Source organism: Fulvivirga sp. AWR4_260, assembly GCF_056158185.1.
In genome coordinates this window covers 10,001-67,671 of sequence record NZ_JBSWSU010000001.1, presented here as the reverse complement: position 1 = coordinate 67,671, position 57,671 = coordinate 10,001, and the positions used below count along the sequence as shown (strand labels likewise).

55 protein-coding genes and 1 tRNA gene (1 of these 56 cut by a window edge) are annotated in these 57,671 nt (G+C 36.7%); 32 read left to right on the top strand and 24 right to left on the bottom strand.

Annotation, left to right across the window (positions count from 1 at the left end):
- From ACXACQ_RS00325 to ACXACQ_RS00290, 8 genes are all read left to right on the top strand, one after another.
- Positions 1 to 495, top strand: partial view of a DUF4861 domain-containing protein gene (locus ACXACQ_RS00325; protein ID WP_474973921.1) — the end only. Its footprint begins 759 nt before the window's first position; 495 of the gene's 1,254 nt are visible here — the last part of the coding sequence; the start codon falls outside the window, past its left edge; the stop codon is at positions 493 to 495.
- A gap of 91 nt (positions 496 to 586) precedes the next feature.
- On the top strand, positions 587 to 2,254 hold the full coding sequence (locus ACXACQ_RS00320) for a glycoside hydrolase family 28 protein (protein WP_474973920.1): 1,668 nt from the start codon (positions 587 to 589) through the stop codon (positions 2,252 to 2,254).
- A gap of 16 nt (positions 2,255 to 2,270) precedes the next feature.
- The gene (locus ACXACQ_RS00315) at positions 2,271 to 3,011 is read left to right on the top strand and encodes a rhamnogalacturonan acetylesterase (protein ID WP_474973919.1); all 741 of its coding nucleotides are present in this window, start codon (positions 2,271 to 2,273) and stop codon (positions 3,009 to 3,011) included.
- A 3-nt stretch (positions 3,012 to 3,014) separates the two neighbouring features.
- Positions 3,015 to 3,818, top strand: coding sequence for a rhamnogalacturonan acetylesterase (locus tag ACXACQ_RS00310; RefSeq protein WP_474973918.1), 804 nt, complete (start codon positions 3,015 to 3,017; stop codon positions 3,816 to 3,818).
- Positions 3,811 to 4,812 carry a pectinesterase family protein gene (locus tag ACXACQ_RS00305; protein ID WP_474973917.1) on the top strand — a complete coding sequence of 334 codons (1,002 nt, stop codon included), beginning with the start codon at positions 3,811 to 3,813 and terminating at the stop codon, positions 4,810 to 4,812. The genes ACXACQ_RS00310 and ACXACQ_RS00305 overlap by 8 nt, the downstream gene beginning before the upstream one ends.
- A gap of 20 nt (positions 4,813 to 4,832) precedes the next feature.
- Positions 4,833 to 5,891 carry an oxidoreductase gene (locus ACXACQ_RS00300; protein WP_474973916.1) on the top strand — a complete coding sequence of 353 codons (1,059 nt, stop codon included), beginning with the start codon at positions 4,833 to 4,835 and terminating at the stop codon, positions 5,889 to 5,891.
- A complete protein-coding gene (locus ACXACQ_RS00295) occupies positions 5,860 to 6,822 on the top strand; it encodes an alpha/beta hydrolase fold domain-containing protein (RefSeq protein WP_474973915.1) in 963 nt (320 codons plus the stop codon). Before ACXACQ_RS00300 ends, ACXACQ_RS00295 begins: the two co-directional genes overlap by 32 nt.
- A 106-nt stretch (positions 6,823 to 6,928) precedes the next feature.
- A complete protein-coding gene (locus ACXACQ_RS00290; RefSeq protein WP_474973914.1) occupies positions 6,929 to 7,315 on the top strand; it encodes a VOC family protein in 387 nt (128 codons plus the stop codon).
- A gap of 50 nt (positions 7,316 to 7,365) precedes the next feature.
- On the opposite strand, the gene ACXACQ_RS00285 is transcribed toward ACXACQ_RS00290, so the two are convergent.
- Complete coding sequence (locus ACXACQ_RS00285; RefSeq protein ID WP_474973913.1) at positions 7,366 to 7,803, bottom strand: acyl-CoA thioesterase; 438 nt, start codon at positions 7,801 to 7,803, stop codon at positions 7,366 to 7,368.
- A 76-nt stretch (positions 7,804 to 7,879) separates the two neighbouring features.
- On the bottom strand, positions 7,880 to 8,905 hold the full coding sequence (locus ACXACQ_RS00280; RefSeq protein ID WP_474973912.1) for a sodium:calcium antiporter: 1,026 nt from the start codon (positions 8,903 to 8,905) through the stop codon (positions 7,880 to 7,882).
- A 97-nt stretch (positions 8,906 to 9,002) separates the two neighbouring features.
- On the opposite strand from ACXACQ_RS00280, the gene ACXACQ_RS00275 reads away from it, so the two are divergent.
- Positions 9,003 to 9,431, top strand: a complete 429-nt coding sequence (locus ACXACQ_RS00275) for a nucleoside deaminase (protein ID WP_474973911.1) — start codon at positions 9,003 to 9,005, stop codon at positions 9,429 to 9,431.
- A 47-nt stretch (positions 9,432 to 9,478) separates the two neighbouring features.
- Here ACXACQ_RS00275 and ACXACQ_RS00270 read toward each other — a convergent pair whose 3' ends face one another.
- Positions 9,479 to 11,125 carry a UxaA family hydrolase gene (locus tag ACXACQ_RS00270; protein WP_474973910.1) on the bottom strand — a complete coding sequence of 549 codons (1,647 nt, stop codon included), beginning with the start codon at positions 11,123 to 11,125 and terminating at the stop codon, positions 9,479 to 9,481.
- Positions 11,126 to 11,222: 97 nt separating this feature from the next.
- Positions 11,223 to 11,912, bottom strand: a complete 690-nt coding sequence (locus ACXACQ_RS00265) for an NUDIX hydrolase (RefSeq protein ID WP_474973909.1) — start codon at positions 11,910 to 11,912, stop codon at positions 11,223 to 11,225.
- 222 nt (positions 11,913 to 12,134) lie between these two features.
- On the opposite strand from ACXACQ_RS00265, the gene ACXACQ_RS00260 reads away from it, so the two are divergent.
- Positions 12,135 to 13,223: an aldose epimerase family protein gene (locus ACXACQ_RS00260; RefSeq protein WP_474973908.1), complete on the top strand. Its 1,089-nt coding sequence runs from the start codon at positions 12,135 to 12,137 to the stop codon at positions 13,221 to 13,223.
- A gap of 41 nt (positions 13,224 to 13,264) precedes the next feature.
- Here the strand turns inward: ACXACQ_RS00260 and ACXACQ_RS00255 are convergent, their stop codons facing one another.
- The 8 genes from ACXACQ_RS00255 to rpsT all read right to left on the bottom strand — a co-directional run bounded on the left by ACXACQ_RS00255 (position 13,265) and on the right by rpsT (position 20,694).
- Positions 13,265 to 13,924, bottom strand: a complete 660-nt coding sequence (locus ACXACQ_RS00255; RefSeq protein WP_474973907.1) for an HAD family hydrolase — start codon at positions 13,922 to 13,924, stop codon at positions 13,265 to 13,267.
- A gap of 108 nt (positions 13,925 to 14,032) precedes the next feature.
- Entirely contained in the window at positions 14,033 to 15,598 is a 1,566-nt protein-coding gene (rny, locus tag ACXACQ_RS00250; protein WP_474973906.1) for a ribonuclease Y, read from the bottom strand.
- Between the two features lie 213 nt (positions 15,599 to 15,811).
- On the bottom strand, positions 15,812 to 16,096 hold the full coding sequence (locus tag ACXACQ_RS00245; RefSeq protein WP_474973905.1) for a cell division protein ZapA: 285 nt from the start codon (positions 16,094 to 16,096) through the stop codon (positions 15,812 to 15,814).
- 11 nt (positions 16,097 to 16,107) lie between these two features.
- Positions 16,108 to 16,404 carry a hypothetical protein gene (locus ACXACQ_RS00240; protein ID WP_474973904.1) on the bottom strand — a complete coding sequence of 99 codons (297 nt, stop codon included), beginning with the start codon at positions 16,402 to 16,404 and terminating at the stop codon, positions 16,108 to 16,110.
- Between the two features lie 93 nt (positions 16,405 to 16,497).
- Positions 16,498 to 18,915 carry a phenylalanine--tRNA ligase subunit beta gene (gene pheT, locus ACXACQ_RS00235; RefSeq protein ID WP_474973903.1) on the bottom strand — a complete coding sequence of 806 codons (2,418 nt, stop codon included), beginning with the start codon at positions 18,913 to 18,915 and terminating at the stop codon, positions 16,498 to 16,500.
- Positions 18,916 to 19,001: 86 nt separating this feature from the next.
- Complete coding sequence (locus ACXACQ_RS00230) at positions 19,002 to 19,637, bottom strand: DUF1684 domain-containing protein (RefSeq protein ID WP_474973902.1); 636 nt, start codon at positions 19,635 to 19,637, stop codon at positions 19,002 to 19,004.
- 3 nt (positions 19,638 to 19,640) lie between these two features.
- Positions 19,641 to 20,336, bottom strand: a complete 696-nt coding sequence (gene radC / locus ACXACQ_RS00225) for a RadC family protein (protein ID WP_474973901.1) — start codon at positions 20,334 to 20,336, stop codon at positions 19,641 to 19,643.
- Between the two features lie 106 nt (positions 20,337 to 20,442).
- Positions 20,443 to 20,694 (bottom strand): 30S ribosomal protein S20, encoded by a 252-nt coding sequence (gene rpsT / locus ACXACQ_RS00220; protein ID WP_474973900.1) that lies wholly within the window; start codon positions 20,692 to 20,694, stop codon positions 20,443 to 20,445.
- Between the two features lie 238 nt (positions 20,695 to 20,932).
- On the opposite strand from rpsT, the gene ACXACQ_RS00215 reads away from it, so the two are divergent.
- Positions 20,933 to 21,808 carry a zinc dependent phospholipase C family protein gene (locus tag ACXACQ_RS00215; RefSeq protein WP_474973899.1) on the top strand — a complete coding sequence of 292 codons (876 nt, stop codon included), beginning with the start codon at positions 20,933 to 20,935 and terminating at the stop codon, positions 21,806 to 21,808.
- Between the two features lie 49 nt (positions 21,809 to 21,857).
- Positions 21,858 to 23,732: an ABC-F family ATP-binding cassette domain-containing protein gene (locus ACXACQ_RS00210; RefSeq protein ID WP_474973898.1), complete on the top strand. Its 1,875-nt coding sequence runs from the start codon at positions 21,858 to 21,860 to the stop codon at positions 23,730 to 23,732.
- 36 nt (positions 23,733 to 23,768) lie between these two features.
- On the opposite strand, the gene ACXACQ_RS00205 is transcribed toward ACXACQ_RS00210, so the two are convergent.
- Positions 23,769 to 25,232: a S8 family serine peptidase gene (locus ACXACQ_RS00205; RefSeq protein WP_474973897.1), complete on the bottom strand. Its 1,464-nt coding sequence runs from the start codon at positions 25,230 to 25,232 to the stop codon at positions 23,769 to 23,771.
- Between the two features lie 41 nt (positions 25,233 to 25,273).
- Here ACXACQ_RS00205 and ACXACQ_RS00200 point away from each other — a divergent pair, with 41 nt between their 5' ends.
- Positions 25,274 to 26,563 (top strand): aminopeptidase P N-terminal domain-containing protein, encoded by a 1,290-nt coding sequence (locus tag ACXACQ_RS00200; protein ID WP_474973896.1) that lies wholly within the window; start codon positions 25,274 to 25,276, stop codon positions 26,561 to 26,563.
- A 100-nt stretch (positions 26,564 to 26,663) separates the two neighbouring features.
- Here the strand turns inward: ACXACQ_RS00200 and ACXACQ_RS00195 are convergent, their stop codons facing one another.
- The gene (locus tag ACXACQ_RS00195) at positions 26,664 to 26,861 is read right to left on the bottom strand and encodes a hypothetical protein (protein WP_474973895.1); all 198 of its coding nucleotides are present in this window, start codon (positions 26,859 to 26,861) and stop codon (positions 26,664 to 26,666) included.
- Positions 26,862 to 26,913: 52 nt separating this feature from the next.
- On the opposite strand from ACXACQ_RS00195, the gene ACXACQ_RS00190 reads away from it, so the two are divergent.
- Positions 26,914 to 27,327, top strand: a complete 414-nt coding sequence (locus tag ACXACQ_RS00190) for a RidA family protein (protein ID WP_474973894.1) — start codon at positions 26,914 to 26,916, stop codon at positions 27,325 to 27,327.
- A 54-nt stretch (positions 27,328 to 27,381) separates the two neighbouring features.
- On the opposite strand, the gene ACXACQ_RS00185 is transcribed toward ACXACQ_RS00190, so the two are convergent.
- Together ACXACQ_RS00185 and ACXACQ_RS00180 are read right to left on the bottom strand one after the other, a co-directional pair.
- Positions 27,382 to 27,708, bottom strand: a complete 327-nt coding sequence (locus ACXACQ_RS00185) for a HesB/IscA family protein (RefSeq protein WP_474973893.1) — start codon at positions 27,706 to 27,708, stop codon at positions 27,382 to 27,384.
- Between the two features lie 10 nt (positions 27,709 to 27,718).
- A complete protein-coding gene (locus ACXACQ_RS00180) occupies positions 27,719 to 28,126 on the bottom strand; it encodes a hypothetical protein (protein WP_474973892.1) in 408 nt (135 codons plus the stop codon).
- A gap of 121 nt (positions 28,127 to 28,247) precedes the next feature.
- Between ACXACQ_RS00180 and mce the strand changes: the two genes are divergently transcribed.
- Both mce and thiL read left to right on the top strand, forming a co-directional pair.
- Positions 28,248 to 28,655: a methylmalonyl-CoA epimerase gene (mce, locus tag ACXACQ_RS00175; protein ID WP_474973891.1), complete on the top strand. Its 408-nt coding sequence runs from the start codon at positions 28,248 to 28,250 to the stop codon at positions 28,653 to 28,655.
- Between the two features lie 395 nt (positions 28,656 to 29,050).
- Positions 29,051 to 30,094 (top strand): thiamine-phosphate kinase, encoded by a 1,044-nt coding sequence (gene thiL / locus ACXACQ_RS00170; protein ID WP_474973890.1) that lies wholly within the window; start codon positions 29,051 to 29,053, stop codon positions 30,092 to 30,094.
- A gap of 41 nt (positions 30,095 to 30,135) precedes the next feature.
- On the opposite strand, the gene ACXACQ_RS00165 is transcribed toward thiL, so the two are convergent.
- The gene (locus ACXACQ_RS00165; protein WP_474973889.1) at positions 30,136 to 30,504 is read right to left on the bottom strand and encodes a hypothetical protein; all 369 of its coding nucleotides are present in this window, start codon (positions 30,502 to 30,504) and stop codon (positions 30,136 to 30,138) included.
- 75 nt (positions 30,505 to 30,579) lie between these two features.
- The gene (locus ACXACQ_RS00160; RefSeq protein ID WP_474973888.1) at positions 30,580 to 31,164 is read right to left on the bottom strand and encodes an acyl carrier protein phosphodiesterase; all 585 of its coding nucleotides are present in this window, start codon (positions 31,162 to 31,164) and stop codon (positions 30,580 to 30,582) included.
- Positions 31,165 to 31,322: 158 nt separating this feature from the next.
- On the opposite strand from ACXACQ_RS00160, the gene ACXACQ_RS00155 reads away from it, so the two are divergent.
- Positions 31,323 to 32,030 (top strand): class I SAM-dependent methyltransferase, encoded by a 708-nt coding sequence (locus ACXACQ_RS00155; RefSeq protein ID WP_474973887.1) that lies wholly within the window; start codon positions 31,323 to 31,325, stop codon positions 32,028 to 32,030.
- A 20-nt stretch (positions 32,031 to 32,050) separates the two neighbouring features.
- Here the strand turns inward: ACXACQ_RS00155 and ACXACQ_RS00150 are convergent, their stop codons facing one another.
- Positions 32,051 to 32,584, bottom strand: coding sequence for a DUF4924 family protein (locus ACXACQ_RS00150; RefSeq protein WP_474973886.1), 534 nt, complete (start codon positions 32,582 to 32,584; stop codon positions 32,051 to 32,053).
- Positions 32,585 to 32,936: 352 nt separating this feature from the next.
- Between ACXACQ_RS00150 and ACXACQ_RS00145 the strand changes: the two genes are divergently transcribed.
- The 9 genes from ACXACQ_RS00145 (at position 32,937) to ACXACQ_RS00105 (ending at position 46,640) form a co-directional block, all read left to right on the top strand.
- The gene (locus tag ACXACQ_RS00145) at positions 32,937 to 33,854 is read left to right on the top strand and encodes a helix-turn-helix domain-containing protein (RefSeq protein WP_474973885.1); all 918 of its coding nucleotides are present in this window, start codon (positions 32,937 to 32,939) and stop codon (positions 33,852 to 33,854) included.
- A gap of 93 nt (positions 33,855 to 33,947) precedes the next feature.
- Positions 33,948 to 34,712: an SDR family oxidoreductase gene (locus tag ACXACQ_RS00140; protein ID WP_474973884.1), complete on the top strand. Its 765-nt coding sequence runs from the start codon at positions 33,948 to 33,950 to the stop codon at positions 34,710 to 34,712.
- 136 nt (positions 34,713 to 34,848) lie between these two features.
- Positions 34,849 to 35,961 carry an aminotransferase class I/II-fold pyridoxal phosphate-dependent enzyme gene (locus ACXACQ_RS00135; protein ID WP_474973883.1) on the top strand — a complete coding sequence of 371 codons (1,113 nt, stop codon included), beginning with the start codon at positions 34,849 to 34,851 and terminating at the stop codon, positions 35,959 to 35,961.
- A gap of 205 nt (positions 35,962 to 36,166) precedes the next feature.
- A complete protein-coding gene (gene lepA, locus ACXACQ_RS00130; RefSeq protein WP_474973882.1) occupies positions 36,167 to 37,951 on the top strand; it encodes a translation elongation factor 4 in 1,785 nt (594 codons plus the stop codon).
- Positions 37,952 to 37,970: 19 nt separating this feature from the next.
- A complete protein-coding gene (locus ACXACQ_RS00125; RefSeq protein ID WP_474973881.1) occupies positions 37,971 to 38,852 on the top strand; it encodes a bifunctional 5,10-methylenetetrahydrofolate dehydrogenase/5,10-methenyltetrahydrofolate cyclohydrolase in 882 nt (293 codons plus the stop codon).
- 85 nt (positions 38,853 to 38,937) lie between these two features.
- Positions 38,938 to 40,854, top strand: a complete 1,917-nt coding sequence (locus ACXACQ_RS00120; protein WP_474973880.1) for an OmpA family protein — start codon at positions 38,938 to 38,940, stop codon at positions 40,852 to 40,854.
- Between the two features lie 99 nt (positions 40,855 to 40,953).
- Positions 40,954 to 43,977, top strand: a complete 3,024-nt coding sequence (locus tag ACXACQ_RS00115) for a SusC/RagA family TonB-linked outer membrane protein (RefSeq protein WP_474973879.1) — start codon at positions 40,954 to 40,956, stop codon at positions 43,975 to 43,977.
- A gap of 12 nt (positions 43,978 to 43,989) precedes the next feature.
- Positions 43,990 to 45,420 carry a RagB/SusD family nutrient uptake outer membrane protein gene (locus tag ACXACQ_RS00110; protein WP_474973878.1) on the top strand — a complete coding sequence of 477 codons (1,431 nt, stop codon included), beginning with the start codon at positions 43,990 to 43,992 and terminating at the stop codon, positions 45,418 to 45,420.
- Positions 45,420 to 46,640, top strand: a complete 1,221-nt coding sequence (locus ACXACQ_RS00105) for a hypothetical protein (protein ID WP_474973877.1) — start codon at positions 45,420 to 45,422, stop codon at positions 46,638 to 46,640. Before ACXACQ_RS00110 ends, ACXACQ_RS00105 begins: the two co-directional genes overlap by 1 nt.
- Positions 46,641 to 46,734: 94 nt before the next feature.
- Here the strand turns inward: ACXACQ_RS00105 and rfaD are convergent, their stop codons facing one another.
- Positions 46,735 to 47,691, bottom strand: coding sequence for an ADP-glyceromanno-heptose 6-epimerase (gene rfaD, locus ACXACQ_RS00100; protein WP_474973876.1), 957 nt, complete (start codon positions 47,689 to 47,691; stop codon positions 46,735 to 46,737).
- A 108-nt stretch (positions 47,692 to 47,799) separates the two neighbouring features.
- Between rfaD and ACXACQ_RS00095 the strand changes: the two genes are divergently transcribed.
- Positions 47,800 to 48,216, top strand: coding sequence for a 6-pyruvoyl trahydropterin synthase family protein (locus tag ACXACQ_RS00095; protein ID WP_474973875.1), 417 nt, complete (start codon positions 47,800 to 47,802; stop codon positions 48,214 to 48,216).
- Positions 48,216 to 49,325: a lipid-A-disaccharide synthase gene (gene lpxB, locus ACXACQ_RS00090; protein ID WP_474973874.1), complete on the top strand. Its 1,110-nt coding sequence runs from the start codon at positions 48,216 to 48,218 to the stop codon at positions 49,323 to 49,325. The genes ACXACQ_RS00095 and lpxB overlap by 1 nt, the downstream gene beginning before the upstream one ends.
- A 17-nt stretch (positions 49,326 to 49,342) precedes the next feature.
- On the opposite strand, the gene clpX is transcribed toward lpxB, so the two are convergent.
- The 4 genes from clpX to ACXACQ_RS00070 form a co-directional block, all read right to left on the bottom strand.
- Positions 49,343 to 50,578 (bottom strand): ATP-dependent Clp protease ATP-binding subunit ClpX, encoded by a 1,236-nt coding sequence (gene clpX / locus ACXACQ_RS00085; protein ID WP_474973873.1) that lies wholly within the window; start codon positions 50,576 to 50,578, stop codon positions 49,343 to 49,345.
- A 4-nt stretch (positions 50,579 to 50,582) separates the two neighbouring features.
- Positions 50,583 to 51,254 carry a ClpP family protease gene (locus ACXACQ_RS00080; protein WP_474975025.1) on the bottom strand — a complete coding sequence of 224 codons (672 nt, stop codon included), beginning with the start codon at positions 51,252 to 51,254 and terminating at the stop codon, positions 50,583 to 50,585.
- 136 nt (positions 51,255 to 51,390) lie between these two features.
- Positions 51,391 to 52,725: a trigger factor gene (tig, locus tag ACXACQ_RS00075; protein WP_474973872.1), complete on the bottom strand. Its 1,335-nt coding sequence runs from the start codon at positions 52,723 to 52,725 to the stop codon at positions 51,391 to 51,393.
- Between the two features lie 95 nt (positions 52,726 to 52,820).
- Positions 52,821 to 52,905 (bottom strand) — tRNA-Leu (locus tag ACXACQ_RS00070).
- 85 nt (positions 52,906 to 52,990) lie between these two features.
- Here ACXACQ_RS00070 and ACXACQ_RS00065 point away from each other — a divergent pair.
- The 4 genes from ACXACQ_RS00065 to ACXACQ_RS00050 all read left to right on the top strand — a co-directional run bounded on the left by ACXACQ_RS00065 (position 52,991) and on the right by ACXACQ_RS00050 (position 57,392).
- Positions 52,991 to 55,204, top strand: coding sequence for a RelA/SpoT family protein (locus ACXACQ_RS00065; protein ID WP_474973871.1), 2,214 nt, complete (start codon positions 52,991 to 52,993; stop codon positions 55,202 to 55,204).
- A 67-nt stretch (positions 55,205 to 55,271) separates the two neighbouring features.
- Positions 55,272 to 55,751, top strand: coding sequence for a Fur family transcriptional regulator (locus ACXACQ_RS00060; protein WP_474973870.1), 480 nt, complete (start codon positions 55,272 to 55,274; stop codon positions 55,749 to 55,751).
- Between the two features lie 3 nt (positions 55,752 to 55,754).
- A complete protein-coding gene (locus tag ACXACQ_RS00055) occupies positions 55,755 to 56,099 on the top strand; it encodes an STAS domain-containing protein (RefSeq protein WP_474973869.1) in 345 nt (114 codons plus the stop codon).
- A gap of 9 nt (positions 56,100 to 56,108) precedes the next feature.
- Entirely contained in the window at positions 56,109 to 57,392 is a 1,284-nt protein-coding gene (locus tag ACXACQ_RS00050; RefSeq protein WP_474973868.1) for an adenylosuccinate synthase, read from the top strand.
- Positions 57,393 to 57,671: the final 279 nt, after the last annotated feature.

Below are 57,671 nucleotides of genomic sequence, written 5' to 3'. Positions count from 1 at the left end.
GCAGAAAATGGGCCTGTTTATTCTTCAGTACAAACAGATTATTATGGGTGGAAAGTGGCAGGAAAAGAGCTTGATCTTAAGTCCGTGATTAGCATACATGCGGGCACTAGGCTATCAAAAGAAGCTTTGACCTTAGAAAATGACCTTGATAATATAGCAACAGGTTTACATAAAGATGAAGGGACTGAATTGTTTACGTCAGAAGGAGACGCTGATGGGTGGGGGTATATAGCTACTTACGGAGCTCAAAGCCTTAATAATGATAAGCTGGGACTGGCAGTGATGTTTGCCCCTGATAATTTCATGAGTTTTACCGAAGATGAGCATAGCCATGTAGTAACCTTAAAGCCAGCAGGTAAAAAGCTTACTTATTATTTTCTTGCAGCATGGGAGAAAGAAGCTGAGGGTATAACCACGCAAGACCAATTTGTTGAGTACCTAAAAGAAACGGCTAAGGAATTAGCACATCCTGTAGAGGTATCTATCAATAAATAAATTTTTACCTATGGAATGGTCGCTGTGGTTTCATTGATAGTGAGGCAATTTAGGTCATTCCAGTAGGTGTTCGAATAATTAAATGATTCACATGAAGCTACTACAAAGATTATTGCCAATAGTACTGTTTTTATCTTTTTTTCAAGGAAAAACCCAGACTATTGAAGACATATACGCAGGGGTGGAATTTGATATGCCTCGTGTAAAGGAACCAAGTTTTCCTGATCATACCGCAAGCATCACTGACTATGGTGCCGTGGGAGATGGTTTGTATGATAATACAGCCGCTTTTGCAAAAACCATAGATGCCATATCTCAAAAAGGTGGAGGTAAGGTAGTGGTGCCACGCGGTATATGGTTAACAGGTCCCATTGTTTTTAAAAACAACATCAATCTCTATACAGAACAAGGGGCATTAATAATTTTTAGCGATGATAAAAGCAAATATCCTCTTATAGAGACGAGCTTCGAAGGTCTTGAGACTTATAGGTGTCAGTCGCCAATATCAGGTGAAGGGCTAGAAAATATTGCTATTACTGGAAAGGGCGTGATCGATGGCTCAGGAAGCTCATGGCGACCGGTCAAAGAAAGTAAAATGGCTCCCTCTCAGTGGAAAGCATTAGTGAAATCTGGAGGAGTACTCAGTGCAGATAAAAAAACATGGTACCCATCCAAAGCCTATGAGGAAGCCAATAAATTAACTCAAAATTTCAATGTGCCTCCATTTAAAACTAAGGCAGAATTTGAAAAAGTAAAAGATTTTTTAAGACCTGTAATGGTAAGCTTTGTTCAGTGTAAAAAGGTGCTGTTAGATGGTCCTACTTTTCAAAATTCCCCAGCTTGGAATCTGCACCCATTGATGTGTGAAGATGTAATTATACGAAACCTTACGGTGAGAAATCCATGGTATTCTCAAAATGGAGATGGGCTGGATTTAGAATCGTGCAAAAACACTTTGGTATATAATAATTCCTTTGATGTAGGTGATGATGCTATCTGTTTTAAATCGGGGAAGGATGCCGATGGGCGTAAAAGAGGTATGCCTACTGAAAATGCTATTGTGAAATATAATACCGTTTATCATGGGCATGGTGGTTTTGTAGTAGGAAGCGAGATGTCAGGAGGGGTGAAAAATGTGTTGGTCGCTAACTGTACTTTCATAGGTACTGATGTAGGACTGCGGTTTAAAAGCACCCGTGGAAGAGGAGGAGTAGTGGAAAACATCTACATTAATGATATCGACATGATAGACATACCTACTGAGGCCATTCGTTTTAATATGTTTTATGGAGGAGCATCTCCCATTCCTGAAGAAGGCCAAGAAGCCATGGAAGTAGGAGAAACGGAGCTAGTGCCTGTAAGTGAAGAAACACCTGCTTTTAAAAATATTTACATGAAAAATATTACCGCTACAGGGTCTGGTACTGCGGGGCTATTTCAAGGCTTGCCAGAAATGAAACTGAGCAATGTTACCCTAGAGAATGTATTGCTAGAAGCAAAAAATGGTATTACCATGATAGATACTGATCAGCTTCTCATGAAGAATGTGAAAGTAATGACTGAAAAAGGTAAAACAATTACGATCTATAATAGCTCCAATATAAGTATTGATGGATTAAGCTATGAAAATACAGAAGCCAAGGCCATTAGGGTGATTGGATCTGGTTCAGATAAAATCACTTTTACCAATAGCACATTAAAAGAAGATGCTATTGTAACTGGTAAAGAAGTAAAGAAAAAGGCTGTAAAGCTCAAGTAAAAGCGCAGATTAAAACATGAAGACCCTCTTACTATTACTATTTTTGGTTCCTTTTAATGTCTTTGTGCAAAAGGATAACATTACCATTTTTTTGGTGGCAGACTCCACTGTGGCTGATAAGCCATTTATAGATGGCAACCCCGAGAAGGGATGGGGGCAGGTATTTCCACTTTATTTTAAACAAGGCATCACGGTAGACAACCATGCGGTAAATGGGAGAAGTACCAAGAGCTTTATGGATGAAGGCCGCTGGGATAAAGTACTTTCATTAATTCAACCTGGCGATTATGTTATTATTGAGTTTGGGCATAATGATGAAAAAAAGAAGGATCCGAAGCGATATACAGACCCTGATAAAGCCTACAGAGCTAACCTAAAAAAGTACATAGCTGATACACGAGCCAAAGGAGGGAAGCCTATTTTAGCTACTCCTATTGTTCGTAGAAGGTTTGATAAAGAGGGTAAGTTTTATGAAACCCATGGCAAGTATCCCGAAGTGGTAAGAGAAGTAGCCAAAGAAGAAAAAGTGCCGTTGCTAGATATGCAAAAGGAAACTGAAAAGCTGCTCATAGCCTATGGTCAAGAGGAGTCTAAAAAGCTCTTTTTACACATTAATCCGGGAGAATATCCATCTCTGCCTGAGGGGCGAGAAGATGACACTCACCTTTCTCCTTATGGCGCGTTTAGGGTGGCAGATTTAGTGGTGGCCGAGCTCAAAAGTAATGTGCCCGAATTAAGAAAATACTTAAAAGATTAAATTTTGAAATACTTAGCTGTTTTATTATTCGTGTTTACACCCCATTTTAAGTCTATTCTAAATGATGAAGTGGTGCATATTTATTTAATAGGAGACTCTACCGTGGCAGATTATGCCAATAACTATGAGCCGGGTAAAGATTATATGAAAACCCGATATCCGGTTACAGGCTGGGGGCAGGTTTTTCAGCAGTTTTTCTCTTCCGATAATCTTACTGATATCACATTACTCAGCGAGGCTGACAGTGTGGTGGTTGATGATCGTGCCAGAGGAGGGAGAAGTACCCGAACATTTTTTCAGGAAGGAAGGTGGAGGAGTGTGTATAAAAGCCTGAATAAGAATGATATAGTAATTATGCAATTTGGGCATAATGATGCGGCAGAGAATAAAACAGAAAGGTATGTAGATATTGAAGGTTATAAAGAGTTTCTGAGGCTCTTTGTTGAACAATCGTTGCAAAAAGAAGCCATTCCAATAGTGCTTACGCCAGTTTGTAGAAACTACCCTTGGAAAGAAGGCCACTTGGAAAATGTTCATGGTGAATATCCGCAAGCAGCTATTGATGTGGCTAATGAATACAAAGTGCCATTGATTGACCTCAACGAACTATCAATGAACGCATTTAGTGAAAAGGGACAAACTTATGTTACAGATCATTACTTTATGAATTTACCTGCAGGTAAATACCAAGCTTACCCTGAAGGGCAGAGTGATAACACGCATTTTCAGCCGGAAGGAGCTAAAGCCGTTGCTCAATTAGTGTATGAAGCAATGAAAAATATAGAATATCCTAAAGGTCATGAATAGGCACTTTCTTTGGCTTATTTTAATAATTACTACAGGCGTACAGTCGGTATTGTTATCTACCTGCTACGCTACACTTCAAGTAGATTACTACATGGTGGTGGCACAAGATGGCTCAGGAGATTATACCACCATCCAAGATGCCATTGATAATACCAAAGCCTTTCCTGATAAGCGAATTACCATCTTTATTAAAAATGGCTTTTACCATGAAAAGGTAAAGGTATATGCATGGAATAATATGCTCACTTTGTCAGGAGAAAGTAGAGAAAAAACTATCATTAGCTATGATGATTACTTTTCGAAAATAGATAAAGGACGCAACAGTACCTTTATGACACCCACGCTTTTGGTGGAAGGAAATGATTTCATAGCCGAAAACTTGACTATAGAGAATACTGCCGGTCCAGTAGGGCAAGCCGTGGCTTTGGCGCTAACCGCAGATAGGTGTGTTGTGCGTAATTGTTCTATTAAAGGTAATCAGGATACGTTATATACTGCAGGAGAAAGGCATAGGCAGTATATAACGAACTGCTATATAGAAGGAACTACTGATTTTATTTTTGGGGCAGCAACAGTAGTTTTTGATCAATGCGAGATACATGCAAAGGCTGAGTCTTATATAACTGCTGCATCTACTCCAGAGGGGGTGGATTTTGGCTATGTATTTATGCACTGTAAGGTTACAGGAGCACAAGATGTGACTCATGCTTATTTAGGCAGGCCTTGGAGACCTTATGCCAAAACTGTTTTTATACATTGTAACTTAGGCCGTTTTATCACTCCAGAAGGTTGGCATAATTGGTCTAAGCCAGAGGCTGAAGAAAATACATTTTATGCCGAATATGAGAATAATGGAGAAGGTTACCTCCCAGAGTCAAGAGTTAAATGGGCCCACATTCTCACTAAAAAGCAAGCTAAAAAGTACATTCTATCGAATATCTTCCATAAATATGAAACCAATAAGTATGATAGAGGTTGGTATATTCATAGGTAAATAAAAAGAAGAATAATCGAATGGCAAATATTAAAGTAGGTCTTATTGGTTTTGGTTTAGGAGGAAGAGTCTTTCATGCACCTTTAATCAATTATACAGAAGGCCTTGAACTAGTAAAAATAAGGGAAACTAAGCAGGATAAAATCGAGCTGATTAATAGGCAATATCCTCATGTAGAGGTGGTGTCTGATAGTGATGATATTATTAATGATCCTGAAATTGATTTAGTGGCAGTGGTAATCCCCAACAGTGCGCATTATGAAGTAGGTAAAGCTGTACTGCAAGCGGGCAAACATTTGGTAGTAGATAAACCATTTACTGTTACTGCAGCTCAGGCTGATGAGCTGATAGCCATAAGCAAAGAAAAAGGTAAATTGATTTCAGTTTATCAAAATAGAAGATGGGATAGTGACTTTTTAACTTTAAAAAGAGTAATAGCAGAAGGTAAACTAGGGCGTTTGGTTGAATTTGAGTCTCATTTTGATCGTTTTAGAAACTTTGTTAAAGAAAACACTTGGAAAGAAGATGGATCTTTAGGTACAGGCTTGCTCTATGACTTGGGGTCTCATATGATAGATCAGGCGCAGGTCTTGTTTGGTGTACCACAGGAAATTACGGCTTTCATGTCAAAGCAGCGTAGTGGAGGCGAAATAGTAGATAATTTTGAATTGCTCTTACATTACGATAAGTTAAAAGTGACAATAAAATCGGGCATGCTGGTAAAGGAAAGGTTGCCAAAATATATTTTGTTAGGAGAGCAAGGAAGTTTTGTTAAGTACGGATTAGATGTGCAAGAAGCTACCTTAGACAAAGGTGAAAAGTCCTTGTCTGATAGTGATTGGGGGACTGAGCCAGAGAACATTTGGGGTGTAATTAATTATGTAGAGGATGGTGAAGATTACAGAAAACCTGTAAAAAGTGCACAAGGCAATTACCCTGAATTTTATGCCAATGTATACAGAGCCATTGCTTATAATGAAGAGTTGGCCGTAAAACCAGAAGAGGCTAGAAATACTATTAGAATTATAGAACTGGCTATGAAAAGTTATGAAGAAAAAAGAACTGTACCGTTTTCGTAAAGTTAGCTTTATTATATTATTGTTGAGCTTTTCGGTTGCAAAGGCTCAACAATACCCTAGAGATACATCTTATTCCATTCAAAGTGCCTACCTAAAAATAAAGAAGCACTACCCCGAAGTATCTCCAATAACTCCATTTTCATTTAAGTCTGTTACTGAAAAATATGATGTGCCATATGTAAATGTAGGAAGAGCGCTAACCTTAGATATATTCTACCCTAGTAGTAATGCTAAAAAGGAATACCCAGCTATTTTACTCATATTCGGAGGGGGGTGGAGTTCAGGCGAGAAGGCGAATCAAGTTCCTATGGCTCAAAAACTAGCAAATGCGGGTTATGTGGCAGTGGTGCCTGAGTACAGATTAAGTCCAGAAGTACCATATCCGGCTGCCGTACACGATCTGAAAGCAGCTATCCGCTGGATGCGTGCCAATGCTAGAGTTTACCACATTAATCCAGATAAAATAGCAGTATTGGGGTGTTCTGCAGGGGCTCAACTGGCCACTCTTTTAGGAGTGACAGGAGATTGGGCTCAATTAGAAGGTAAAGAGGGAGAATTAAATTACTCTAGTGCAGTGCAAGCCATTATAAACATTGATGGTATAGTATCATTTATTCACCCTGAGGCAGAAGAGGGAAGGTATGCCGCCAAGTGGTTGGGCGGAGGAAAGAGCGAGTTGCCTGAAATATGGAGAGAAGCGTCTCCATTAGGATATGTTAATCAAAATACTCCGCCAACGTTATTTATCAATAGTGCGCAGCCTAGGTTTCATGCTGGTAGGGATGACATGTTGGAGATTCTTGATGAACACGGTATATATCATGAGCAGCATACATTGAGTCAATCGCCACATTCATTTTGGTTAGTTAACCCGTGGTTTGAACCAACCTTCGCTCACACACAAGATTTTTTGAAAAAGGTATTCAAATAAGTCTACTTATTTCATAATTAATACAGAGATATATGGCTGGTATTTTGCGCTGAGCGTAGATTATCAATAAATTTATATTACATAACTCATAAGTAGATTAAGCGTCATGAAATTAGAACATTTTGCACTTAACGTTAAGGAACCACTAGCCATGGCCGATTGGTACGTAGAGCACTTAGGTATGACCGTGGTAAAGCAGCTGAAAGAGCCTCCTTATATGACTTTTATCGCTGATGATAGTGGTAAAATGATGATAGAAATTTATAATAATAACGAGGCAGAAATCCCTGATTATGCCAGTATGAACCCGTTAATTGTTCATTTAGCTTTTGTTTCTGATGATCCAGATGCGGACAGCAAAAGACTGCAAGAGGCCGGTGCGGTAGAGTTATCTAATCAAACTTTGGTAGATGGTTCACACTTGGTAATGATGAGAGATCCATGGGGGTTATCAGTACAGCTATGCAAAAGGGCCATTCCTATGCTGAAATGAAAGACTAAAGGCCAGCTCACAGAACCATGTCTGCGAGTAGGCTTGTAGCTTTATTCTGACCACTCAAAGCCCTCGGCTTTGGGTATACTTAGGAAATTTTCCACCAAATCGTCCGGTAGTTTAGCTAATTTTCTTTTTTCTAAGTCTAGCCAAGCTCCATCTACATTAATTTGTGCCGCTTTTATGCCATCGCTTCTAAATACATCATGGCGGATAGACCACCTCGATCCGTCTTTTCGGCATTTAATTAAGTCAGCCGTGAGTGTTATGGTATCATTAGGAGATACTTCGCGTAAGTATATAATTTCTTCTCTGAAAAGAATTGGCCCTATGCCTAGTGTCTTAAACACTTTCATATCAAACCCTATATTTTTTAGGGCCTCTAAACGCGCCTGAGCCGCAAAATCAGCATAGGCAGAATGGCGCAAGTGTTGGTTGGCATCAATTTGAGACCATAATATATTAAAAGAATATTGATTATTATCCATGTTAAAATTTGTTATGCATGACGAGTATAAAGATACGTTTCTATTTGTTGTATGACAAAATTGGCGCACTATAAATCTATTGGGTATTTAATAAGGAGAAGCCTGTAAATGTTTCAAGAATCATCCATAATAAGAAAAGCAGATAGCTAAATAGCAGAATGTAGCATTCTAACCGTGACAGCATTAGCCTGGTTCTGAGCATTGCAAATAATAATATAGTGGCAAAAGTAAGGAATAACATAAGTGGTATAGCCAAAGCAAAGTCTACTTCCGAGGCACCTGCTATAACCACGCCTAAAGGCAAAGCCACTAACAAGTCAAAAATATTACTACCTATGGTGTTTGCTAAGCTAGATAACGCATTGCCTTTTCTTGCCATTTTAATACTTACAAAGGCATCGGGTATGCTGGTGGCGGCTGCTATTACAGTTATTCCCCAAAAGAAGCTGGGTGTGCTGAGGTATTCTCCTAAAAACAGTGCACCTCTTACTAGTCCCTCTACTCCCACTACTATTACGGCCAAACTAGCCACTAATTTGAGCCATTCTTTGCTTGGCTTTATGTTTTTAGGTTTTTCTTTATTGGCAAATTCTTTTTGGTATTCTGATGTTTCTTGCTGTTGTAAAAAGATATATAATACGTAGAGGAGGAGAGGAATTAAGGCTATGGTTCTGGTCATTTCTCCTACTAAATGTTTTCCTTCTACCGGGTTGTAAATTACGGCAAGAGAAAATGTAAGCAATAATACGGCTACTGAGGTGATATAAAACTGTGCATCTTTATAAATCAGTATTCTGTCGGCTTCTAGTTTTTTACTAAATAAACCCGAAAGTGCAGGTATCATCAATATGTTAAAAATAGCAGAGCCTACTATTGCTCCTACACCTAGTTCAAATTCTCCATGTAGCAGTGTGGAAAGTACGGTGGTAGAAAGTTCTGGGAAACTAGAGCCTATAGCGGCAATAATTGCTCCTTGAACTACGGCAGGCAAGTTATAGTAAGTGGATAATCTTTGGGAGCTTACCTCTAGCCAGTCGCTGCTTTTCCAAACCGCTATGGTAGATATGATAATGATGCCGATGTAGAGGATTAGTAAGGACACAGGGGTATTATTTAGTTTTGTTTACTGTAATGATTAACTTCAAATGTTATAAAGGGTTTAATGTGTAACCCAATTTAAAAAATATATCAATTCTAGTATGCAATATTATCAGGAAGCATTAAATCAGGCGAAAAAAGGGTTAGCAGAAGGTGGCATACCTATAGGGGCAGTATTAGTTAAGGATGGGGAGATTATTGGCAAAGGCCATAACCAACGTGTGCAGCGCGATAACCCAATTTTACACGGAGAAATGGATTGTATGCAAAATGCAGGAAGGCAATCGAGCTACGAAGGGGCTACTATGTATACTACCTTAAGTCCTTGTATGATGTGTACAGGCACTATTTTACAATTTAAAATAAAAAGAGTGGTAATAGGTGAAAATGTCAATTTTGAAGGTAATATTCCTTTTTTGCAGCAAAATGGAGTGGAAGTGGAGTTGTTGAACGATAAGGAGACTATTACTATGATGGAAACCTTTATCAAAGAGAATCCTACACTTTGGAATGAAGATATAGCAGAATAAAAAAAAGCGGTTGTAATACTTACAACCGCTAATGGAAATGTGTGTAATTAAAGTGAAACTCCTCGTTTCCAGGGAATGAAGTCCGCTTGATTTAATTGCATAGCCTTGGTAGCGATGTTACCACTGGCTACATCAATTATAAAATCCAGCATTTCTGTTCCCATTTCTTCTATGCTTTTGGTACCCTCAATAACAGGCCCCGTATTTACATCTATAATATCGGGCATGCGCTCCGCAAGTTTTGTGTTCGATGACACTTTTATAACCGGAGTAATGGGATTGCCTGTAGGTGTGCCTAACCCTGTAGTGAATAATATAATATTTGCTCCTGAACCGGCCATAGCCGTAGTGCTTTCTACATCATTTCCAGGAGTGCATAATAAATTCAGTCCCGATTTTGTAGCGTATTCAGTATAATCCAGTACATCGGTAACAGGTGAAGTGCCTCCTTTTTTGGCTGCTCCGGCAGATTTAATGGCATCCGTAATAAGGCCATCTTTTATATTTCCCGGGCTAGGGTTCATATCAAACCCTGAACCTACTGCTTCCGCGGCATTAGAATATGCCTTCATTAAGTCACTGAACTTCTCAGCTATACCATCATTAGTACAGCGATTTATTAACTCTTGTTCTACCCCACAAAGTTCAGGGAACTCCGATAGTATCGATTTTCCTCCAAGCGCTACTATAAAGTCAGAAACTTGCCCTACCGTTGGGTTGGCTGATATTCCTGAAAAGCCATCCGATCCGCCACATTCAAGGCCTATCACCAACTTGCTTAGTGGTGCAGGTTTCCTCTCTTGCTGGTTGGCTTCCATCATGCCTATAAAAGTTTCTTTTATAGCCTTGGTCAGCATTTCTTTTTCAGTACCTTCTTTCTGTTGCTCCAGTATAATCAAAGGTTTTTTAATGTCAGCATTTACTTTGTTGAGCTTATCTTGCAAGATAGATATTTGTGCATTTTGGCAACCTAAACTTAATACTGTGGCGCCCGCTACGTTGGGGTTGTTAATATACCCGGCTAATAATCCGCACAACATCTCTGAGTCTTGCCTGATGCCACCGCATCCACCTTCGTGGGTTAAAAAACGGATGCCATCTATATTTTTAAAAAGTTTTTCAGGAGTCTGATCAGCTACTTGTTGTAATTGTAGTTCTTTGATTTTATCTGTTTCTCCTTTTTGATACAATTCTACCATTTCATGCACATAGGATTGATAAACATCGGTTTTAGCAAAACCTAGTTCGTGCATAAAGGCTTGTTGTATAGTGTTTACATTTCTGTTTTCACAAAATACCAGAGGTATCACAAGCCAATAGTTGGCCGTACCTACTTGGCCGTCTTCACGGTGGAATCCCATAAAAGAAGCATTGTCCCATTTGCTTACGTCAGGGGCAGACCAGTTGGTGGTAGTAGTTTTTTTTGTGAATGAAGAGGCTTGGTGTTTTACATTTGTGATGGTAAGTACTTCTCCTGCTTGTATAGGATCTACAGCTTTACCCACCAAAATACCATACATAATTATTTTATCTTCCTTCACTAAATCAAACTCTGCAAACTTATGTTTGGCTGGTACATCGTGAGTTATATGGATTTGTTTGCCGTTAAAATGGATCGTTTCGCCAGCAGTTAAATTATCCAATGCTACTATCACATTATCGTCAGGGTGAATTTTAAGTACTCGTTGTGGCATATTTCAATTGTTTATGTGCAATCGATTGCACAGCACAATTGTACGAAATAAAATCACAAATGCCAATATTTTTTAAGGGCATCTGAGGTTGAGATGCTTAAACTTTAAAGGAAAAGCCCTTAGCTATTTTATGATTATACTTTTCTTGGTCAAATTGAAACAGATAAGAACCTTTTTTGCTGGAGGTCATATCTTTTTCATCTAATTTTTTTAGAATATTGAGCGCATTGATCTTTTTAGTAAAATTGCCTTTATCTAAACCTTGGCCATAAATCTGCTCGTAAAGTAATTGTAGCTGGCGCATGGTAAACTTTTTAGGTAGCAACTCAAAGGTTACCGGTTCGGTGGCGCTTCTGTACTTTAACCTTTCAATAGCTTTATGTACCATCTCTTCATGGTCAAAGATGAGTTGAGGTAGTTCGTCTATATCAAACCATTTTGCGCTATATTCTGAAGAGAGTTGTTGTTGCATTTCTGCCATATTTAATAAAGCATAGTAGGCAACAGAAATAGTTCTTTCTTCGGGGTCACGATTTACCTCGCTGAAAGTAAAAAGTTGTTCTAGGTATAGGTTTGATAATGCTGTTAGGTCATATAAAACTCTTTGTGCTGCAGTATCTAAAGTATCGTCTTCTTTTAAAAAGCCTCCCATCAAAGACCATTTTCCTTTTTCAGGTTCAAAACCCCGTTTGATGAGTAAAACTTTTAATCGGTTTTCGTCAAAACCAAAAATAATACAATCTACAGCAAGAAGAACTTTATATTCCTTATGATATGTGCTGATCATTTTCAAAATGAATTTAAAATTCTGTTAAATATTCAAAGTTAATACTAAAAGCATTTAGCTAATAGTGATAGGTTTTATATTTAAACGCCTGTTTTTCATATTATGTACATTATCGTTTTGTTTTTATAACTTTAACCTTCTTTACTGCATTTGTACATAATGAAGAATTATTTTGTGTGTACACATGGTAAAATCTATTAACATTGGTTAACATTCTTAATTATGCAAAGTCTATCTACAAAAGAATTATCTGTTAAAATTGAAGATTTCGGCAAGACAGCAGGAGGCAACTCGGTGAAATCATATACATTAAGTAACCAAAATGGTATTGAGGTTACAGTGTTAGATTTTGGTGGAGTGATTACTTCAATTAAAACCCCAGATAAGGAGGGTAACTTGGGTGACATTGTTTTGGGTTTTAATAACATAGAAACTTATGAAGGAGATAGCCCCTATATGGGTGCGTTAGTGGGAAGGTATGCCAATAGAATAGCCAATGGTAAATTCAGTATTGATGGCAAGGAGTATACCTTGGCTCAAAATAATGGTGCCAACTGTTTACATGGAGGCGTGGTAGGTTTTGATAAGAAAATATGGGCAGTTGAAATTTTGCAAGGAGATAACGATGTGGCCTTATCAATGACTTATGAGAGTGAGCATATGGAGGAAGGTTTTCCTGGTAACTTGTCTGTGAAAGTGATTTACAGGTTAACTAATGAGGATAATTTAGAGATAGAATATTTCGCTACCACTGATCAGAAAACAGTAATCAACCTCACGCAACATACATATTTTAACCTTTCGGCTGATCCTTCAACTTCTGTTTTGGATCATGAGTTAACGGTATGGGCTAATAAATTTTTGCCAATTAATAAAGACTTAATTCCAACAGGTGAAAGACGTGGAGTGGACGGTACTCCGTTTGATTTTACCAGTGGCAAGAAAATAGGAAAAGACATCAGCGCGGCCTATGAGCAATTGGAGCTGGCTAAAGGTTATGATCATAGCTGGATTTTTGAAAATAATGACAAAGAGTTAGTGAAAGCTGCTTTTTTAAAGCACATGCCTTCTGGCAGAATATTAGAGGTATTTACTACTGAGCCAGCCATGCAGGTATATACTAGTAATTTTTTAGATGCATCTCTAACAGGCAAAGAAGGTGTTAGCTATGACGAAAGAAGTGCGGTATGTTTAGAAACGCAGCATTACCCTGATAGTCCTAATCAAAGCGATTTTCCTACTACATTGCTCAACCCTGGAGAGAAATTCCATTCAAAAACCATATTTGGTTTTAAAACGGAACAAGCATAATATTTACGAACTAAGGAGCAGCATTTTAAATGCTGCTTTTTTTATTCAAATAAGCTTTCTAATATAGAGATACTCACCACCTTAAAGTCTTTGATAATCATATCACAATGAGCCAATTCGGCTTCGCTGTGGGTGGTGGTTATTCCTATTACCTTGCACCCCGCAGCCTGCGCGGCAGCAATTCCTGAAAGAGAGTCTTCAAATACTATACACCGATCAGGACTATAGTTGAGGGCCTGAGCTGCCTTTTGATAAATTTGAGGATGAGGTTTGCCTTGGCTAACATGAGCCGAATGTAATATGGCGTGAAACAATGGTTCAATATTTAAGCCTTGTAATATAAAGTCAGCATTTTCCTTTGGTGCAGACGTAGCTACTGCCATTTTAATTTCTGCATTATTTAAGTTATTTAAGAATTGGGGAAGCCCTTGAATTGCTTCCAGTTCGCTATGGTAAATATCTCTGAATAACTCTTCTTTTTCATCAGCATAGTTTTTTAGCTCAGGATATTCCATTTTCCCAAATAGCTCAGGTATCCATGTTTCGTTTCTTCTTCCGTATACTTTTTCTTTTAGAAATTCGTCACTTACCTCTTTGTTGTATTTCTTGCAAAACTCCTTGATGGATTTTTCGTGGTGCGGATTGGTGTCAGCAATTACACCATCCATGTCAAAAATTACTGCAAAGTCTTTAGTAGCCATAGTATAAAAAGATTAAGATTGAGAAATAAAAAAAAGCTGCTCGACTATTATAGCTTGTATAATAATCAAACAGCTTCTTTGAAACTATGTTTAGGAGAAACTCGCTAATTACTTAGCATAAGATACTGATCTCATTTCTCTAATTACCGTAATTTTAATCTGGCCAGGGTATTGCATGTCTTTTTCTATTTTTTGAGAAATATCGTAAGACAGTTGTCCTGCTCTATCATCAGTAACATTATCAGCATCTACCATAACTCTAAGCTCTCTACCGGCCTGTATCGCATAACACTTATGCACACCGTCAAAGCTTAATGCCAGTTGTTCTAATTCTTTAAGACGCTTAATGTAGCTTTCCATTACTTCACGTCTAGCACCTGGTCTAGCACCTGATATAGCATCACATGCCTGAATTATTGGTGATATCATGGAAGTCATTTCAATCTCATCGTGGTGAGCTCCTATGGCATTACACACTATAGGGTGCTCTTTATATTTTTGAGCAAGCTCCATACCTATGATAGCGTGAGGCTTTTCTGGCTCTTCTGGCCATACTTTACCGATATCATGTAAAAGACCAGCCCTCTTAGCATGTTTAGGGTTTAAGCCTAGTTCAGAGGCCATGGTAGCACATAAGTTGGCTACTTCTCTTGAGTGTTGTAGTAAGTTTTGACCATAAGATGATCTGAAGCGCATTCTACCCACCATTTTGATTAGCTCTGGGTGAAGACCGTGAATACCAAGGTCAATTACCGTACGCTCACCAATCTCAATGATCTCTTCTTCAATATTCTTTTTGGTCTTAGCTACTATTTCTTCAATACGTGCAGGGTGAATTCTTCCGTCTACCACAAGTCTATGTAGTGATAGTCTCGCAATTTCTCTTCTTACAGGGTCAAATCCCGAAATGATGATAGCTTCAGGAGTATCATCTACAATAATTTCGACTCCTGTAGCAGCTTCGAGGGCTCTAATATTACGACCTTCTCTACCAATGATTTTACCTTTGATATCATCACTTTCTATATTGAAAACAGATACACAGTTTTCAATGGCATGCTCAGTGGCAGTACGTTGTATCGTTTCTAATACTATTTTTCGTGCTTGCTTAGTAGCAGAGAGTTTGGCTTCCTCTAAAATATCTTTAATAAAAGATGAGGCCTTTGTTTGAGCTTCGTCTTTTAAAGATTCCATCAATTGCTCCTTAGCTTCATCAGCGGTAAGGTTAGAGATCTTTTCTAAGATAGCTACTTTTTGCTCGTTAAATTTATCAAGCTCAGCCTGCTTGTTGTTCACTACATCAATTTGCTTAGTGAGTTTGTCTTTTAGGCTGCTAATGTCTGATTCTTTACGTTTTACCTGCTCAAATTCTTTGGCTAAATGCTGTTCTCTTTGCTTAAGCTTGTTTTCATTGGTGATGATAATGTTCTTTTTCTTAGAAACCTCCTCTTCAAATTCGGATTTCATTTTTAAGAACTTCTCTTTGGCCTCAAGGATTTTGTTCTTTTTGATGTTTTCCGCTGAAATTTCAGCTTCTTTCATCATTCCTTTTGCTTTTTCTTCAAGCTCGCGTTCTTTTTCTTCATTCACTTTGCGGATCAGAGATCTGCCTATCATAATACCAATACCTAAGCCAATAAGACTTCCCAGTATTATATAAATTGCTTCTGCCATTACTATATGTTTATGTTAGGTTGCTTTGAGTGCTTTACCTGGAGGGAATAAATAGTTATAGTATGGGCATAAGTTTACCTTTCATCTATATATAGCCGTGATTAATCGTTGCAATCATGGCAGAAATTCCTTTGGCTCCTGAGTATACACTCAACTTTATACAAGATGCAGCTAAAGGTAAACCTGATTTTAGAGGGATGTATCTATCTTATGTTAGAGAGATTGGTTAATAAGATGATTAAGCTGATTTACTTTATCCAGAATGCTATCGTCTATATCACTCGGGTTGTCTTCAGACTCCATTTTATCTACAAGGCAGTCAAATGCCACCATGGCTAATAGGTCTTGCTTATCATCTATACCAAATTGTTCTCTATAAGCTTTTATTCTTTCATTAATTTGTTTGCCAGCGCGCCTTACCCGCTCCTCGTCCTCCGCTTTTACCTTCATCGGGTATTCGCGATCAGCAATTTTTATTTTTATTGAAAGTTCGTCCATATGGAGCGTTATTATTTACTTAAGTGTACAATACACTTATCAATCTCCTTTATATAATCGTCAATCTTCCTCTTTAAGTCAGAAGTGTTACCTTCTTCTGTATCTATATTATTTACAATCTTACTAATTTTAATCTTATTTTGAAAGCTATTAATCTGATCATCCTTTGATTTAACCTGCTGGCGCAACTGCTTGTTTTCATCCTCTAACTGCTTCACTTTTTGCTTAATAGATTTATAATCACCAAGTAATAAGCTGATTTTTCTTTCTAATGATAAGAGGTTGGCTTTAAGCTGGTCGTTATTCATTTTTTGTATTCTACTTAAGTATGCTCAGTATAGCTTTCAATTATTAATACAATAAAGAATTAAAATGTAAATTAATTGTTATTCTTTATTTTTCTATTTACGAATTATTGCATTAAGCTGATGTTCGAAGGCCTGAATAAGTTTATTCATGGTCTTATCTATTACTTTATCAGTTAAGGTCTGTTTCTTGTCTTCTAAAGTAAAGCTGATGGCATATGCTTTTTTCTCTTCGCCTATGCTTTCTCCTTCGTAAACATCAAATACATTAATGGCTGTTACAAACTTATTGTTTTTTGCCAGAGCAAGTTTCTTAATATCTTCGAAGCTCACTTTTTTGTCGATTACTAACGATAAGTCTCGCTTCACTTGTGGAAACTTAGAAACCTCTTCGTAAACTATACTATTATTTGCTTTTTTCAAAAGTAAATCCCAATCAAGATCAGCAAAAAATACTTCTTGTTTTACACCTGCAAGCTTAGTGGTAGATGGCTTCACTTTTCCGATGGTCGCTAATACTTTTTCGCCTAGTAGTAAGTTAATTCCATACTGATATGGCTCTTCATGAATAACGCTAGTTGTAATGTTGTTACCCAGTAATCTTGATACTAACAATTGTACTGTTGCGTATAAATCGTGAAAAGTCACATTTCTACTTTTGTTTAGCCAGTTTTCGGCTTCTATATCACCTGTTAAATATATAGCAAGCCTGTTCTTTTCTACGTAAGCACCATCTTTATGGAAATAGCTTTTGCCAAACTCAAATAGTCTAAGGTTATCTTGCCTTCTGTTAATATTATATGCTGCTACCTCTAGGCCATTAAATAATAAACTTTGACGCATTACTCCTAGATCTTCACTTAGCTTGTTCAGTATTACTACACTTTCTTTTTCTTCTAAGTGCTTAGCTTTTTCAGCATATTCTGGTTTAGTAAGCGAGTTGGTGAGTATTTCAAAATAACCGTTGCTTACTAAAAGTTCTGTAACTGTCTTTTTGGTTTTATCTCTGTCCTTAGCAGGAAAATTTGCTAAGAAATCGCTGCTTACATGGTCAGGAAGCTCTACATTATTAAAACCATAAACTCTTAAAACTTCTTCTACAATATCAGCTTCTCTTTGTACATCTACTCTAAATGGAGGAACAATGGCTGTAAATGTTTCTTCAGTTCGGTCAGCTACTTGTATGTCTAATAAGTTAAGAATTTCAACAATTCTGTCGTGATCGATATTTTTACCGATCAATCGATGAATGTTTTTGAACTTAACATCTATTTTAAAATCCTCAATAGGCGTGGGGTAAAGGTCAATTATATCTGAACTGATTTCACCGCCTGCTATTTCTTTTATGAGTAAAGCAGCTCTTTTTAATGCATAAAGCGTGATGTTAGGGTCTGTACCTCTTTCAAACCTGAAAGATGCATCAGTTTTTAACTGATGATGCTGAGCTGTTTTTCTGATGTAATCAGGAGAGAAGTAAGCGCTTTCTAAGAATACATTAGTAGTTTCTTCTGTTACTCCAGAGTGTAATCCTCCAAACACACCAGCAATGCACATGCCTTCACTTTCTCCATTACAAATCATCAAATCATTGCTACGAAGTTTTCTTTCTTTTTCATCTAGCGTAGTGAAAGTGGTGCCTTCAGCTAATGTTTTAACAATTACTTTATTGCCTTTGATTTTGTCCGCATCAAAAGCATGGAGCGGCTGTCCTACTTCATGCAGCACATAGTTGGTAATGTCTACTATATTGTTAATGCTATCTAAGCCAATAGAGGCAAGTCTAAGCTTTAGCCATTCTGGTGATTCACCTACTTTTACATTAGTGATGCTTACAGCGGTATATCTAGGGCAAGCTTCAGTATTTTCTACAATTACTTCAATAGGTAATGTGTGATTTTCAACGTTGAACGCATCAACATCAGGCCACTTTATTTCTGACTTGAATGCAGCTTTTAAGTCTCTGGCTACACCAATATGTGATGCTGCATCTGCTCTGTTTGGTGTTAAACCAATTTCAAAGATTTGGTCATCAGCAAGGTTGAAATATTCAGCCGCAGGAGTTCCGTTGGGTAGAGTAGTGTCTAGCACCATAATGCCGTCATGTCCTTTACCTAGACCTATTTCGTCTTCAGCACAGATCATACCTTCAGACGCTTCTCCTCTGATTTTTGCCTTCTTTATTTGAAAAGGATCGTGCCCTTCGGGGTATAAAGTAGCGCCAACAGTGGCTACTATTACTTTTTGACCTTTAGCCACGTTAGGAGCACCACAAACTATGTTGCTTGGAGTATCGCCCCCAATATCTACAGTAGTGATATTAAGCTTATCAGCATTAGGGTGGCGTTCACAAGTAAGAACTTCTCCTATAACCATGCCTTTAAGGCCTCCTTTTACTTGCTCAAAAGCTTCAACAGTTTCTATTTCTAATCCCGTATCGGTAAGTGAAGTGCTTATTTTTTCAGTTGACTGATCTAAATCTATATAATCTTTAAGCCAGTTTAAAGATATTTTCATGCTTCAAATTGCAGTTTAAGTGCTAAAATTTTAAGTCGGCAAAATTACACATTTATAGTGTTTCCGTATTGAATAAACGTGCTAATTTAATTTTTCTCCTCTTTAGAGTCTTCTTTTTTATCACTGTGATAGTTTTTTTCTCCAGCTTTAATGGCTATGGTAAGTAAATTTTCGGCCGGAGGTAAAGGGCAGCTATAACCATCAGTGTAGGCACAATAAGGATTGTAGGCCAAGTTGAAGTCTAAAAGTATAGTATTGCCACTGTTATGTTTTACTTCTAGGTATCGGCCAGCACCATAGGTTTCATTAGCGCTAGTTTCGTCACCAAAGGCTAGAAATAGTATTTCATCTTTGGTGTTTTCGAGTATTAATAATTTCTGATCCTTTTTGTCTATAGTAAAGGTGGCATAGCCATATTCAAGATAATCTTCTGTATACCCATCACTAGTGCTTAAACTTCTAACTTCAGGAAATTCAATAGGCTCTAATCTAGCATTGATTTTATACTTTTTATCAGGAGGGAAGAAGTTGAGGCTATCGAATGGTAGTTGGTGTTCTACAAACGGTGATTCTTCTGAGTTTCTCATGAAGCTCTCCTGTTCTTCGCGTTTTTTTAATATTCTTTCTTTGTAAGCCTCGGGAGACTCGCCTTCTAATGCATATGCAACTATGGCGATTAAAATGATGATTACTCCGGCTATGATTATCTTGTTTCTGTTCATTTGTTAAAGCATATTTTCATCTGCGAAGCTAAAATAGCCATTGTCAGTGAAAATGATATGATCCAGTACGGGGATTTCCAACAATCGGCCTGCTTCTTTTAGTTTTTTTGTTAATTGTATGTCTGGCTGACTTGGACTAAGGTTGCCAGACGGGTGGTTGTGGATGAGTATTATACCACTGGCCAATTCGATGAGTGCAGCCTTGAAAATAATTTTAGGGTCTGCAATAGTACCAGAAACACCTCCACTGCTTATCTGCTGTTTTTTGATGATAACGTTACTTCGGTTGAGTAGTAAACACCAAAATTCTTCATGTCTATTGTCTAGTAAATGAGGAGATATAGCCTCGTAGGCATCTTCTGAGCAAGTGATTCTTCGTTTTGTAGGAGATTCAAAGTCTTTTCGTCTCCTTCCGAGCTCCAAGGCACTTACTATGGTAATGGCTTTGGCTTCACCTATACCTTTAAATTTGGTGAGATCTTTTACGCTGAGGCGAGCTAAATGATTAAGATTATTTTCGGAATGGTGTAGAATGTGTTTGGCCAGATCAACGGCAGACATTGATTTAGTGCCTGACCCTATGAGTATGCCTATAAGCTCCGCTTCAGAAAGAGAGGCTTTGCCTTTGAGTAGTAGCTTTTCTCTCGGCCGATCTTCTTCAGCCCAGCTTTTGATGTTTAAGTGTTCTGATGGGTCCATTCATTACCTTATTGTGTGATAATGAATATAATAAAAATTCTATTGAATACTAGAAATAAAAAAAGCCTTACTGTGAGGTAAGGCTTCAAATTCAGCTTAAAATATTTTATAGGCCATTCACCAATCTAGTTAATTTAGATTTTTGGTTAGACGCTTTATTTTTATGTATAATATTTTTCTTAGCAAGTTTGTCGATCATTGAAATTACTTTTTTCAATAAATCCTGCGCCTCTGACTTATCACTAGTACCTTTCAACCTTTTAACGAATGTTCTGGTTGTTTTGTGCTGATACTTATTTCTTAATTTTTTAGCATTGTTAGATCTAATTCTTTTTAATGCTGACTTATGATTTGCCATATCTGATATTTATTCGACTTCGCTGTTAATTTTGAGTGTGCAAAGGTAATGCTAATTCTTTTATTTACAAAAAGTATCTAAGGAATAATTTTTACTTAAATATGCTTAACTTATGCTAAGTATGATTCAATGCACGCGCAAATATAGTATTTTGTTCTTACTACTCATAATTCTTTTGAGCAGTTTTGTTATTCCTGTCTGGGGATTTTTTGCGCATCAAAGAATAAACCGACTAGCTGTGTTTACTCTTCCTATAGAAATGATAGGCTTTTATAAACACAATATTCAATATATAACCGAAAACGCGGTAAACCCGGATAGGCGTAGGTACGCAGTTAAAGAAGAGGCGCCTAGACATTATATAGATGTGGATGTGTATGGAGATAGTGCAGTTTATACTTTGCCTAGATATTGGAAGCAGGCGGTGGAAAAATATTCTGAAGATACGTTGCAGGCATATGGTATAGTGCCTTGGCATGTAATGAAAATGAAATATCGGCTCACTAAAGCCATGCAAGTGAAAGATGCAGATGCTATATTAAGGCTATCTGCAGATTTGGGACACTATATCGCAGATGCCAATGTGCCTTTACATACTACTGAAAATTATAATGGTCAGCTCACAGGGCAAAGAGGCATACATGGGTTGTGGGAGTCGAGATTGCCCGAGTTATTTATTTCGGACTATAACTTTTTTGTAGGGAAGGCCTCTTATCTCGAAAATCCTCAATTGGAGATTTGGAGAGGTGTAATATATGCACATGAAGCATTGGATTCTGTTTTTCAATATGAAATTGATGTTTCTGAAGAGCTGGGGTCAGATAAGAAATATGCTTATGAAAACAGAGGGAGTGTGTTGATTAAAACCTATTCAAAGGAATTTTCTGAGAAGTTTCATGTTGCGCTAGATCATATGGTTGAGCGCCAAATGCTAAGGGCTGTGAAGATGGTGGGAGACTTTTGGTATACATGCTGGGTAGACGCGGGGCAGCCTAATTTAGATGAATTAATCGATTTTAAATATAGTGAAGAGGAAATAGCTGAACATGAACTTCAGTTGCAGCAATGGAGAAGTGGACAATATAATAGCAGGGAAGATGAAGGAATAAAGTAAAGTTAGTGCTATGTAGAATATGCATGTCAAATTGATGTAGTTTTGCTTTATGAATTATTTATCGGTAGACAAAATATCTAAATCATTTGGTGCTCGGGTATTATTTAATAATATCTCATTTGGAATAGAGCAAGGTCAAAAGGTAGCATTGGTAGGAGTTAACGGAAGCGGAAAATCTACCTTATTAAAGATATTAGCAGGAATAGATGCGCCTGATGAAGGTGAGGTAGTGGTGGCTAATGATGTGAAGGTTACCTTTCTGGATCAGCAGCCTGATTTCGATCCTGACCTGTCAGTGATAGATGCTGTTTTACAAAGCGATGATCAGCTGCCTAAGCTGGTGAAAGAATATGAGTATTGGTTGGCAAAAAGTGCTACAGACATTAGTGCTACAGATAAATTGACGTCTATTATCACAAGAATGGATGAGCTTGATGGCTGGAATTATGAAAATCAGGTAAAAGAAATTCTTGGTAAGTTGGGGATGAAAGATCAGCAACTTAAGGTAGGTCAGTTGTCTGGAGGACAGAAAAAACGTGTGGGTTTAGCTAAAACGTTATTAGAAAAGCCTGACTTAGTGATTTTAGATGAGCCTACCAACCACTTGGATTTAGAGGCGATAGAATGGCTTGAAGAATACCTTTCTCAGAGCCAAATGGCCATCATCATGGTTACGCACGATAGGTACTTCTTAGAAAGTGTTACCAATGAAATTATTGAATTAGATCAGAATCAGATTTATAAATACTCTGGTAACTACTCTTATTTTCTAGAGAAAAAGGCAGAGCGTGAGCAAAACCAGCTTTCAGAAAAAGAAAAGGCAAAAAACCTATATGGTAAGGAGTTGGAGTGGATGCGCAGACAGCCAAAAGCCAGAGGTACTAAGGCTAAATATAGAATTGATGCATTTGAAGATATAAAGAAAAAGGCACATCAAAATTTAGAAAAGCAGAAGCTAGAATTAGATGTGAAGGGAAGAAGGCAAGGAGGAAAGATTATAGAGATTGAAGGCATTGAAAAGTCTTTTGGACCCAAAAAACTGTTTGAAGATTTTAGCTACATTTTCAAGAAGGGAGAGAGAGCAGGTATTGTAGGTAAAAATGGTACGGGTAAATCTACGTTTTTAAATGTGCTTACGGGGGCCTTACAGCCAGATGCTGGTGAAGTGGTGAAGGGAGCTACTACAGCTATAGGATATTATAAGCAAAAGGAACCAGATTTTAGACCTGGCATGAAGGTGATTGATGTGGTGCAGGAAATAGCAGAAGTGATAACACTTTCTGATGGTAGCACGGTGACTGCATCGAGATTTTTAACTCAATTTAATTTTAGTCCGGCAGCACAATACGACTATGTAGATAAACTTAGTGGTGGTGAAAAACGAAGGTTGCAGTTGTTGTGTGTATTGGTTGAGAATCCTAATTTCTTAATTCTTGATGAGCCTACCAATGATTTGGACTTAATCACATTGAGGACCTTGGAGGATTTCCTATCGTCTTTTGCGGGGAGTTTGATAATAGTTTCTCACGACAGGTATTTCATGGATAGGTTGGTAGACCATTTATTTATTTTTGATCAAACCACTGAAATACAAGATTTTCCTGGCAACTATACAGTTTATAGAGAATATGCTAAAGCTAAGGAGGCTCAAAAAGAAGAGGTAAAGGAGGATGAAAAGCCAAAGGCAGAAAAGCAAAAGACTGAGCAAGCTCGTAAAATGTCTTACAAAGAAAAGCGCGAGTTCGAATCTTTGGAGCAAGAGTTGGAGAGTCTCAACAAGAAGAAGCAAGAACTTCAGAATATGTTGAACTCAGGTGAGCAGGACCATATGAAATTGACGGAGTGGGGGGCTGACTTGGAAAAGATTAATGATCAGATTGATGAAAAGGAAATGAGATGGCTTGAGCTATCAGAGTTGTCCTAATGATATCAAGAGCCTTACCCATGTTGGTAAGGCTTTTTATTTCCATACTACTTCTATTAATTCATTGGGTGTAGCTATTGTAGTATAGTTGATCCCTTTTGCTCTTTTAATGCTAACATTATTGTTTTTGACAGGAGGTGTTTTTTCATATACTACATGACTTTTGGTGTCTTTATAGTATATAACCACATTTTTGCTTTCGCTTATTGTTACTTCTATTTTGTCTTCTTTTGATTTAATAATTTGTTGTTTTTGAGAAGGCGGTGTTTTGTTCTCTAATATTTGTATAGTTTTTCGTACATCAGGTACACCATAACCCAAAAAGGTGTTTTTGTATTGGTATAAATGACACGACTTATATAGGGCTTCAATGATTTTTTTATTCTCCATTTTAGGGTATCCACTTTTAATGGCCGCTAACACGCCTGTAATTACTGGAGCGGAAAATGACGTGCCTGTAGCAGAATAGCAAGCGATGTCCGGTTTGATGTATGGTAGCGTTGATGTTCCCACAGAACTGTAATATTGCCTCCTCCATTTGTTATAACCAGTAGCTCCAACGGTAATGGCGCCTTCAGCATCTCCTGGTAGTGATACTACGCCAAATTGATTATTGCCATCATTGCCAGCAGCAATTACTATAATCATTCCCTTTTCTTTAGTGGCGATAGTTGCAGCAGTGCTAATAGCACTTTTCCCTGTAACGTCATCAGGGGTATAGTTATCTTCCTTTTTGTCAAAGCCAATGGAGTAGCCTAAAGATGAGTTAACGATCTGTACGCCATTTGTGTACATCCATTCTAATGCTTCAATCCAGTAATCTTCTTCGCCATGGTATTCTTTGTCGCCTTGGTCAGTACGGGCCAAATAGAAAGAAGCATCTACAGCAGCTCCATAGTATATGTTTTTGTCTATATTCTGGCCTGCTATTTTCTTCCATACTTTAGTGCCATGATCATCGTTAAACCTAGCATTGCCTATAAAAGGATTATCTACATCAGGGTTAATGTAGTTTTTATAGGCTACCCAACTACTGTCATTAATGATTTTTTGAAGCGAATTTTCATGATCTGCCCCAAGAAAACCGCCATCTATAATGCCTACTTTTATTCCTTTGCCTGTTAGTGAAAGTTGTTTTAGTGTGTCTGCATGAATCTGATTCAGCGCCAAAAGGGTGTCGTCAAAGCCTGAACTAGTTGAAAGTGTTTTAATAGAAGTGTTAACTTTTGATATGCTTGCCACACAAGTAAAAGTACGTAGTGAATTGATTTGATGCTCGGTTAATAGGCAACTCACAGCATTTAACCAATTAGACGTGCAAATAGGGGTAATGTTGAGCTGAGATAGAAGTTCAATGTTTTCCTTTTTAATAGGTTTGTCATAACAACTTTCAGTTGTTTTTGTACCCGTTTTGTCTTCGAAGTATATCCAGTATTTTTGTTGAGCTACCGAAATGGTAGTGATGAAACTTAGAATTATGATTAGAGAGATTCTGGTCATATTAATTTTAAGAGCAGCTACACTTATTTAAATTGTTAGTCATGAGATACCAACCCATACATAAATCATTTTATCAGCAAAACAGAGCCAAACTAGCCGCTCAGATGAAACCTAATTCAATGGTGATTTTCAATGCCAATGATATTATGCCTACTAATGCTGATGGGACTATGCCTTTTCGGCAAAATAACGATTTGTTTTATTTATCAGGAGTCGATCAGGAAGAAACTATATTGCTGATGTATCCTGATAGTAAAGATGAGCAGTTTAAAGAGGTGTTGTTTGTGAAGGAAACCAGCGAAAGTATTGCCATCTGGGAAGGTAATAAGCTGACTAAAGAGGAAGCTAGAAATTTGTCAGGTATAGATACCGTGTATTGGCTTTCTGAATTTGAATCTACTCTCAACAGAATAATGCCGAAAATTGATGTGGTGCACCTGAATTCTAATGAGCATGGAGGTGCTAACCTGGAAATAGAGACTAGGGATAAGCGGTTTGCTAATTGGTGTATGAGTAAGTACCCATTGCATATATATGAAAGAATAGCACCTTTAATGCATCGGCTAAGGGTGGTGAAATCAAAAGAAGAAATTGATGCCATGCAGCACGCCTGCGACATAACGGAGCGTGGGTTTAGGAGGGTTTTGAAATATGTTAAGCCAGGGGTGAAAGAGTATGAAATAGAGGCTGAGTTTATTCATGAATTTATAAAAAGTGGATCGAGAGGGTTTGGTTATTCTCCTATTGTGGCTTCTGGGGCTAACTCTTGCGTATTGCATTATGTAGAGAATGATCAGGTATGTAATGCGGGAGATATTCTTTTGATGGATATTGGTGCTGAATATGGAAATTATAATGCAGATATGTCTCGCACTATTCCGGTGTCAGGGAAATTTACACCAAGGCAAAAGGCGGTTTATAATGCAGTACTGAAGGTGAAAAAAGAGGCTATTAAAATGCTTACTCCCGGTACATTAATGAGAGATTATCATAGTGAGGTGGGGAAAATTATGGAGAGTGAATTAATAGGCTTGGGCTTATTAGATAAAACAGGTGTTAAAAATGCTCCAAAGCACCAGCCTGCGTATAGAAAATATTTCATGCATGGAACCTCTCATCATTTGGGCTTAGATGTGCATGATGTTGGAAATACTAATGAACCTTTTGAAGTAGGAATGGTGCTAACCGTAGAGCCAGGCATTTATATCAGGGAGGAGAGTATTGGCGTGCGGCTAGAGAATAATATCGTTATTACTGAAAACGGCACATTTGATCTAATGAGGAATATTCCCATAGAAGCGGAAGAGATAGAGGATTTAATGAATGCATAAAATTAAATTCCTGACAACTTTATGTAATAGGTAGAGCTGTCAGGAATGTGTGTTGTGGTGCTGTTTCCTCATTTTTGCTGATTTACTTGCTACATTTATTTTATGCTGCTAACTCAGTAGAGCTTTGGCTTTTATCGCTATCAGCCGCCCACATTTTTTCTTTTTCCATGGTGGCTCTATAGTTTTTTGCAGCCACATTTCTCGATTCCTTAATTTTTAAGGCCTTTTTCTTAATATATCTGAATAAGATAAAAAAGGCTATGGTACTGTAGATTACTGTGAGTATACTTACGAACATATTTTTTTGCTTTATAGATTTACTATAGCAAATTCAATTTAAATGCCATACAATGAGTGAAATGCTAAATTCTGATCAAGCACCTGAGCCAGTAGGGTTATATCCGCATGCAAGAAAAGTAGGTGATTTACTTTTTCTTTCTGGTGTGGGGCCTAGAAAACGAGGCCAAAAAGAAATACCTGGGGTAGAAGTAGATGAGGCAGGTGAAATTATTAGCTATAATATTGAAGAGCAGTGCAGGTCTGTATTTGAAAATGTACGCCTAATATTAGAGGCTTCCGGATCTGATTGGAGTAAGTTGGTAGATGTTACGGTATTCTTAACTAATATGAAGGATGATTTTAAGGCCTATAATAAAATGTATGCAGAATATTTTAAAGATAATCAGCCTTGTAGAACTACAGTAGAAGTAAATGCATTGCCTACGCCAATAGCCATAGAATTAAAGTGTATAGCTACACTTTAAATGAAAAAAGCTGCTCTTAAGAAGCAGCTTTATATATTTTGTTGTAATATTTCGTTATACAGCGAAGCTCTCACCACAACCGCAAGTGCGGGTAGCATTCGGGTTGATGAATTGGAAGCCCTTGCCGTTAAGGCCATCAGAGAAATCTAATGTAGTGCCCAATAAATAAAGTAAACTCTTTTTGTCTACTAATATTTTAATGCCTTTATCTTCAAAAATTTCGTCAGATGATTGTACATCTGAGTCAAATTTTAAATCATACATAAGCCCAGAACATCCGCCTCCTTGCACTAAAACACGGATATTGTGATTGTCCGTTTTGCCTTCTTCTGTTCTAAGCGATATAATTTTATCTTTTGCTTTATCCGTTACGTTAATCATAATTGCAAATTTAAGCTACAGGATTTAAAACCACACTAAAAACCGTTATAGTATTAGAATCTCTTCCGTAGTAAAGTTTATCTAGTGCATCATAGATGCCACTAGCTCTAAAATAAGAAGTATTTAGCTCTTTTTCGCCATTGGCGATCCATTGAATGGTGTACGAGCTTTCCTTTTCTTTGTAATGCTGAACATATTCAAGCATTTTGTTAAGACTATCTACCTTGTCAAACCCCTTTACGGTATGAAATAAAAATGATTGATGGTGCCTTGGGTTAATAGTAATAAGGTCAAGTTTAACTTTGCCTTCTATGGTACTGTATTCAAACATCAATGCATTGCTGCGAAGTCCTAAGTGACTTTTTATTTCTTTCTGTATACGAGCTACCTCTACATGTACATCACTGGAAGTTTCCATCATCATGGTAGTATTTCTGACTCTTTTAAGTAAATTTAAAATAAAACTTTACCAAAATTCAAAAAGTTTCCATCTATTCGTAAACTTCGGTAATAGTTCATCATTTTCTAAACGATAATTTATGATTAAAGTTGAGCATATCGGTATTGCAGTGAAAGATATTGAAAAGTCTAATGAGCTTTTTACTAAGTTGTTTAACAAGCCAGCATATAAGCTTGAGAGTGTGGCTAGTGAACATGTTAATACTTCATTTTTTCAGGTAGGTGAAACTAAGATAGAATTATTGGAAGCTACGGATGAAAATAGCGCTATAGCAAAGTTTATAGCAAAAAAAGGGGAAGGCATACACCATATTGCCTACGAGGTCTCTGATATTTACTCAGAAATGAAGCGTTTGGCTGATGAAGGATTTATTTTGCTCAATGAAGAGCCAAAAAAAGGTGCAGATAATAAACTTGTATGTTTTCTGCACCCTAAAAGTTCTAATGGTGTGTTGGTAGAGTTATGTCAAGAGATAATACCTGAGTAGTTATCTATTGGCCAAACTGTATGGCATTGTAATGCTTTAATTTCTTTTTTCCCTTTGAGGTTTTATATTGAGGTTTGGGGCCACAAGCGCTCACCAATATCATTAAGGCGGCCAGTAATAAGTAAAATTTGTTTAACGATTTCATTTTAATGGTGTTTTTGTTCCCTTTCATCCAGCAACTCATAATGTCGGTTAATAGTTATTGCTAAATACACCTCCTAATCATATTTGTAACCTAGAATATTCGCTATTTAAGATATAGACGTACCTTTGTAAGATTAATGGCGAAATATTACGTTGAGTTACTGCTGTATGTCAGGGATTTCGGTTGAATATGCCGCAAAAATAGTAACTAATTGTATGTCAGGTCAAATTTAAAAATATAATATTTAGAAATGAGCGAAGAAAGAACGCCTATCGGTAACCTGGGCGAGTTTGGGTTAATAGATCATATTAAAGAGCAATTTACAATTCAGAATAAAGAAACTCATCTGGGTATTGGGGATGATGCCGCCCTTATAGATAGTGGCGAATTCTATAGTGTTGTGTCTACAGATATGCTCAATGAGGGAATTCATTTTGATCTATCTTATATGCCTTTGATGCATTTGGGGTATAAAGCAGTGGCTGTTAATGTTTCAGATATTGCGGCAATGAATGCTGTGCCCAAGCAAATAACCGTGAGCTTAGGGTTAAGTAATAGGTTTTCTGTGGAAGCTGTGGACGAACTTTATAGAGGGATAAAAGCAGCTTGTGACAGCTTTAAGGTTGATTTGATAGGAGGAGATACTACTTCATCTGCTAGTGGGTTGGTCATTTCTATAACTGCTATTGGTACTGTGGCTAAAGATAAGGTGGTAAAGCGAAGTGGTGCAAAGGCAGGAGATGTAATTTGTGCTACAGGTGATTTAGGGGGAGCTTATATGGGGCTGCAGGTTTTAGAAAGAGAAAAGCAAGTGTTTTTGGCTGATCCTAATATGCAACCTAAGCTTGATAAATATGAATACATAGTGCAGAGGCAATTGAAGCCAGAAGCCAGAATGGATGTAGTGCATGAGCTGGCTGACCTTGGAGTGGTGCCTTCATCAATGATTGATGTGTCAGATGGGCTAGCTTCTGAACTTTTTCATATCAGCAAGCAGTCAAATGTGGGGATGAAGGTGTATGAAGACAAGCTTCCTATCTTTAAAGAGACTCTTGATACTGGCTATGAATTAAGTATTGATGCCACTACGGCCGTTTTAAATGGAGGTGAAGATTATGAGTTACTCTTTACGGTAAGTCAAGAGGATATGGAGAAATTAAGAAAGCATGCTGACATTCATTTTATAGGCTACGTACAAGAATTTGAGAAAGGTAATTTATTAGTGACCAAAGGAGGTCGTGAGGTGCCTCTTCAGGCTCAGGGCTGGAATCATTTCAATAAAGAAGAATCTTAAATAAAAAAAGCCGGTAGTATAAAGTACCGGCTTTCTAGTTATTAATCTATTGGGTAGGGTATAAAGACGAAATTTGTAAATTCATCGTCCACCACAAATAAACAGCAAAACTCGTCTGGGTCTTTGTAGTTTTCTTTGAATTGATCTTTGCTGTCTTCGGCTACTATTTCTCTTTGGATAAACTCATCCAAAAAGGAAGCATTGTAGTTCCAGTTAACAGCTAATTCTGTTTTCCCTATTAAAAGTTGTCCTATTGGTAATTCTACCTTTGAAATGGGGAAAATAGGATATTCAGAAAAACCTCTTTTTCTGATTTGGTATGAAGCTTCCTTCAACGTGTCGGCTACAACCACAAAGTCTTCAGATATTTGGCCGAGATATTTACCGTTTAGTTCAGGATCATTTACCATTTATAAATCTATGTTTATGATTTAGGGCAAAGCTACAAACTTTTTTTTCTCTGGCCTTTTATAGTCTAATTAGTTTTAATCCTCTTTTATTTTATTTTGTATAAACTCTTCAATGTCAGGGAAAAATGTTTTGAACTCATGTTCGAATTCACTGTAATGGAGTTTTAAGTCTTTGGTGGCTTGTTCCATTTTTGAGTTAAACTTGGCTCTTTTTGATAGGCCGGTTAGGGACATGCCTATTCCTTCAATGTTTTCATAGCGCTTAAGCCAATTTTCTTTTTGCATATGGGGTAATACATACTGAGCTCCGTGAGGTAAAACTTCAAAGTGTTGCTTTAAAACGTTGTATACCCACTCTGTATAATCTATCAAGGGTTGATGATGATATAGGCTCCATTGGTTGGCCAGAAAGTGATCATAGTATAAATCTATTATTACTCCCGAGTAATGCCTGTAATTGTCCCAGAGTCTCTTTTTGCTTTGTAGCACTATTGGGTGCTTGTCGGTAAATTCATCTATTTGCCGGTGCAGCAGTATTCCTTGTTTTATTTCTTCTTCAAAAGACTCGTACTGACGTCCTTTTACAAAGTCTCCAATGAAATTTCCGATAAGGATTTTTTCATTATTGCCTGATAGATATGCATGTGCTAAAAAATTCATATGAAGGGGTTAGGCTATTAAAGTAACATCATTAATTAATGAATGTAAAGTGAGTTTGGCTTTAATTTTTAATCAGTAATAGCTTAGAGAAAAAAAGCTGTAATACATTATTCTAAATAATTGAGGTCTGAAGAAGTATAAATAGATAAATTTGCATAATGTCTATAAATGATAATACATCTGATGTTTACGGCCATGCTTTGGTCGATTATTATAACGATGAATTCGAGGGAGAATTGCTAGTTCATAATAGCTATGGTGATGCGGAAAATATGCCTATCGAGGTTTTTTTTAGAGAGGAGGAGGATCTTTCAGAGCTAGAATTGTATGCATTACAGTTATGCAATGGTAAAGTGCTTGATGTAGGTGCAGGTGCAGGTGTGCATACTTTGATTTTGCAAGAGAGAGGTATGGACATTACTGCATTGGATAACTCTCATTGGGCGTGTGAAGTAATGAAGGGGAGAGGAGTTAAAAACGTGATAAATGAAGATATCAACGAACTGCCTCCAGCCAAAACTTATAATACTTTACTTATGCTAATGAATGGTACAGGAGTGTTAGGAAGTTTAGAAGGGTTTAAGCAGTTTTTAAAATATGCTAAAAATCTCATTGCCGATACTGGCAAAATAGTGGTAGACAGTAGCGATATATCTTACTTATACACTGGAGGCAAACCAGAAGATAGGTATTTTGGAGAAATAGATTATCAATATGAATATAAAGATGAGAAAGGTGAAAAATTCTCATGGCTTTATATTGATCCTCATACATTGACGATGGTAGCCAAAGAAATGGGTTGGAATACTCAAGTGGTGTTTGAGGGTGAACAAGATGATTTTTTAGCCGTCTTGACTAAAAAATAGGCGCTCACCCTTTATTAGTCTTAATTGTCCGATAGGTAATTGAGTTGCTTGTATTTATAGCTAAGGTATGATAATACATCTCCATATGCATTGAGCCCTGCCATCAGTTCATTTGGGACCTCTTTTCCATTCATACGAGCAAGCAATAGGCCGTATATGCCGTTTAGGCAAATTTGAACTTCGCTAGTAATGGTTCTTTCTGATAGTTCTATTGCTTCTTCAATATGGGGTTTGGCATTTTCAAGCAGCTTTGCAAATTCATTGTCAGTGGCTAGTAAGTCGGTTTTTAGCTCTTCTAGCTGGTTTACATAAGTCTGAATCTCAGGTAAATGACCTTTTTCTTCTAAGCCTTCTTCTTGCATCTTTTTTAAGATGCTTTCATACCATTCAGTTAATTCTCGTTTTGATAATTCTGGTAGGGGAATGTGTTTTATTACATATTCTTTTATCATAGACATGTCAAACTCATAGACTCTTATCAGGTCTTCAGTCTGATACATGTGAATAATGTATTCAGATATGTTGTTGCTTTTTTTGCTTTCTGCAATGGTCATAGTTAACTATTCTTATTGGAATGCAAAGTTAAGAATATGAGGTATAATTAGTAGTCTGGTTGCAAATAGAAGCAAAGTAAATCATGTGAGTTGGCACTGATGAGGTGCCAATCACATGATTAATTCTGTAAACATGAGAAGAAAATTTACTTCTATTAATATACGTAAAAATGATTAAGAAGTAAGGGTATTCTTTGTTTAATTTAATAGTGTATTTTATAAATATTTGATTTTCAGTGTATTTTATTGCTTCAATTTGAAGCGAGAGTAGTTAGTGTATGATGAGGTGAAAATTTACTTTTACGTGTGTGTATAGTATTGTGTATATTTGATTTTTGCAAAAGGTGGAGTTATGGAGTTAAAGTCGATAGAAGATTTTTATAAGGATTTGGCTAATGACCTAAAAGTGGAATTGGATTTACTAATTCCAGATGGGATCAGTAAAGAAATAGGTCATTTCAATGTTTTTAAACTTGATAAAGCAGCAAAGCAAGCGCAAATGCCATATGATAGAAGGCTTTATTATAAAATTAGCTTAATAAGAGGTCAGAATAGAGCTGAGTATGCTGATAGGATCATAGAAATTAAGAAAAATGGATTGCTTTTTGCCTCGCCCAAGGTGCCTTATTATTGGAGGCCAATTGGTACTGAGCAGTCTTATAATTTTTGTGTTTTTACACATGATTTCTTTACTAAGAAGAATGGTGCGTTGCCCATTGACGAACTGCCAATCTTTAAGGCAGGCGGATATCCAATTTTTGAAATCAGTGACGAAGAGGCGGATGAAATAGAGGGAGTTTTTAAAAAAATGCATAGAGATATTAATACTGATTATGCTTTTAAATATGATCTGTTGAGAAATTATGCTATGGAGCTGGTTCACTTTGGTCAGAAGTTGCAACCGGCATCAGAGCTAAGGGCCTCACAAAATGCATCAAGCAGAATATCCGCTTTGTTTGTAGAGTTGCTGGAAAGACAGTTTCCGATAGAAACGGTTAATCAAAGGCTAGCACTGCGTACGCCCAATGAGTACGCAGAAAGACTTTCAGTGCATGTTAATCACCTTAATAAGGTGCTGAAGCAGAATATGGGGAATACAACTTCAACACTTATCAATGCTAGAATTATAAGGGAGGCAAAGATTTTGTTGAAGCAAACAGATTGGAGCGTGAGTGAAATTGCTTTTGCTCTAGGCTTTGACGAAGTGGCGCATTTTAGTAATTTCTTTAAGAAACGAGTAAATGCAGCACCACTGGCTTTTCGTGAATGATTGATTTTTGTAAATAAGTGATTGAAGCTTGCAAACGAAAGGGCTACTTATCTGTTGATCTTTGTAATCGTAAACAAATAAACAATTTTAAGAATGGGAACAGACAGTAAAATAGCTTTAGTGACAGGCGGAAGTCGTGGATTAGGAAGAGATATGGCTCTTAATATTGCGAAGAGAGGAATCAATGTAATAATCACATATAACAGTAACTCTGAAAAAGCAGAGGAAGTAGTAAAAGAGTTAGAAGGTTTAGGAGTGAAAGCTGCAGCATTACAGTTAAATATGGAAAAGGTAGATGAGCTATCTCATTTCTATGAATCTTTCCTTAAAACCTTAAAGGATAAGTTTGATGCAGATAAGTTTGATGTTATAGTGAACAATGCGGGTATCGGTATAAATGCTAAAATTACTGATGTGACTGAGTCCCAGTTCGATTCACTTCTTAATATCCATTTGAAAGGAGTTTACTTCTTAACACAAAAGGCCATTGGTAACCTTAAAGATGGCGGACGCATCATTAACATTTCATCAGGGTTGGCGCGTTTTAGTGGTCCCGGTTACTCTGCGTATGCTATAATGAAAGGAGGTATTGAGGTGTTTACTCGTTACTTGGCCAAAGAACTTGGTGAAAGAGGAATTACTGCTAATACGGTTGCGCCAGGAGCCATAGAAACTGACTTCGGAGGAGGTGCTGTGAGAGACATTAAGCAGTACAACGATTATGTGAAGGGAGTAACGGCTTTAGGTAGAGCTGGGCTTCCTGAAGATATTGGTGGCGTAGTGGCATTTCTATGTACTGAAGATGCACGTTGGATTAACGCTCAGAGGATCGAGGTTTCCGGTGGAATGAATCTTTAAAATTGATCTACATATAAATTGCGAAATTTAGTAAAGCAAGGCCAAGGCCTTGCTTTTTTGCTTTGTGTAAAGAGTTTTCGTTGCTGAGGTGTATAATTGCTAAATTAATCAAGTGTAATATTAAGCCTGACCCAATATGAGAATCAATGATTTTAAATTAGAGCGCTATTTTGCTAAGCATGAATTTACGGCTAAGTATCTTTTGTCTAGCTCTGATTGTGATGGTTATCCTATGTCATATGTGCTGGAAAATGCCAAAGAAGAAGACGTGAAGTTATGGAATGACTTAAAGCTGGGGTATACTGAAAGTGAAGGCAATCCATTGTTGAGGGAGGCTATAATAAAGCATTATAAAACGGCAGATATAAATAATGTGGTGGTGGCATCGCCAGGTGAGCTCAATTATATTACCATGAATGCCTTGCTAGAGGAGGGAGATCATGTGGTAACTGTGGCTCCGGCTTATCAATCTTTATATGAAATATTAAATTCACTAAAGTGTAAAGTCTCTTATTGGGAGCCCGATAAAACTACGTGGGAGTTTGATGTTAGCCAGCTCAATGAGTTGGTAACTGAAAAGACAAAGCTCATAATTATTAATTTTCCTCATAACCCTACAGGTAGTTATGTCACTCGTCAGCAGTTAGATGAGATAGTGAGAATTGCCGAGAAAAATAATGCATACTTGTTTTCTGATGAAATGTATCATAAGCTTTGTGTTAGTGATATGCCAGAATTGCCGCCCGTGGCCAACCTTTATAATAAGGGCATAAGTTTATGGGGAACATCAAAAACATTTGGTTTGGCAGGGCTGAGGACGGGATGGCTTGTTTCAGAAGACAAAGAACTATTGCATAATATTGTTGCTTTTAAAGATTATCTCAGTATTTGCAATAGTGCTCCAAGTGAAATACTTTCATTAATGGCATTAAATACAATGGATAAGTATTTACTGCCGAATATTAATAAAATAAAGCACAACATATCTTTATTTAAAGACTATGTGCAAACAAGTAATTTGTTTTCAGGCTTTGTAGCACCCAAAGCAGGTTCCACTTCATTTGTTCAGTTAAATATACCTAACACCTCGCTTCAGTTTAGTGACCAATTGGTAGAGAATACGGGTATTATGACCGTTCCTGCCGAAATGTTTGAGTATGAAGGTAAATACATAAGAGTAGGTTTTGGTAGAGAAAACTTTGCTCAGGTATTAAGTGTATTGCATGAAGTAGAAAAGAATATAAAATAAACAGCGAGTGGTTTGTAACACTCTGTTAAATTATGTTTTGCTACACAGGAGTTATTTTATATATTTCGTGGTTTAATAAAATAGGGGAGAAGGTTTATTTGCAAGATTTATAGTGAATTACTGATTACTATTAGTTAAGTATCTATAATTATCTAATTTTGCACTTTTAAATTCTACCAGATAGAATAATAGGAGAAAGATATTAATGAAGCACATAAGGAATTTTTGTATCATAGCCCACATTGACCATGGTAAAAGTACCTTGGCCGACAGGCTTTTACAGTCTACAGGAACGGTGAGTGATAGAGATATGCAAGCTCAACTGTTGGATGATATGGATCTTGAGAGAGAGAGAGGTATCACTATTAAGAGTCATGCTATTCAAATGGATTACTTTTATAACGATGAAAAGTATACCCTGAATCTTATTGATACTCCTGGACACGTTGACTTTTCTTATGAAGTTTCGAGGTCTATTGCAGCATGTGAGGGAGCATTGTTAATTGTAGATGCAGCTCAAGGTATTGAAGCACAAACTATCTCTAACCTGTATTTAGCGTTAGAGCATGACTTGGAAATTATACCGGTGCTTAATAAAATAGATTTACCTAGCGCAATGCCCGAAGAAGTAACTGATGAAATAGTTAATTTAATTGGGTGCGATCCTGCTGACGTAATTCACGCAAGTGCTAAAGAAGGTATTGGTGTTGCTGACATTTTAGAAGCGATAGTAAATAGAATACCAGCTCCAAAAGGAGAAGTAGATAAGCCTTTAAAGGCTATGATCTTTGACTCTGTATTTAACCCATTCCGAGGCATTGAGGTGTATTTTAGGGTTTTTGATGGAGAAATTAAAAAAGGAGATAAAGTAAAGTTTGTTAACACAGGCAAAACTTACGAAGCAGATGAAATAGGTGTATTAAAGCTGAAGCAAGAACCTAAAAATGCTATTAGTTCAGGGAATGTAGGCTATCTTATTTCAGGTATAAAGGTGGCAAAAGAGGTTAAAGTGGGAGACACCATTACTCATGTAGATAAGCCTTGTGAAGCTGTAAAAGGTTTTGAAAATGTGAAGCCGATGGTTTTTGCAGGTATTTATCCTGTAGAAACCAGTGAGTTTGAAGAGTTAAGGGCTTCTATGGAGAAGCTACAGTTAAATGATGCTTCATTAGTGTGGGAGCCAGAGACATCTGCCGCACTTGGTTTCGGCTTTCGATGTGGGTTCTTGGGAATGCTCCATATGGAGATTGTACAAGAGAGACTAGAGCGTGAATTTGATATGACAGTAATTACTACTGTACCTTCAGTTCAGTTTCATGCTATAAGAACCGATGGCTCCATTATGAAAATAAATGCACCATCAGAAATGCCTGAACCTAATACTATATCGCATATTGAAGAACCATTCATAAGAGCACAAATCATTAGCAAGGCCGAGTTTGTGGGTAGTATCATAGGTTTGTGTATGGATAAGCGGGGTATTATTAAAAATCAGGTTTATCTTACTGCTGATAGGGTGGAGCTTTCTTTTGAATTACCACTTTCTGAAATTGTATTTGACTTTTTTGATAAGCTAAAGACATTGTCTAGAGGTTATGCCTCATTGGACTACGAGTTAATTGGCTTTAGGCAATCGCACATGATTAAGCTTGATATTATGCTTAATGGAGATAAAGTTGATGCTTTAAGTGCCATTGTACATAGAGACAAGGCCTATGAGTGGGGCAAGAGACTTTGCGAAAAACTGAAAGAGTTAATACCTCGTCAAATGTTTGAGATAGCAGTGCAAGCATCGATAGGAACTAAAATTATTGCTAGAGAGACAGTGAAAGCAATGAGGAAAAACGTACTTGCCAAATGTTATGGAGGAGATATTAGTCGTAAGCGTAAACTCTTAGAAAAGCAGAAGAAAGGTAAGAAGAGAATGAGACAGGTCGGTAATGTTGAAATTCCGCAAGAGGCATTTATGGCTGTACTTAAATTAGATTAATAACCATTTAACATAAAAAATGACTAATAATTCCATCATTCTTGACGGTAAGAAAATCGCAGATGAGATTAAAGATGAAATAGAAGTAAAAGTGAAATCATTAGTAAGTGAGGGGAAAAAGCGCCCACACTTAGCCGCTATTTTGGTGGGTGATGATGGAGCGAGTCATACTTATGTGAATAATAAGATTAAAGCCTGCAAAAGGGTGGGCTTTGAATATACGTTGCTTAATTTCCCTGATACTATTACTGAAAGTAAACTGATGTCAGAAATAGAACGTATCAACGCAGATGAAGATATAGATGGTTTAATAGTTCAATTACCTTTACCCGACCATATTTCCTCGGCTAAGGTGACTGAGCGCATAGTACCTGAAAAAGATGTGGATGGTTTTACTAACCTAAATTATGGTAGAATTACGTCACATAACCCTGGTTTAATGCCAGCTACGCCTTATGGTATAGTTGAACTATTAAAGCGTTACGATATTGATATAAAAGGTAAGCACTGTGTAATGGTTGGTAACAGCCGTACAGTAGGGGCTCCTATGAGTATCATTATGTCTTATCATGAATATGCTACAGTTACAGTATGTCATATTCACACCAAAGATTTAACAGCTATTACTAAACAGGCCGATATTTTAATAGTAGCTACTGGTAAGCCTGGTTTAATAAAAGGTGATATGGTGAAAGAAGGAGTAATAGTAGTAGACGTAGGTATCACAAGAGTATCTACTGATGAAAATGAGCGTGGTTACGTGTTGAAGGGAGATGTGGAATTTGATGAAGTAGCACCCAAATCAAGCTATATTACTCCCGTTCCGGGTGGTGTAGGGCCAATGACAATAGCATCATTATTATTAAATACTTTAAAAGCCACAACTAATAGAAATACCTGAGTAGTCGGCTAATTAAAGATTCTTTTTAGTATTTCTCATTGTAGATTCATAGCTTTATTTTATAGCTAATTATTTGTAATCTATAATGAGAAATTTTTTTTTATACCTAATCATTTTTTTTATTCCTTTTCTGGCAGATGCTCAGTCTCGATTAAGCACAAAATCGAAAAAAGCAGAGGAGTATTATTTTCAAGCAGATAACTATCGCGTAAGAGGGCAGTATGCTCAAGCAATGGATTTACTTGACAAAGCACTCAAGAAGGACGATGAATTTGCAGAGGCATACTTTCTGAAGGGGCTAATATATAAGACAGAAGGTATGACGGATAACGCCAAAGATGCTTTTCAAAAGTCATATCAAATTAATAATTCCAATTTAGGAGTCCTGTTTGAACTGGGAGGTATATACTTATCAACAGGAGATTATGCAAAGGCTAAGCAGTATAGTGAAGAATATCTTTCTCATGGACCAAAAAATCAGCGTTATATTAATGTTGTGAAAAAGCGTCTTCATGATGCAGATTTTGCTGTATCACATATGAATGATGTTGATAATTTTTCACCTCATCCAATTAGTAACCACGTCAACGCTTTTCCTATGCAGTATTTTCCTGTGCTTTCAGTGGATCAGAAATCAATTATTTATACCCGAAGGTTAGGTATATCTATGGAGTACGATGAAGACTTGGTTATCTCATCCAAAGCGGCTAATGGAGAGTGGGGCTTACCTCAATCATTATCTAAAAATATAAATTCAGAGTATAATGAGGGGACCTGTACCTTAAGTGCTGATGGTAGAACCTTAATATTTACTTCTTGTTATGGGCGAAAGGGATATGGTAGTTGTGATTTGTACATCACTCACAAGGTAGGCGATAATTGGTCTGAACCCAAAAATTTGGGAAGTAAGATTAATACTAGGGCTTGGGAATCACAACCCTCTTTAAGTGCTGATGGTAGAACCCTGTACTTTGTTTCTAACAGGCATACGGGAGATATGGGCAATAGAGATATCTGGGTTAGCTATCTTGATGATAATGAACAGTGGACTACCCCTGAAAATGTTGGAGACAAAATCAATACAATGGGCGATGAAGTTTCTCCATTTATTCATCCCAATGGTATCACACTTTATTTTGCTTCTGATGGCCATACTGGTTTTGGAGGGTTTGATATCTACAGTGTGGAGAAAGATGTAAGTACAGATGAGTGGAAACAGGTGGAGAATATTGGCTACCCCATCAATAATAGTGAGGATCAAGTGAGCTTATTTATTACAGCAGATGGAGAAAAGGGCTATTATTCACATGAATTGAATAACACGGTAAATCAGAGAAGTGTAATCTATGAATTTGACGTGCCTGAGGAATTAAGAATTGAAGCTGTTACAAGTTATGTCAAGGGTAAGGTTTATGATGCAAATACACAGGATCCAATTAAAGCAAATATTCAATTGTTTGATTTGTCAAATGATAGAAGTGTGGCTAAGGTAACGTCAGATTCTATTAGTGGAGCATATCTTATGGTATTGCCCAAAGGATCTGATTATGCACTATACACTAATAAAAGAGGATATCTATTTGAGAGTATGTCATTCAATTATAAAAATGAAGCAAAAGACCCCGTTGAAATTGATATTTACCTGAAACCTATTGAAAAAGGAAGTAGAGTGGTGCTAAATAATATCTTTTTTGCACTAGATAGCTATTCATTAGAAAGTAAATCTAAAACAGAATTAGATAGATTAATTTCCTTCTTAAAAGAAAATCCAAAATCAAGTATAGAAATAGGAGGACATACTGATAATCAAGGCAGTGCACAATATAATTTGAGCCTATCTAATAAAAGAGCCAAAGAGGTTTATGAATATTTAATTAATAATTCTATCAGTCCTAAACAATTATCTTACAAGGGGTACGGACAAGATGCTCCTGCATATCCAAATGATACAGAGGAACATAGAGAGAAGAACAGAAGAATTGAGTTTAAAATAGTTGAATGATGTAATATTTTGCCGAAAAAAAAACGTTTGTGTTTTCCTAAACGAATTTTTATATTATGTTTGAGATTCGGTCAATATATTTTAATTAAATAAAATCATATGAAGAAACGATTACATATTGTTAATCTGATCATGATGTTTTTCTTTGTCTCGGTTGGTTTAAGAGCACAAGGACAGACGATCACTGGTACTGTAACATCTATTGAAGATGGGTCCGCCCTGCCAGGAGTTAACGTGGTATTAAAAGGAACCACCAGAGGTACAGTAACTGATTTAAATGGAGATTACTCGCTTACACTTTCGGGTGAAGGAAGTGAAGTTTTAGTTTTTTCTTTTATAGGTCTGACATCAGAAGAAGTTACTGTTGGTGCTCAATCAGTAATTAATGTACAAATGAGTCAGGATATCACTCAGTTAGGTGAAGTGGTAATTCAGGCTTATGGTGAGAGCTCTGAAAAATTAAATATACAGCAAGTTGAGACTGTAGGTGCTCAAGCAATTGAAAATACGCCAATTTTAAGCCCACAAGAAGGTTTGCAGGGGCAAGCAGGTGGTGTTCAAGTTATGGGATCATCTGGTACTTTAGGTACTGCTCAAAATGTGAGGATTCGAGGTGTAACGTCTATTACTTCAGGAACGCAACCACTATATGTAATTGATGGAGTTCCTCTTAATGATAACTCGGCAGGAGGAGCAGGTTACTCAGGTACAGCAGGAGGTAGTTCTGCTCTTAACCCTATATTCGATCTTAACCCTAATGACATAGAGTCAATGACGGTTTTGAAAGATGCATCAGCTACTGCTCTTTATGGATCAAGAGGAGCTAATGGTGTAATCATGATTACAACTAAAAAAGGAGCCCAAGGAGAAAAAACTAAGTTCTCAGCTAATTATTTTACAGGATGGTCAGAGGCGACAGTCTTCAAAGATGTACTTAGTGCAGATCAATACAGACAGTTCAGAGCTGATTACATTACAGCAAATGGCACACCTAGAACTCCAGAAGATTTTAATCAGGGCGGGTATGACTGGTTAGATGGCGTAACTAAAACAGGTAGAACTAACTCTTATAGTTTATCTGCACGAGGAGGTACAGAAAAGACAGCTTTTTATGTAGGAGGTACATATATGAATGCTAACTCATACCAAATTGGTAATGAAGTTGAAAAATTGAATGGCCGTTTTAATTTATCACATCAGGCAAGTGATGCGGTAAGTTTAGGGTTTAATTTAGGGCTTTCAAGGTTAGATAATGATCGATTTTTTCAAGAAAACTCTACAGGGTCTCCTCTAACAGTTGCTTATTTACAATTACCATACGTTGAACCTGTAGATGAGGATGGAAATCCAACTAATGCCGGTTATGGAAACCCTATTTATGAGCAACAGATGAATAAGTTCCAGTTTGTATCTAGAAGAACTACTGGAAATGTGTATTTACAAGTGGAGCCAATTCAAAACTTGACGTTAAAGACTGACTGGGGTATTGATATGATACAGACTGAAACAACCTCACGAGATGTAGATTTTTTTAGTCCAGGAGGTTATGCCTATAAAGGAATTGTTCAAGATAACAAATGGTTAAATACCAATACAGCTAATTATAAGTTTGGTTTTGGTGAAAATAATTTCTCTGTATTAGCAGGTTTTAGTTTTGAAACATCTAAAAGGAGTGATATAGATGTAGAAGGAACCGGCTTCGTATCAGATGAGTTGCCAAACGTTGGTTCTGCAGGAACCCCAACTACAACTTCTGCTACAGGAGCTGAGTGGGCATTGTTTTCAACTTTTGGACGAGTTAATTATGATTTAAAGAATAAATACCTTTTTGAAGCAAGTATTAGAAGAGACGGTTCTTCAAGATTTGGAAGTGGAAATCGCTACGGAGTTTTCTGGGCAGTTTCTGGTGGATGGTTAATTAGTGATGAAGATTTCTTCCCTAAGTCTGGCCCTGTTAGTTTCTTGAAATTAACAAGTAGCTATGGTACAAGTGGTAATGATAGAATAGGAAATTATGCGTCTTTAGGCCTTTACACAGGTGGTAGTGATTATAATGGTAACCCTGGTATAGAGGCTTCACAAGCTGCAAACAATGATTTGACTTGGGAGCAGACAGCGCAATTAGATATAAGCTTAGATGCAAGATTTCTTAAAGATAGGTTGAGAGTTAATGCTAGTTGGTATCAAAAGAATACTACAGACTTATTGTTATCAGTGCCTGTGCCTAGAACTACTGGCTTTACATCAAGGATACAGAATATAGGAGAGGTTGTAAATAGAGGTATTGATCTTACTATTGCAGGAGACGTTATTGATAATAATGGATTAAAATGGACTGTTACAGGTAACTTAGGTTATTTGCATAATGAAGTATTATCTCTTCCTGAAGGAAGTAGTGTAGACCTTGATGATAATAAGTTTGTAACGCAATCATCATTTAGTTCACAAAGAGCGGTAGTAGGTAAATCCATTAATGAATGGTTTTTAGTTAGATATAAAGGTGTTAATCCTGAAACAGGGGACCCAGAATGGCTTGACCGAAATGGGGAGGTAACGAATTCGCCAAATAATCCGGATGATCGTGTATTTGCTGGCTCTGCTTTACCTAAACTTACTGGAGGATTAACTAATCAGCTTTATTATAAAGGCTTTGATCTGAGGATTTTCGTGAATTTCGTTTCTGGTGGTAAAACTTATTTGGCAGATAATGAATTTTCTAACAATATCGCCAGTGGAGGATTTAATCACACGAGAGATGTACTTAATTACTGGACTAAACCTGGAGACCAGACTTTCGCTCCGAATCTTGGTAGTCAATACATAGCTAACTTCGATAATGAATCAACATTACATTTATTTGATGCTAGTTATATAAGAGTGAAAAATATTACTTTGGGATATAAACTACCTCAAAATGTGCTTCAAAAAAGTGGATTCTTGTCTAGTGCTAGAGTATACGCAATGGTGCAGAATGCATTTACATTTGCAAGTGATTTAATGGATGAAGGGACTGATCCCGAAGTTAGTAATGGAGGAACTTCAAATAATTCGGCTCAAGCAGAATCTTTTTATACTTCTCCACAATCTAGGACCTTTACTGTAGGTGTTTCACTAGGATTTTAATTGATGAATATTATGAGATATAAATTTATATATATAATAATAGCACTATTGGCAATTCAGGCTTGTAGTGAAAAAGATTTAGAATTGTTTCCTGAACAATCTCTATCAGATCAATCTGCATTTTCGGATGCCAATGCAGCAGAAGGTGTTTTATTCGGAACTTATAATTTGTTACAAGATTTGCATGTCTTTGGTTCTCAGCCACAAATTGTATCTGATTATTGTACCGATAACGTAAACTTTGTTGGTTCCTTTCCTTCACTTCAAGAGTTTAATTTATATACTGTAGCGGCAAGTAATTCTACTGTAGCAGAAGTGTGGCAAGATACTTATGAGGCTATTTTGTCTGCAAATGCAATAATCGCTAATGTTCCTAATATTGAAGATCCTACTTTGACAGAAGAAAAGGCAAATTCTTTGATTGGAGAGGCACACTTTATTAGGGCTATTTGTTATTTCTTATTAGCAGATCTTTATGCTCAACCATATCAAGTTGAATCGGGAGCTAATAAGGCAGTTCCATTAGTGACAGAGCCATTCACAGGAGAAATTATTCTATATGAGAGAGCTACATTAAATCAAATTCACCAATTAATAGAAGATGATTTATTAGAGGCCCAGAATTTGCTACCGGAAGTGATAGAGCAAGGTCGAGCTTCAAGTGTTGCAGCAGTGGCTTTGTTGAGTCGGTTGAAGCTATATAGAAATGAGTATAGTAAAGCTATCGAATATGCTAATATTGTTATGGCATCTGGTAGCTATAGCATGGCTCCTGATTTTTCTTTCTATAATAGTTTGAGTCCTGAAATTATTTTCTCAATAGAAAATATAGCCATTGATTTTGAAAATCAAGGAGATGAAGAAGTAGGTTCCGGTGCATGGGATGAATACTATGTTGGAAGTACAGAAGGAGGGCGAGGAGATTGTCCATTTTCAGAAAACTTAATGGATGCTTTTGAAGCAGAGGCTGGAGATAAGAGATACGAATTAAAAGCGCCAGGTAAAACATTCAGTGGTGAAGATGCCATTTTCACTACCAAATATAATGATGGAAGTAATAACACTAGTGATCCAGCCTTGATCCGTTATACTGAAATTATTCTTAATAAAGCAGAAGCTTTGGCTGAGCTAAATGGTGTAGATGCTGAAGCAATTTCGTTACTCAATAGAGTTAGATCAAGGGCCGGACTTGTAGAGAGAACTGCTGCTGACTTTGCTAACGGACCTGCTCTAGTTAGTGCAATTCTACTAGAAAGACGTAAGGAGTTAGCTTTCGAAGGGCATAGAAGAATGGATTTGTTAAGAAAAGGATTGCCTTTAAGAACTGCTTCCGCAGTTCCTGCAAGTGTAGAGGGTACGCCAGGTGTGGATGTGGCAGCTGGAAATGAATTAGCCATATGGCCTGTGCCACAAGCTGAACGCGATGTTAATCCTAATTTATAATGAAGAATATAATTGATATGAATAAATATTTGAAATATTGTATATTATCTGCGGCAGCTCTTGGAGTGTTTAGTTGTAGTGATGACGATAATGATTATCCAGCATCACAATTGATTCCAGAATTAGGATTAGTATATGGTGAAGGCTCATTAGAAAATGGAGGTGATTTGATGTTTTCAGAAGGAGACACAGCTTCTATTATAGTGGGGTTGTTTAGTGGTAGATTAGCAACACAGGATATTGACGTTAATTGGAATGAGAATGGTGGTTTAGATAGAAGTGGTACTGTAACAATTAAAGAAGGTACTAATAGAGCAGAAATTCAATTAGTTTATGCAGAAAATCAGGTGATTAATCCTGATATGGAAATAGACCTTTCAATTTCTAGCAACGGTGATATACCCGTGAAAGCAGAAAGTGGAAGTTCTGTAAGTTTTGAGGTTAAAGATGATAAAAAATACTTTTCATTAGGCGCTACGAATAGTAGTTCTAAAGTAGATACTCTTACTATATTAGAATCAAACGGTATGGTAAAATTGCCTTTAAATTATTTAAGCACGGTGTCGGAGGGAGTAGATACGAACATCACATTCAATTTTGAAGTTGATGCAACAACTACAGCAGTAAATGGTTCAGATTATGACTTTTCCAATACTACTTATTCTTATGAGGTGAGTAGTGAAAATCCATCTGTAATGATTGATATTATAGATGACTTTGATGATGCTGCTACAGTTTATTTGAAGATCAATTTAAATAGTTTAACAACCGATAGTGAGGAAGTTATTTTTGTCGATTCGCTAGCCAATAGTGTTGTCTACAAAATTGAGAATGATTACAAGGATTTTTCTTTTCAATCAAGTGATACGCTAGTAGTTGAAAAAGCAGGTGCCTTCAATTTGCCAATGTCTTATACAGGAGACCTGAAAGAAAAGGTTGCCGTAGCAACTATAATTTTGGGAGGATCAGATTTAAGTAAAGTTAATGATTACGTTACTTTAGATAATTCAGTTGGATTTATTCAAGGAAATTCCGAAGGTGAGTTATCTTTTATGATTGATGAAGATCTGTTTAGTGAGTTAGCTAAGGAGGAAGAATCTACATATTTCGTGAGTCTATCTATTGATGAAGTTGAAAGTACTATTGATAGTGATGAAATTCGTATAGCATCAGAAAATAATGTTGTGCCAGTTAAGATAATTGTACCAGCTAAAAAATAACTTCTATTTACATAGCTAGTACTGAATAAGTATTACAGTTTATTCAGTGATAAATAATTAAATAGCACTGCTTAATTAAGCAGTGCTATTTCTTTTATTGCTTCATCAAATACTTCTGCACATATTCGGTGACTCCATCTTCTAATTCGTGAAACCTTCTGGTGTAGCCTATACTTCTTAATTTCTCCATGTTGGCTTCAGTAAAGTATTGATATTTATCCCTTATATCTTCAGGGGTATCAATAAAACTTATATTTTCTTCTTTGCCCATAGCCTTAAAAGTAGCTTTAGTAAGGTCTAAGAAAGTACGAGCTTTTCCTGTTCCTAAGTTATATATGCCAGAATCTCTTCTGTGTCTCATTAGCCAATAGCATACATCTACTACGTCTTTCACGTATATGAAATCTCTTATTTGCTCACCATCTTTGTATTCAGGGTTATGTGACCTGAACAGTTTCATCCCCCCTGTTGATTTAATTTGATTAAATGCATGCCATATCACTGATGCCATACGGCCTTTATGATTTTCATTCGGGCCATAAACATTAAAGAATTTTAAGCCTGCCCAGAAAAAAGGTTTTTTCTTTTGTTCTAAGGCCCAAACATCAAAATCTTGCTTGGATTGGCCATAAGGATTGAGCGGTAGTAAATTCGGTATCGCATCTTCGTCATCATCAAATCCATTTTCGCCTAATCCATATGTTGCTGCAGATGATGCATATACTAATGGTATTTGATATTCAATACATTTTGTCCAAAGGTCTTTGGTGTATTGAGTATTTAATTTATTTAGCAGCTCTTTGTCAAATAGAGTAGTATCTGTTTTTGCTCCGATATGAAAAATGAATTCTATTTCTCCATAGTTTTTATCTAGCCAGTTGATAAATTCTTCGCGGTCTACTTTCTCTTGTATGGTTAAGCCCTCCAAATTTTTATTTTTTGAGGGAGTGTTAAATTCATCAACTGCAATAATGAGTTTGAAATTTTCTGAATTTAATTTATCTATAAGCTGACTTCCTATAAAACCAGCCGCACCAGTTACTACTATCATGATCTCTTTTTTTGAGCAAAGTAACCTAATGATTCCTTTATATTAAAGCAGGTCGATTAAAATCTTGAGGGTTTTGTATATTTGCAATGTTAAAATATCTAAGGGGAAATGGTTTTTTTAAGTAGAGAAGAGCATTTTAATGCTGCACATAAGCTGTACAATCCTAATTGGTCAGAGGAGAAAAATATTGAGGTTTTTGGACCTTGCGCTAATGCCAATTGGCATGGTCACAATTTTAATTTAATTGTGACAGTTAAAGGTGATCCTGATCCTGAGACCGGATTTGTGGTAGATTTGAAGAAGCTTAGTCGTTTAATAAGAAATGAAGTGATAGAAAAGGTGGATCATAAGAACCTTAACCTAGATGTTGACTTTATGCAAGGAAAAATGGCCAGCACTGAGAATTTGGTAATAGAGTTTTGGAAGATTTTAGAGGAAAAACTACCTACTATTACAACACGTGGTAAGTTACATAAACTGAAATTATATGAAACTCCACGAAATTTTGTAGAATACTACGGCTAATGAAATATTATATAATAGCAGGAGAGAGGTCTGGAGACTTACATGCAAGTAATTTAATAAAATCTCTTGCAAAACTAGACTCTGACATGGAGGCTAAAGGTTTTGGAGGCGATTATATGTCTGAGGCTGGCGTTGATATTTCAGTGCACTATAAAAACCTTGCTTTTATGGGTTTTTTTGAAGTGGTAAAAAACCTAAACACAATTAAGAAATACCTCAATCGCTGTAAAAAGGAGATTGTGGAGTTTAGTCCTGATGCAGTTATATTAGTAGATTATGCCGGCTTCAATCTTAAAATTGCTAAATATGTTAAATCCTTAGGCATACCTGTTTATTACTATATCTCGCCTAAAGTTTGGGCTTGGAATCAGAAACGAGCCTATAAGATAAAGGATAGAGTAGATAAGTTAATGGCTATCATGCCATTTGAGCCTGTGTTTTATGAAAAGTATGATTGGGAGGTAGCTTATGTTGGTAATCCCGTATTAGACGCCATAAAGGATTATTCGCCTGATAGTTCCAAGCTTGCTAATTTAAATGAATATGTTGCAGTGCTTCCTGGTAGTAGGGCACAAGAGCTTACTACCGTAATGCCAGTAATTAAGCAGCTTGCTAAGCAAATGCCTCATCAAGCATTTGCCGTTGCCGCAGTGGATAACCTTCCTTCAGAGTTGTATTTGGGGGTAGATAAATTGCCTAATGTACAATTGTTTTACGGGTATACATATGATTTGCTTTCTGAGGCTAAAGCGGCTGTAGTTACTTCAGGTACCGCAACCTTAGAGACTGCCGTTTGGGGAGTGCCTCAGGTAGTTATATATAAAACCAGCTATGTGTCATATGAAATAGCAAAGAGGTTGATTAAAGTTCCTTTTATTTCTTTAGTTAACCTAATAGCGGAAAAAGAAGTGGTAAAAGAACTTATTCAAAAAGATATGAATTCAAATGAAGTAGAGGGGGAATTGAGTAAGCTATTATTTGATAAAGACTATATCAGTCAGATGAAACAAGAGTACGCTACATTAAGGAAGAAACTTGATGTTGGTAGGGCTTCTGACAATGCAGCGAATATTATTATAGAAGAATTGAAAACAAAAAAAGCAGGTTAAAACCTGCTTTTTTTGTTTTAAGCTACTTTAAGCTTACTGTATTTTGATTTATTAAATTGCTCTTCTGCATATGCTCTATCAATAATGAGTTTGGTTGCCTCTTCGTTAGAAGGCATTTCAAACATAGCATCGTTAATAATAGCCTCGCATATAGATCGTAAACCTCTGGCTCCTAATTTATATTCTACTGCTTTTTCTACAATAAAATCTAGAGCCCCATCTTTAAAGTCTACTTCGATATCTTCCATTTCAAATAGCTTCCTATATTGCTTAATCAAGGCATTCTTAGGTTCAGTAAGGATCTGTCTTAATGCATCTTTATCTAATGGATTTAAGAAGGTTAAGACAGGCATACGTCCAATTAGTTCAGGGATAAGCCCGAAGCTTTTTAAGTCCTGAGCAGTGATATATTGCAGAAGATTGTCATTCTCTACATCCAATGGTTTTATCGCATCTCCTGATGAAGCAAATCCCATCGGCCTAGTATTAATTCTCTTGGCAATGTTTCTTGATATACCATCAAATGCACCACCACAGATGAATAGGATATTTTCGGTGTTTACCGATATCATTTTTTGATCTGGGTGCTTACGGCCACCTTGAGGAGGAACGTTTACAGTAGTTCCTTCTAATAGCTTTAAAAGAGCTTGCTGTACACCTTCTCCACTAACATCCCTAGTTATAGAAGGATTGTCAGATTTACGAGCGATTTTATCAAGTTCATCAATATAAACAATGCCTCTCTCTGCGGCTTCCGTATCGTAGTCTGCAGCCTGTAAAAGGCGAGTTAAAATACTTTCTACATCCTCACCTACATACCCTGCCTCAGTAAGTACAGTGGCATCAGCAATACAAAAAGGTACTTGTAATATCTTTGCCAATGTTCTGGCAAGGTAGGTTTTTCCGGTACCGGTTTCACCTACCATTATAATATTTGATTTTTCTATAGTGACGTCATCATCCGATTTTTTCTGCATTAATCGCTTGTAGTGATTATATACAGCTACAGACATCACTTTTTTAGCCTCATTTTGTCCTATCACAAAATCATCTAAGAATACTTTCATATCCTTAGGTTTGATTAATTTGAAGCTAGGAGCATTATCGCTACTATTATTAGCTTTCTTTTCTTCAGATAAGATCTGATTGGCCTGAGTAATACATTTGTCACATATGTGCGCATGTATTCCTGAGATCATAAGATCTACATCTTTTTTATTCCTCCCACAAAATGAGCAAGTTACTTCTGCCATAATTTTATTTCTTTCTTTCTAATACTTCATCAATTAGCCCATATTCTAGAGCTTCTTGAGCACGCATCCAATAATCTCTGTCTGAATCTTGTTCTATTTTTTCGTAAGATTGACCTGTGTGTGTAGATAATATACCATAAAGATCCTTACGAAGTTCCTGCATTTGCTTTAAGGTGATTTCCATATCTCTAGATTGACCTTGCATACCTCCGCTAGGTTGGTGAATCATAATGCGAGAATGAGGAAGAGCCGCTCTTTTACCTTTGGCTCCGGCAGACATTAATACAGCTCCCATTGAAGCAGCCATACCTGTACAAATGGTAGCCACTTCAGGGTTTACATACTGCATGGTGTCATACATGCCCAATCCAGCATATACTGACCCACCTGGGCTGTTGATGTACATAATTATGTCTTTTTTAGGATCGCTAGATTCTAAAAATAAAAGCTGAGCAGTGATGATATTGGCAATCTGATCGTCAATTCCCATTCCTAAGAAAATGATTCTGTCAGAAATTAATCTTGTAAATACATCTATGGCTCTGAAATTACCAGGACGTTCTTCAATAACATATTGTGTCATATTTTGAACGGTATTGGCATAATCGTCAAAGGTCTGACCACTGATACCTTGTCCTTTTACGGCAAATTTTCTGAATTCTTCTTTGTTTATCATCATTTTATTAAGCCTTAGTTATTTCTTAATCTGTTATACATCAATTATAACAAGATTTTAGGAAACATGTCTATTAATAAGAAAAAAAGCCCGATGTCGGGCTTTTAATGTATTGTACGTAAGTATGTAAGATTGGTTAAGCTTCTACAGCTTTTCTAAATCCATCTACATCTACTTTCTTATCTTTAATAGTTACTTTTTCTTTGATCAATGAAAGAATTTTGTCATCTCTCACTTCTCCGTAAACTTTCATATAATTCTGACCATTTTCAGCTTTCAAATAGTTGTCAGCGAAGGCATCTAAGTGATCTTTAAGCTGCTCTGCTGCTCCTGGTCCTCCAAGTTGCTGAAGAATCATTGATTTTGCTTTGTCGATAACTTCTTCGTTTTCTACTTTGATTTCGTTATCATCAGCAATTTTATTTTTAATTAAATCCCATTTTAAAGATTTAACATATTCATCAAATTCTCTATCAATGTCTTCTTCAGTTACTTTTCCTTCATTGCTGATAAGTAACCAATTTTTTAAGAATGCTTCAGGAATTTCAATTTTTGTATTGTCTACAAAGTGATCCATAAGCGTTCTGTTTAAGAAAGACTGGGTTTCTCTTTTGTAGTTCTCTTCAATAGTTTCTTTTACCTTATTTGTAAAGTCTTCTTCTGTGGTTACAGTGTCTTTACCAAAAACTTTATCAAATAATTCTTGGTTAAGCTCAGCAGGCTCTGTACGGTTAATGTTTTTAACAGTAAGTTTGAATTTACCTTTGATTTCATGAGCCTCGTCATGTCCTATGTTTAATAAGTGCATGATGGCATGTGCATCTTCAACTACCTTATTAATGTCAAACTCAACGGTATCGTCTTTCTTTAGACCTTTGAATTTCTTTTGCTCTTTTTTAGCAATGTTTTCCCACTCTAAAAGACCTTCATTAGAAACTTCTCCGTCTACTTGCTCAAATAAGCCATAAATAGAATCGCCTTCTTCACTTACTTCAGGGTTAACGCTGTTGCCAAATTGCTTTTTAACGTTATCTAAAGTCTCGTCTAATCCTTTTTTATCTAACTCTATAGTGTAAGAAGTTACTTTTTGTTTGTCAGAAAGGTCATATTCGAAAGAATCAACTATTCCTATGTTATAATCAAACTCAAAGTCCTTCTGATTGTCCCAATCAATTTTCTCAGCTTGCTCTCTATCAGGAAGGGGTTCGCCTATTAGCTGTATGTTCTGCTCTTTGATATACTCAGAAAGTGATTTTGAAAGGATGTTGTTAATCTCTTCTACCACTATTGACTTGCCATACATCTTCTTGATCAGACTAGTAGGAACCTTTCCAGGTCTGAATCCTTTTATATTAGCTTTTTTGGCGTAATCCTTTACTTTTTCTTCTACATTAGGTTGATAATCATTCTCCTTTAATGTAACTTTAATAGAGGCTTCCGTTGAGCTTTTTTTGTCTAATGTGATATCCAAAGCAGTAACTTTTAACTGTTATAAAATAAGTAATAAATAAAAACCCTCAATCTTAATCTCCGTATTGTAGAGTTACTGACTGAGGGTATTTTTCATGGTGCGGATGGAGGGACTCGAACCCCCATGCCCGGAGGCGCTAGATCCTAAGTCTAGTGCGTCTACCAATTTCGCCACATCCGCTTCGTAAATTTGTGGTGCAAATGTAGAGAATATTTTTTATACTGCAACGTTTTTCAAAAAAAAATTACGGAAATTAAAAATTTTTATGATTGCGATAGATGTAGAGGAAGAAAATAAAGAGATTGTAAGAAGGTATAGGCAGCTTTTAAGGCGTGCAAAGCCCTTTTTGAAGGATGGTGATTCTAAATTAATAAGAAAGGCATTTAATACTTCGCTTTCTGCTCATCAGGGTATGAGAAGGAAATCGGGAGAGCCATATATATTTCATCCTATAGCTGTAGCACGAATTTGTGTGGATGAAATTGGGCTGGGCACCACTTCTATAGTTTCTGCATTGCTTCACGATGTAGTGGAAGATACCGAATGGACTATTCAGGATATAGAGAGGGATTTTGGTAAGAAAATAGCCAAGATTATTGATGGGCTAACTAAAATATCTGGCGTTTTTGAGCACGGAAGTTCTCAGCAGGCAGAGAATTTTAGAAAAATGTTGCTTACGCTTTCTGAAGATGTAAGGGTAATATTGGTGAAGCTGGCAGATAGGTTACATAATATGAGAACCTTGGACAGTATGCCTGTTCATAAACAATATAAAATTGCCTCAGAAACTATTTTTCTATACGCTCCATTGGCGCACCGCTTAGGGCTTTATGGAATTAAGTCTGAAATGGAAGACTTGTATTTGAGGTATACGGAAAATGAAACCTATACTGAAATTATAAGAAGTATTGCGGCAACTAAAGAGGTTAGAAATCGATTTATTAAAAGCTTTACTCGCCCCCTGCAGAAGGAATTGAATGAGCATAACCTAGAATATATCATAAAAGGAAGGCCTAAGTCAGTTTATTCTATCTGGAATAAAATGAAAAAGCAAAACATTCCTTTTGAGGAAGTTTATGATTTATTTGCCGTTAGAATTATTGTAGACACTGCGCCTGAAAATGAAAAAGCAATTTGTTGGCTGGTATACTCTATAGTTACGGATTACTACAAGCCTAATCCGGATAGATTGAGAGATTGGATAAGCACACCCAAAGCCAATGGGTATGAATCACTGCATACCACTGTTATGGCTAGGAATGGGCAGTGGGTTGAAGTTCAAATTCGTTCGCGTAGGATGGATGAGATTGCTGAAAAAGGTTATGCTGCTCATTGGAAGTATAAAGAAAGTTCGGCTGGGCAGGCATCAGGTTTAGATCAGTGGATAAGTAAAGTGCGTGATATGTTAGAACAAAATGATACTAACGCACTAGAATTTGTCGATAATTTCAGGGGTAATTTATTTCACGAAGAGGTTTTCGCATTTACTCCCAAAGGAGATCTCAAAACTTTACCGCATGGAGCTACGGCTTTAGATTTTGCTTTTGAAATACACACCGAAGTAGGGGCAAGATGTATTGGCGCTAAGGTTAATCAGAAATTAGTACCAATAAACTACGAATTAAAAAATGGTGACCAGGTAGAGATTTTAACTTCTAACAAACAAAAGCCCAATGAAGATTGGCTCAGGTTCGTAGTCTCATCCAAAGCTAAAGCAAAAATTAAAGATGAACTGAAAGAAGGGAAGAAGGCTATTGCTGAAGAGGGAAAAGAGATTACTTACAGAAAGCTAAAACAACTGAAATTAGATCCTTCTAACGAGCTTTTCGATAGGTTGAGAGCATTTTTTAATGCCAATACTCAATTTGACTTGTACCTCAAGGTAGGAACTGGGACTATTGACTCTAAAGACTTTAAACGATTTAAAGAGTTTAAGCCCGCTACTCATATAAAAGGACAAAATGCTACTAAGGTTTCTGATGCCAAAGCATTTGAAAAAGAAATAGTTAAAGTAAAACAAGATGATGCCTTACTAATAGGAGAGGATATGGACGTTGTTGACTATAAGTTAGCCAAATGTTGTAATCCTATTCCAGGTGATAATGTATTTGGTTTTGTAACGGTCAATGAAGGAATTAAAATTCACCGTACAACCTGTCCTAATGCCCCAGAGTTGCTCGCTAATCATGGGCATAGAGTAGTAAAGGCCAAGTGGGCCTCACTTCATGCAGCATCTTTCCTTTCTGGGTTAAAGATTATAGGTACTGATAGAGTGGGGCTTATCAATGATGTTACTTCTATTATTTCTGATGAGTTAAAGGTTAATATGCGCTCAATGTCTATTGATACTGATTCAGGTATTTTTGAAGGTGAAATTATGCTTTATGTAAATGATACTAGTCATTTAGATTTACTTATTACAAAACTTGAAAAAGTAGAAGGAGTAGTTAAGGTTTCTCGTTTTGATTATAATGAATAACTTAGAGGCATGCGCATTCATTAAAGATATTATATATTTGCAGCTTCAAAGAGAAGGGATTAATTAAATGGCACTCAACGAGAAAGTTTACGAAGAGGTAAAGAAAATCTTTACAGCTTACTTAGAAAATAAAGGGTTAAGGAAAACCCCTGAGCGTTACGCCATACTGGAGGAGATTTATACTCGAGATGGACATTTTGATGTAGAGTCTCTTTATATCAGTATGAAAAACAAAAACTATAGGGTAAGCCGAGCTACCGTATACAATACCTTAGATTTATTAGTAGAGTGCGATTTAGTGAGTAAGCATCAATTTGGTCGTAACCTAGCTCAGTATGAGAAGTCATATGGTTACAAACAGCACGACCATTTAATTTGCACCGAATGTCATAAGGTAGTAGAATTTTGTGATCCAAGAATCCACAACATTCAAACCATGGTAGGAGAGCTTTTGAATTTTGACATCTTGCACCACTCGTTGAATTTATATGGTATTTGTGGTGATTGTAGAGCCAAATTGAATACTGATAAAACAGATAAAAAGTAAACTATGAAAGTTGAACATCACGTAAAGGATGAAATATTGACCTTAAAGTTAGAAGGGGATTTGATAGGTGAAGATAGTGGGTTTGATATAATAGAAATTGTAACAGAGAAAATCCAAAAAGGGATAAAACTTTGTATTATAGATATATCTGAATTAAGGTACATCAACAGCTCTGGTATCGGAGTGTTAATTACTGTATTAACTAAGTTCAGAAATAAAGGTGGTGAAGTAGTTGTCCTAAGGCCATCTGAAAGTGTTAAAAAACTTTTAATAATAACTAAGCTTAATGCCATCTTTAAAACAGTAGAGAGTGAGCAGGAAGCTATCGCAAACTTAAAAAGCTTATAACTTACACCAATGAAAATGGATGTATTACTAGGACTCCAGTGGGGAGACGAAGGTAAAGGCAAAATTGTCGATTTTTTAGCGCCTCAATATAACGTTGTGGCAAGATTTCAAGGAGGCCCTAATGCAGGGCATACGTTGGAGTTTGATGGAATTAAACATGTATTGCATCAAATACCTTCAGGAATTTTTAGAAAGGATATTGCCAATATTATTGGTAATGGAGTGGTTTTAGATCCCCTAATCTTTAGAAAGGAAGTTGAAGCTCTTGATAAGTTTGACTTACAAGTAAAAGAAAACCTTTTCATATCTAAGAAAACTCAACTCATTTTGCCTACTCATAGGTTGTTAGATGCAGCCTATGAAAAAGCAAAAGGAGTTCAGAAAATAGGTTCTACATTAAAAGGAATTGGCCCTACTTATCAAGATAAAATAGCTCGCTCCGGCCTTAGAGTTGGAGATATTTTATCTGCAAGTTTTAACGATAAGTATGAAAAGCTTGTCAAGCAACATTTAAATATTCTATCGCATTACGATGAAAGTCCGGATTTAACAGAGTCTAACAAGGAATTTTTCGAGGCAATAGAGTATCTTAAGCAATTTCAAATTGTAGAAAGTGAATACAAAATTAACAAAGAGTTAAAGTCAAATTCCAAAGTTCTTGCCGAAGGGGCTCAAGGCTCTTTGCTAGACGTTGATTTTGGTAGTTATCCCTTTGTAACGAGTTCTAATACTACCACCTCTGGCGCATGTAGCGGGTTGGGCGTGGCTCCTAATCAAATAGGAGATGTATTTGGTATATTTAAGGCATACTGTACTAGAGTAGGAGGAGGCCCTTTCCCTACCGAACTTTTTGATGAAACTGGAGAGCAAATGCAGAAAGAGGGCAATGAATTTGGAGCAACCACCGGTAGACCTCGAAGATGTGGGTGGTTAGACTTGCCTGCGTTAAAGTATGCTATTATGATAAATGGAGTTACTCAGCTATTTATGATGAAAGCAGATGTCCTAAGTATATTCAAAACCATTAAAGTCTGTACTCATTATAAATTATCAAATGGAGAGACAGTGGATGTTTTCCCTTTCGAAATAGTTGATGAAAAAATAGAACCTATCTATAAAGAGCTAGCAGGGTGGGATACCGATTTAACTGATATTAATGATTTTGAAAGTCTGCCGAATGAACTTAAGGAATACGTTAATTATCTAGAAGGAGAATTAGAGGTTCCTATTAATATAATTTCTGTAGGCCCTGATAGAACCGAGACTATTATTCGAAATACAGTCGTAGCCTAATTGTCATTACTAAAATATGCAATAGAGAACCTAGAACAAGGTTCTCTATTTTTTTGTAATATTTTTCCTCTAAACAGTTGCTTCTACAATAAAAAGCATTACCTTCGCACTCCCATTCAGCAAAAGGCTAATGAGAATAACAAGTGAGAAGTTGAAATGTTGAAAAAGGTAAAGAAAATCTTATAGAAATTTTCGGTTATAAACTGTAAAACTTTTTACTTTTGCAGACCGATCATTTGTTAGGAAAGGAGTTGGGTAGAGGGGTTTAAGAAAATAAAA

Coding starts and splice junctions, on each gene's coding strand:
- ACXACQ_RS00300 (WP_474973916.1), top strand. CDS start 4,833: ATGGCAAATATTAAAGTAGGTCTTATTGGTTTTGGTTTAGGAGGAAGA.
- ACXACQ_RS00190 (WP_474973894.1), top strand. CDS start 26,914: ATGAGTGAAATGCTAAATTCTGATCAAGCACCTGAGCCAGTAGGGTTA.
- ACXACQ_RS00255 (WP_474973907.1), bottom strand. CDS start 13,924: ATGGCTACTAAAGACTTTGCAGTAATTTTTGACATGGATGGTGTAATT.
- ACXACQ_RS00295 (WP_474973915.1), top strand. CDS start 5,860: ATGAAGAAAAAAGAACTGTACCGTTTTCGTAAAGTTAGCTTTATTATA.
- ACXACQ_RS00290 (WP_474973914.1), top strand. CDS start 6,929: ATGAAATTAGAACATTTTGCACTTAACGTTAAGGAACCACTAGCCATG.
- ACXACQ_RS00195 (WP_474973895.1), bottom strand. CDS start 26,861: ATGTTCGTAAGTATACTCACAGTAATCTACAGTACCATAGCCTTTTTT.
- ACXACQ_RS00065 (WP_474973871.1), top strand. CDS start 52,991: ATGATTGCGATAGATGTAGAGGAAGAAAATAAAGAGATTGTAAGAAGG.
- radC (WP_474973901.1), bottom strand. CDS start 20,336: ATGGACCCATCAGAACACTTAAACATCAAAAGCTGGGCTGAAGAAGAT.
- ACXACQ_RS00055 (WP_474973869.1), top strand. CDS start 55,755: ATGAAAGTTGAACATCACGTAAAGGATGAAATATTGACCTTAAAGTTA.
- ACXACQ_RS00120 (WP_474973880.1), top strand. CDS start 38,938: ATGAGAAATTTTTTTTTATACCTAATCATTTTTTTTATTCCTTTTCTG.
- ACXACQ_RS00200 (WP_474973896.1), top strand. CDS start 25,274: ATGAGATACCAACCCATACATAAATCATTTTATCAGCAAAACAGAGCC.
- ACXACQ_RS00285 (WP_474973913.1), bottom strand. CDS start 7,803: ATGGATAATAATCAATATTCTTTTAATATATTATGGTCTCAAATTGAT.
- ACXACQ_RS00210 (WP_474973898.1), top strand. CDS start 21,858: ATGAATTATTTATCGGTAGACAAAATATCTAAATCATTTGGTGCTCGG.
- ACXACQ_RS00240 (WP_474973904.1), bottom strand. CDS start 16,404: ATGAATAACGACCAGCTTAAAGCCAACCTCTTATCATTAGAAAGAAAA.
- pheT (WP_474973903.1), bottom strand. CDS start 18,915: ATGAAAATATCTTTAAACTGGCTTAAAGATTATATAGATTTAGATCAG.
- ACXACQ_RS00140 (WP_474973884.1), top strand. CDS start 33,948: ATGGGAACAGACAGTAAAATAGCTTTAGTGACAGGCGGAAGTCGTGGA.
- rpsT (WP_474973900.1), bottom strand. CDS start 20,694: ATGGCAAATCATAAGTCAGCATTAAAAAGAATTAGATCTAACAATGCT.
- ACXACQ_RS00270 (WP_474973910.1), bottom strand. CDS start 11,125: ATGCCACAACGAGTACTTAAAATTCACCCTGACGATAATGTGATAGTA.
- ACXACQ_RS00110 (WP_474973878.1), top strand. CDS start 43,990: ATGAGATATAAATTTATATATATAATAATAGCACTATTGGCAATTCAG.
- ACXACQ_RS00135 (WP_474973883.1), top strand. CDS start 34,849: ATGAGAATCAATGATTTTAAATTAGAGCGCTATTTTGCTAAGCATGAA.
- ACXACQ_RS00260 (WP_474973908.1), top strand. CDS start 12,135: ATGCAAAGTCTATCTACAAAAGAATTATCTGTTAAAATTGAAGATTTC.
- lepA (WP_474973882.1), top strand. CDS start 36,167: ATGAAGCACATAAGGAATTTTTGTATCATAGCCCACATTGACCATGGT.
- ACXACQ_RS00305 (WP_474973917.1), top strand. CDS start 3,811: ATGAATAGGCACTTTCTTTGGCTTATTTTAATAATTACTACAGGCGTA.
- ACXACQ_RS00165 (WP_474973889.1), bottom strand. CDS start 30,504: ATGGTAAATGATCCTGAACTAAACGGTAAATATCTCGGCCAAATATCT.
- ACXACQ_RS00265 (WP_474973909.1), bottom strand. CDS start 11,912: ATGATCAGCACATATCATAAGGAATATAAAGTTCTTCTTGCTGTAGAT.
- ACXACQ_RS00320 (WP_474973920.1), top strand. CDS start 587: ATGAAGCTACTACAAAGATTATTGCCAATAGTACTGTTTTTATCTTTT.
- ACXACQ_RS00180 (WP_474973892.1), bottom strand. CDS start 28,126: ATGGAAACTTCCAGTGATGTACATGTAGAGGTAGCTCGTATACAGAAA.
- ACXACQ_RS00275 (WP_474973911.1), top strand. CDS start 9,003: ATGCAATATTATCAGGAAGCATTAAATCAGGCGAAAAAAGGGTTAGCA.
- ACXACQ_RS00160 (WP_474973888.1), bottom strand. CDS start 31,164: ATGAATTTTTTAGCACATGCATATCTATCAGGCAATAATGAAAAAATC.
- ACXACQ_RS00245 (WP_474973905.1), bottom strand. CDS start 16,096: ATGGACGAACTTTCAATAAAAATAAAAATTGCTGATCGCGAATACCCG.
- ACXACQ_RS00060 (WP_474973870.1), top strand. CDS start 55,272: ATGGCACTCAACGAGAAAGTTTACGAAGAGGTAAAGAAAATCTTTACA.
- ACXACQ_RS00105 (WP_474973877.1), top strand. CDS start 45,420: ATGAAGAATATAATTGATATGAATAAATATTTGAAATATTGTATATTA.
- ACXACQ_RS00115 (WP_474973879.1), top strand. CDS start 40,954: ATGAAGAAACGATTACATATTGTTAATCTGATCATGATGTTTTTCTTT.
- ACXACQ_RS00095 (WP_474973875.1), top strand. CDS start 47,800: ATGGTTTTTTTAAGTAGAGAAGAGCATTTTAATGCTGCACATAAGCTG.
- ACXACQ_RS00155 (WP_474973887.1), top strand. CDS start 31,323: ATGTCTATAAATGATAATACATCTGATGTTTACGGCCATGCTTTGGTC.
- ACXACQ_RS00230 (WP_474973902.1), bottom strand. CDS start 19,637: ATGAACAGAAACAAGATAATCATAGCCGGAGTAATCATCATTTTAATC.
- ACXACQ_RS00145 (WP_474973885.1), top strand. CDS start 32,937: ATGGAGTTAAAGTCGATAGAAGATTTTTATAAGGATTTGGCTAATGAC.
- rfaD (WP_474973876.1), bottom strand. CDS start 47,691: ATGATAGTAGTAACTGGTGCGGCTGGTTTTATAGGAAGTCAGCTTATA.
- ACXACQ_RS00185 (WP_474973893.1), bottom strand. CDS start 27,708: ATGATTAACGTAACGGATAAAGCAAAAGATAAAATTATATCGCTTAGA.
- ACXACQ_RS00150 (WP_474973886.1), bottom strand. CDS start 32,584: ATGACCATTGCAGAAAGCAAAAAAAGCAACAACATATCTGAATACATT.
- rny (WP_474973906.1), bottom strand. CDS start 15,598: ATGGCAGAAGCAATTTATATAATACTGGGAAGTCTTATTGGCTTAGGT.
- ACXACQ_RS00080 (WP_474975025.1), bottom strand. CDS start 51,254: ATGATAAACAAAGAAGAATTCAGAAAATTTGCCGTAAAAGGACAAGGT.
- thiL (WP_474973890.1), top strand. CDS start 29,051: ATGAGCGAAGAAAGAACGCCTATCGGTAACCTGGGCGAGTTTGGGTTA.
- ACXACQ_RS00125 (WP_474973881.1), top strand. CDS start 37,971: ATGACTAATAATTCCATCATTCTTGACGGTAAGAAAATCGCAGATGAG.
- ACXACQ_RS00050 (WP_474973868.1), top strand. CDS start 56,109: ATGAAAATGGATGTATTACTAGGACTCCAGTGGGGAGACGAAGGTAAA.
- mce (WP_474973891.1), top strand. CDS start 28,248: ATGATTAAAGTTGAGCATATCGGTATTGCAGTGAAAGATATTGAAAAG.
- clpX (WP_474973873.1), bottom strand. CDS start 50,578: ATGGCAGAAGTAACTTGCTCATTTTGTGGGAGGAATAAAAAAGATGTA.
- ACXACQ_RS00315 (WP_474973919.1), top strand. CDS start 2,271: ATGAAGACCCTCTTACTATTACTATTTTTGGTTCCTTTTAATGTCTTT.
- ACXACQ_RS00205 (WP_474973897.1), bottom strand. CDS start 25,232: ATGACCAGAATCTCTCTAATCATAATTCTAAGTTTCATCACTACCATT.
- lpxB (WP_474973874.1), top strand. CDS start 48,216: ATGAAATATTATATAATAGCAGGAGAGAGGTCTGGAGACTTACATGCA.